Source organism: Ancylomarina subtilis (assembly GCF_004217115.1).
Classification (GTDB): Bacteria; Bacteroidota; Bacteroidia; order Bacteroidales; family Marinifilaceae; genus Ancylomarina; species Ancylomarina subtilis.
Window position 1 is genome coordinate 1,134,167 of record NZ_SHKN01000001.1, and the last position, 57,671, is coordinate 1,191,837.

Annotated in this window: 42 protein-coding genes (2 of these 42 running past the window's edge); 10 read left to right on the forward strand and 32 right to left on the reverse strand. The window is 37.8% G+C overall.

Annotated features, from left to right (window positions below):
• Both EV201_RS04675 and EV201_RS04680 read right to left on the reverse strand, forming a co-directional pair.
• On the reverse strand, positions 1-2,464 hold the 5' portion of the coding sequence (locus EV201_RS04675; protein ID WP_207224384.1) for a zinc-dependent metalloprotease. 227 nt of this gene lie to the left of the window's left edge; only the first 2,464 of its 2,691 coding nucleotides appear in the window; it begins with the start codon at positions 2,462-2,464; its stop codon lies beyond the left edge, outside the window.
• 351 nt (positions 2,465-2,815) lie between these two features.
• Positions 2,816-4,744, reverse strand: a complete 1,929-nt coding sequence (locus EV201_RS04680; protein WP_130306228.1) for a histidine kinase — start codon at positions 4,742-4,744, stop codon at positions 2,816-2,818.
• A gap of 145 nt (positions 4,745-4,889) precedes the next feature.
• Here EV201_RS04680 and EV201_RS04685 point away from each other — a divergent pair, with 145 nt between their 5' ends.
• Together EV201_RS04685 and kdsA are read left to right on the forward strand one after the other, a co-directional pair.
• On the forward strand, positions 4,890-5,723 hold the full coding sequence (locus EV201_RS04685; protein ID WP_130306229.1) for a nitroreductase family protein: 834 nt from the start codon (positions 4,890-4,892) through the stop codon (positions 5,721-5,723).
• A 77-nt stretch (positions 5,724-5,800) separates the two neighbouring features.
• Positions 5,801-6,619 carry a 3-deoxy-8-phosphooctulonate synthase gene (gene kdsA / locus EV201_RS04690; protein ID WP_165389582.1) on the forward strand — a complete coding sequence of 273 codons (819 nt, stop codon included), beginning with the start codon at positions 5,801-5,803 and terminating at the stop codon, positions 6,617-6,619.
• 156 nt (positions 6,620-6,775) lie between these two features.
• Here the strand turns inward: kdsA and EV201_RS04695 are convergent, their stop codons facing one another.
• The 6 genes from EV201_RS04695 to EV201_RS04720 all read right to left on the reverse strand — a co-directional run bounded on the left by EV201_RS04695 (position 6,776) and on the right by EV201_RS04720 (position 14,562).
• Positions 6,776-8,557, reverse strand: a complete 1,782-nt coding sequence (locus EV201_RS04695) for an NADH-dependent [FeFe] hydrogenase, group A6 (RefSeq protein ID WP_242610454.1) — start codon at positions 8,555-8,557, stop codon at positions 6,776-6,778.
• A gap of 92 nt (positions 8,558-8,649) precedes the next feature.
• Complete coding sequence (locus EV201_RS04700; RefSeq protein WP_242610455.1) at positions 8,650-9,837, reverse strand: NADH-ubiquinone oxidoreductase-F iron-sulfur binding region domain-containing protein; 1,188 nt, start codon at positions 9,835-9,837, stop codon at positions 8,650-8,652.
• Between the two features lie 36 nt (positions 9,838-9,873).
• The gene (locus EV201_RS04705) at positions 9,874-10,350 is read right to left on the reverse strand and encodes an NADH-quinone oxidoreductase subunit NuoE family protein (protein ID WP_130306231.1); all 477 of its coding nucleotides are present in this window, start codon (positions 10,348-10,350) and stop codon (positions 9,874-9,876) included.
• Between the two features lie 501 nt (positions 10,351-10,851).
• Positions 10,852-11,928 (reverse strand): butyrate kinase, encoded by a 1,077-nt coding sequence (gene buk, locus EV201_RS04710; RefSeq protein ID WP_130306232.1) that lies wholly within the window; start codon positions 11,926-11,928, stop codon positions 10,852-10,854.
• A 142-nt stretch (positions 11,929-12,070) separates the two neighbouring features.
• Positions 12,071-13,177: a glycerate kinase family protein gene (locus tag EV201_RS04715; protein ID WP_130306233.1), complete on the reverse strand. Its 1,107-nt coding sequence runs from the start codon at positions 13,175-13,177 to the stop codon at positions 12,071-12,073.
• Between the two features lie 44 nt (positions 13,178-13,221).
• On the reverse strand, positions 13,222-14,562 hold the full coding sequence (locus EV201_RS04720) for a serine hydrolase domain-containing protein (protein WP_165389583.1): 1,341 nt from the start codon (positions 14,560-14,562) through the stop codon (positions 13,222-13,224).
• Between the two features lie 570 nt (positions 14,563-15,132).
• Between EV201_RS04720 and EV201_RS04725 the strand changes: the two genes are divergently transcribed.
• The gene (locus tag EV201_RS04725) at positions 15,133-17,535 is read left to right on the forward strand and encodes a penicillin-binding protein 1A (protein ID WP_130306235.1); all 2,403 of its coding nucleotides are present in this window, start codon (positions 15,133-15,135) and stop codon (positions 17,533-17,535) included.
• A 112-nt stretch (positions 17,536-17,647) separates the two neighbouring features.
• On the opposite strand, the gene EV201_RS04730 is transcribed toward EV201_RS04725, so the two are convergent.
• Positions 17,648-18,922, reverse strand: coding sequence for a replication-associated recombination protein A (locus tag EV201_RS04730; RefSeq protein WP_130306236.1), 1,275 nt, complete (start codon positions 18,920-18,922; stop codon positions 17,648-17,650).
• Positions 18,923-18,993: 71 nt separating this feature from the next.
• Positions 18,994-20,973 carry a tetratricopeptide repeat protein gene (locus EV201_RS04735; RefSeq protein ID WP_130306237.1) on the reverse strand — a complete coding sequence of 660 codons (1,980 nt, stop codon included), beginning with the start codon at positions 20,971-20,973 and terminating at the stop codon, positions 18,994-18,996.
• 260 nt (positions 20,974-21,233) lie between these two features.
• On the opposite strand from EV201_RS04735, the gene EV201_RS04740 reads away from it, so the two are divergent.
• The 4 genes from EV201_RS04740 to EV201_RS04755 all read left to right on the forward strand — a co-directional run bounded on the left by EV201_RS04740 (position 21,234) and on the right by EV201_RS04755 (position 25,082).
• Positions 21,234-21,920 (forward strand): cytidylate kinase-like family protein, encoded by a 687-nt coding sequence (locus EV201_RS04740; protein ID WP_130306238.1) that lies wholly within the window; start codon positions 21,234-21,236, stop codon positions 21,918-21,920.
• A 217-nt stretch (positions 21,921-22,137) separates the two neighbouring features.
• Complete coding sequence (locus tag EV201_RS04745) at positions 22,138-23,352, forward strand: C1 family peptidase (protein ID WP_130306239.1); 1,215 nt, start codon at positions 22,138-22,140, stop codon at positions 23,350-23,352.
• Between the two features lie 261 nt (positions 23,353-23,613).
• Positions 23,614-24,306 carry a hypothetical protein gene (locus EV201_RS04750; RefSeq protein ID WP_130306240.1) on the forward strand — a complete coding sequence of 231 codons (693 nt, stop codon included), beginning with the start codon at positions 23,614-23,616 and terminating at the stop codon, positions 24,304-24,306.
• 179 nt (positions 24,307-24,485) lie between these two features.
• Positions 24,486-25,082, forward strand: a complete 597-nt coding sequence (locus tag EV201_RS04755) for a porin family protein (protein WP_130306241.1) — start codon at positions 24,486-24,488, stop codon at positions 25,080-25,082.
• Between the two features lie 77 nt (positions 25,083-25,159).
• Here the strand turns inward: EV201_RS04755 and EV201_RS04760 are convergent, their stop codons facing one another.
• The 11 genes from EV201_RS04760 to EV201_RS04810 form a co-directional block, all read right to left on the reverse strand.
• The gene (locus EV201_RS04760) at positions 25,160-26,446 is read right to left on the reverse strand and encodes a TolC family protein (RefSeq protein WP_130306242.1); all 1,287 of its coding nucleotides are present in this window, start codon (positions 26,444-26,446) and stop codon (positions 25,160-25,162) included.
• 46 nt (positions 26,447-26,492) lie between these two features.
• The gene (locus EV201_RS04765) at positions 26,493-29,657 is read right to left on the reverse strand and encodes an efflux RND transporter permease subunit (protein ID WP_130306243.1); all 3,165 of its coding nucleotides are present in this window, start codon (positions 29,655-29,657) and stop codon (positions 26,493-26,495) included.
• A gap of 46 nt (positions 29,658-29,703) precedes the next feature.
• Complete coding sequence (locus tag EV201_RS04770; RefSeq protein ID WP_130306244.1) at positions 29,704-30,825, reverse strand: efflux RND transporter periplasmic adaptor subunit; 1,122 nt, start codon at positions 30,823-30,825, stop codon at positions 29,704-29,706.
• Between the two features lie 237 nt (positions 30,826-31,062).
• The gene (locus EV201_RS04775; RefSeq protein WP_130306245.1) at positions 31,063-32,211 is read right to left on the reverse strand and encodes a hypothetical protein; all 1,149 of its coding nucleotides are present in this window, start codon (positions 32,209-32,211) and stop codon (positions 31,063-31,065) included.
• Between the two features lie 14 nt (positions 32,212-32,225).
• The gene (locus EV201_RS04780) at positions 32,226-32,924 is read right to left on the reverse strand and encodes an ABC transporter ATP-binding protein (RefSeq protein WP_130306246.1); all 699 of its coding nucleotides are present in this window, start codon (positions 32,922-32,924) and stop codon (positions 32,226-32,228) included.
• A gap of 30 nt (positions 32,925-32,954) precedes the next feature.
• Entirely contained in the window at positions 32,955-34,169 is a 1,215-nt protein-coding gene (locus tag EV201_RS04785) for an ABC transporter permease (RefSeq protein WP_130306247.1), read from the reverse strand.
• Between the two features lie 42 nt (positions 34,170-34,211).
• Positions 34,212-35,438: an ABC transporter permease gene (locus EV201_RS04790; RefSeq protein WP_130306248.1), complete on the reverse strand. Its 1,227-nt coding sequence runs from the start codon at positions 35,436-35,438 to the stop codon at positions 34,212-34,214.
• 34 nt (positions 35,439-35,472) lie between these two features.
• A complete protein-coding gene (locus EV201_RS04795; RefSeq protein ID WP_207224385.1) occupies positions 35,473-36,252 on the reverse strand; it encodes an outer membrane lipoprotein-sorting protein in 780 nt (259 codons plus the stop codon).
• A 329-nt stretch (positions 36,253-36,581) separates the two neighbouring features.
• On the reverse strand, positions 36,582-37,427 hold the full coding sequence (amrB, locus tag EV201_RS04800; protein WP_165389584.1) for an AmmeMemoRadiSam system protein B: 846 nt from the start codon (positions 37,425-37,427) through the stop codon (positions 36,582-36,584).
• A gap of 28 nt (positions 37,428-37,455) precedes the next feature.
• Positions 37,456-38,457, reverse strand: coding sequence for an AmmeMemoRadiSam system radical SAM enzyme (gene amrS, locus EV201_RS04805; RefSeq protein ID WP_165389585.1), 1,002 nt, complete (start codon positions 38,455-38,457; stop codon positions 37,456-37,458).
• A 133-nt stretch (positions 38,458-38,590) separates the two neighbouring features.
• The gene (locus EV201_RS04810; protein ID WP_130306251.1) at positions 38,591-39,025 is read right to left on the reverse strand and encodes an SRPBCC family protein; all 435 of its coding nucleotides are present in this window, start codon (positions 39,023-39,025) and stop codon (positions 38,591-38,593) included.
• 210 nt (positions 39,026-39,235) lie between these two features.
• On the opposite strand from EV201_RS04810, the gene pepF reads away from it, so the two are divergent.
• Complete coding sequence (gene pepF, locus EV201_RS04815; protein ID WP_207224386.1) at positions 39,236-41,134, forward strand: oligoendopeptidase F; 1,899 nt, start codon at positions 39,236-39,238, stop codon at positions 41,132-41,134.
• Positions 41,135-42,436: 1,302 nt separating this feature from the next.
• A complete protein-coding gene (locus EV201_RS04820) occupies positions 42,437-43,015 on the forward strand; it encodes a hypothetical protein (RefSeq protein ID WP_130306252.1) in 579 nt (192 codons plus the stop codon).
• A gap of 411 nt (positions 43,016-43,426) precedes the next feature.
• Here EV201_RS04820 and EV201_RS16485 read toward each other — a convergent pair whose 3' ends face one another.
• The 11 genes from EV201_RS16485 to EV201_RS04875 all read right to left on the reverse strand — a co-directional run bounded on the left by EV201_RS16485 (position 43,427) and on the right by EV201_RS04875 (position 56,945).
• A complete protein-coding gene (locus tag EV201_RS16485; RefSeq protein WP_207224387.1) occupies positions 43,427-44,839 on the reverse strand; it encodes an exonuclease domain-containing protein in 1,413 nt (470 codons plus the stop codon).
• A 358-nt stretch (positions 44,840-45,197) separates the two neighbouring features.
• Entirely contained in the window at positions 45,198-45,752 is a 555-nt protein-coding gene (locus EV201_RS04830; protein WP_130306253.1) for an REP-associated tyrosine transposase, read from the reverse strand.
• Between the two features lie 99 nt (positions 45,753-45,851).
• On the reverse strand, positions 45,852-46,403 hold the full coding sequence (locus EV201_RS04835; RefSeq protein WP_130306254.1) for a YbhB/YbcL family Raf kinase inhibitor-like protein: 552 nt from the start codon (positions 46,401-46,403) through the stop codon (positions 45,852-45,854).
• 91 nt (positions 46,404-46,494) lie between these two features.
• Positions 46,495-47,337 carry a helix-turn-helix domain-containing protein gene (locus EV201_RS04840; protein WP_130306255.1) on the reverse strand — a complete coding sequence of 281 codons (843 nt, stop codon included), beginning with the start codon at positions 47,335-47,337 and terminating at the stop codon, positions 46,495-46,497.
• Between the two features lie 189 nt (positions 47,338-47,526).
• Complete coding sequence (locus EV201_RS04845) at positions 47,527-48,219, reverse strand: PH domain-containing protein (protein WP_130306256.1); 693 nt, start codon at positions 48,217-48,219, stop codon at positions 47,527-47,529.
• A 444-nt stretch (positions 48,220-48,663) separates the two neighbouring features.
• Positions 48,664-49,143 carry a tRNA (N6-threonylcarbamoyladenosine(37)-N6)-methyltransferase TrmO gene (tsaA, locus tag EV201_RS04850; protein WP_130306257.1) on the reverse strand — a complete coding sequence of 160 codons (480 nt, stop codon included), beginning with the start codon at positions 49,141-49,143 and terminating at the stop codon, positions 48,664-48,666.
• Positions 49,144-49,498: 355 nt separating this feature from the next.
• Positions 49,499-51,802, reverse strand: a complete 2,304-nt coding sequence (locus tag EV201_RS04855; protein ID WP_130306258.1) for a hypothetical protein — start codon at positions 51,800-51,802, stop codon at positions 49,499-49,501.
• Entirely contained in the window at positions 51,799-52,812 is a 1,014-nt protein-coding gene (locus tag EV201_RS04860) for a hypothetical protein (protein ID WP_130306259.1), read from the reverse strand. Before EV201_RS04860 ends, EV201_RS04855 begins: the two co-directional genes overlap by 4 nt.
• A gap of 217 nt (positions 52,813-53,029) precedes the next feature.
• On the reverse strand, positions 53,030-54,025 hold the full coding sequence (locus tag EV201_RS04865; RefSeq protein ID WP_130306260.1) for a PliI family lysozyme inhibitor of I-type lysozyme: 996 nt from the start codon (positions 54,023-54,025) through the stop codon (positions 53,030-53,032).
• 159 nt (positions 54,026-54,184) lie between these two features.
• Positions 54,185-55,060 (reverse strand): hypothetical protein, encoded by an 876-nt coding sequence (locus tag EV201_RS04870; RefSeq protein WP_130306261.1) that lies wholly within the window; start codon positions 55,058-55,060, stop codon positions 54,185-54,187.
• A gap of 499 nt (positions 55,061-55,559) precedes the next feature.
• Positions 55,560-56,945 (reverse strand): MFS transporter, encoded by a 1,386-nt coding sequence (locus tag EV201_RS04875; protein WP_130306262.1) that lies wholly within the window; start codon positions 56,943-56,945, stop codon positions 55,560-55,562.
• Positions 56,946-57,312: 367 nt separating this feature from the next.
• Between EV201_RS04875 and EV201_RS04880 the strand changes: the two genes are divergently transcribed.
• Positions 57,313-57,671, forward strand: partial view of a nuclear transport factor 2 family protein gene (locus tag EV201_RS04880; protein ID WP_130306263.1) — the 5' portion only. 556 nt of this gene lie beyond the right edge of the window; only the first 359 of its 915 coding nucleotides appear in the window; its start codon is at positions 57,313-57,315; the stop codon falls past the right edge of the window.

Below are 57,671 nucleotides of genomic sequence, written 5' to 3' on the forward strand. Positions count from 1 at the left end.
CAACAGTTCTCACCGAATAGTCACACAAAACCGGCATGTGATGGTGTAAAGAACAGGAACAATCTGAATGCAATGATTTTTTAGTCGTTTTCTCCATAGCCTTATTCTGGGTAATAATTAAGGCATCGATGTAATTCTTTTGACTTTGACGATCGTAAACATTCAGCTTATATCCCTTGATTGTTTTCTTAAAAATCCCCTGATGCAAATCGTTTAGCATATTTGCAACCGTATAAGCTTTATTACCATTTACAGCTTCGTTTTCAAGCATTCTAAGCAACCTTTCTTTCTGTAAAAGCGAATAAAAAATTCGAGCATGTAGATCACGGAATAATGTAGTCGGTGCATATTCAATATCTCCAATTGGAGATTCCTTAATAGGATAGGTTTTCTTATAAATTTCAGATTTTGTCAACCATTCAGGAATATCAATGACTTCATCAATTAAATATTTAATGGCATCCTTTTGTTTAGCTTTCTCTACATGGGTATAAGCTGCTTTTTGCTCTCCATATACCGGCTGATCAAGATATATACCACCAACATTGGTAACCACATGATTGGCATAAGTAAACCACTGTCCAATGATTCCCATCATCATCTTACCAGCTTTCTCATAATCCTGACCTTCTTCATAAGTCCAGTTCTCAACCTGTGGGACAATGCGTTTCAAATTCTTCAAACCATAACGACTTGCTTTCATTGAATTATCTCCCAAATCTTCACTTTGAGCCGATGGATCAATCGTATTCTTTCCATCCTGCTGCGGACCATAATGGTATAATGGATCCGTTTCATGTTTACGGATCATAACCGATTGATCATTCAATTCATCCCATGGATTTGTTTTATTGTTCCATTTGTAAGCCCATCCAATTGCGAAAATATCATACACGCCAATTTGTGGGGTAATATTTTCAACGCCATCTTCTGGTTGCGCCACATAATTAAAACGAGCATAATCCATGATGGATGGAGCTGTTCCGCCCATTCTCTCAGTATAGGTTTTCGATCGCAATGAGTCAACAGGGTACGCGTATGAGGCTCCCATATTATGCATTAAACCCAGCGTATGACCAACTTCATGAGAAGACACAAAACGAATGGCATGTGCCATATGCTCATTCTCGAATTTATTAGCTCTTGCCTTTGGATCAATCGCACCGGTTTGAATTCTTATCCACGATTGCAAAGCCGTCATCACATTGTGCCACCAAATAATATCGGCTTCAATAATCTCTCCTGAACGAGGATCAACCACTGAAGGTCCCATTGCATTTGCCTGACTCGAAGCCGCATAAGTCACCATAGAGTAACGCACATCATCGCCATCAAAATCAGGATCGTTAATTGGTGCATCTTTAGCAATAATGGCATTTTTAAAACCGGCCTGTTCAAATGCAACTTGCCAATCATTAATCCCGTCTTTAATAGCCTGACGCCATTGTTTAGGAGTCGATGGATCGATATAATAAACGATTTGCTTTTGTGGCTCGACCAATTCACCTGCCAGATATTTTTCAACATCTTCCTTTTTAGGCTCTAACCGCCAACGATTCACCAATTCACGATTCTCCAGGGCTTGCTGATCATCGTTAAAATAAAAATGCTTTGTTGAAAAGAAACCTACTCTTTTGTCTGCAAATCGAGGTTTCATTGGTTTTTCGTTCAATAAAACGATGTTTGATGTAACTTCGATTGAAACCGTAATTCCCTCAGCCTTTGTTGTCAATAATGATTTGATGATGGCATTTTCAGGAAAGGATTTCACCTCGTTAATCTTTGAAAGCTTACTAACTGCCGAACCTGGCATCCCTAGAATTCCAAAAAGATCATTCAGACTTTTTTCGGATCCATCAAAAACCTTATTCACCTTAAAAACATAAGAGGTTGAATCTTTTCCCAAACAAGCTAAATCAAAGCTCTCTCTGATAGATGAAATGTAATTATCTTCGAATGACTTTGTAATTGCATCGCCTTCTTTACTTGAATAGGCTGCCTTATATGTTTTTACCCATACTTTTTTAAGAATCGTATCCAATTCAAACTTGATTAATAAGTTTTGATAGTTGATTCCTTTATTAAATCCCAACTCATTAATCTCAGTGGGTACTTTCGATATTTTATTCACCAATAAAAAATCACGTCCCAATAGACTTTTATCCAATTCAAAAAAATAATCTTTCTTTACTCGATGAATATCGATAACACCCTTCTGGCTTATTGCATCAGAAGTAATAACCTCATCGTATTTCTTAAGAGTTGATTTTTTCTCTTCAGTTACCTTTGCATCCTCATTGTCGGCTTTTTTATTTTTTTTCTTTAAAAATTTTAAAATACCGGTTTCAGATTGTTCCTGGTTTAAAATAGTAGCGTGCGTTTGCTCCTGCATCCCTCCAAGAATACAAGTCGTCATTATTGCTACGGCTAATGTCTTTTTAAGTGTGTGTGTGTTTAAGCTCATTCAGTGTGTGTGTTCTTTTGCAAAGGCTGACACAAAAGATAATTGCAAAAACAAATATCTTTTGCGTATAACATGCCTGTGCAGGATCTAACCGTTTACTAACCAAAATTTATTTTCGATCCATTTGAAGAGGATCTGAAACAAAAATCATTTTTTTGTAATTAGCAATAAAAAGGAAGGGTGTGAATCAGGAAAATTGAAGAGTGAATCGTAAAAAAGAGAGAATGAACAAAATGCACCCCTCCGAACAGACGCGCATAATCATCCCAATTCAAGCATTCATATAATGATGGAATGCTTAATTTATAAAACCCTGAAACACAACAACTACACTAAACTACTGGGCAAGACTTAAGAGATAAGAGGAAGTCGAACAACAAACAGATTTCCCTCTACACCATATTTAGGCTGCTCTTTACCTAAAAAGGCATATAAGGCATTTAAAGTTTTGAGTCCTGTACCCGTACTCGCCCCAACATCGGAACGCAATTGGTAGGTATTGGCCACAACCAATTCGTCATTCTCAATTCGCATCGTAATCAGAAGCGGTTTTTCTGAGGTGACGATATTGTGCTTTATCGCATTCTCAACAAGTGACTGTAAACTGACAGATGGCAGCCTGGAACTCATATAACGATCAGGAATATCGCAGTCTAAACTCAAATTTTCACCAAACCGAATTTTCTGAAGAAAAATATAATGCTTCATAAAGTCTAGCTCCTGTTTTAAATCGATCAGACTTGAATTGTTTTGATCCAACAGATAACGGTAAACTTTTGACAATTTGAGTACAAACTTGCGAGCTAATCTGGGCTCTGTTTCAACCAAAGCATATAACGAGTTAAGTGAGTTAAAAAGAAAATGAGGATTGATTTGATTTTTGATATTCTTCAGTTGTGCCTTTACCTTTTCCTCTTCTTCTTGATTCGCACGCTTTCTCAACTCAACCGTTTCGCTGATATCAAATCGGAAACTTGAAAACCCAATTACAATATTGTCTTCATCAAAAATGGCATTAAATATTTGCTGATAATGCTGCTGATTTCTCTCATATTCAATCAAAAAATGTTCACCTTGAATCGCTCTCTCAAAAGATTTCCGCATTAACTCACGAACATCTGCCCTATATACTTCTAAAGCATTATCTCCTGGCACGACACGAACGCCTTCCTTTTCAAGGATATCTTTTTGATATACCGAATTGAAACTCGTATAATGAAAATCACGATCTACTGAAAAAATCATAATTTGATCTGTGCTCTCCATAATTGAAGACAACTTATTCTCAACTGCCCGATGTTTCGTTTCCGCCTTCTGTCTTCTATCATATTCAGAAAGCCACTTACGCTGCGAAAAGTACAGGAATACCATCAACAAAAATGCTAAGGCAATACCAATTAAGGCCGTGGAATTTCTAACTTCTTGCACGGCTTCCTCAACGTTAAACAAAGGCACACTCACCGATATTAACCAATTGGCATTTATCTCGTTCAATTGTATCGGTTGATAAACCCGAACAACAGGAACTTGAAGAAAATCAGAAACAACCTCGGCTTGATATTTTTCACCCGAATTAAGCACCCTTTTCACATTGTTGCTATCGCTCATGCTGTTTATTGCTGCTCCAATTCTTTTTTCATCGGGATGAATAATACAATAGCCTTCAGAAGATATAATTGAAACATAAGCTCGTCCTAAAGATTGCTCATCGTAAAAATGTTGTTGAAAATTAAATAAGTCGATATCAAGACCAAAAGCGCCCACAAGATTCCCTTTTATCCTAACAGGCATAACAATAGAAACCAACAAACTGCTATCCTGGGATAAGTAAGGTGGAGAAACAAACTCATTCCCCTTTAACTGCAAATTCTTAAATAATGCTTTTCGACTTGTATCAATTTCTTTTTTACTCACGCCTTCTACAGTATGCGTAAAAAACAACCCCTCTTTCAATCTTTCAACACCGATAAACCAACACGAATACAAATCATTTCTTCCAATCAATACCCCCTCTAATTGTTCACTTATCGTAGGGAATTGAATGCCATTGACCTTAATAATCTCCTCAAGAGTCTTTCCAACCTCAGTTGAAAACTGGTAATTATCCTTCAGCTTGTTCTTAACGATCAAAAAGCTGTTCTGAGCCTTTGATACCGCCAAATCAACACTCATATTACGAGCTGTTTGTGACATTTTTTCGCCTATCAAATAAGCAACGATCACAAAAGTTACAATAATAACAATACCGACTTGTACAATGGATTTATTACGCCGTTTCATTGGGAATTTTTCTATAAATATTGTGCAAAGCTATGAAATATACACATGGAAATCTTTATAATAAAACGATTATTGTCTTATGTTTTTCTTTATAAAAACTTTGTGATTTACTTTGCACGAATTAAAAACGACTAATTGCTCAAGAATGATAGATTTCAAAATAAACGAAGATAAGTGTATCTCTTGTGGGTTGTGTGCTCAGGATTGTCCCGTTGGAATTATTGATATGAATCCAAAACCCAGCATCCGTAAATCGAGAGAAAAACTATGCCTTAAATGTCAGCATTGTCTGGCTATTTGTCCCACTGCTGCGGTATCGATTTTGGGAAACAAACCTGAAGACAGCTTATCTGCAGATGGTGAACGCCCCACTTATGAAGGAATGACTCGATTGATTAAAACGCGTCGGTCAATTAGAAAATACCTGCACGAAGATTTGGATCAGCATCTTATTCAAGAGCTCCTGGAAACAACGGCATTCGCTCCAACAGGTCACAATTATAACACAGTACACTTCACCCTTATTGATAAAAGAGAAGAATTAGAATTGTTTCGGGATAAAATTTATGCGGCCATTAAAAAAGCAGGTGAAGCCAAAACCCTTTTGCCTCAATTCGAATTCCTGTATGCCATTCAAAAAGTTTGGGAAAATAATAAGGTTGATGTTATCTTTAGAAATGCACCCCATCTCCTGATCGCATCAGCACCGAAGAAAAATTCATCACCACTACCCGATTGTCTGATTGCTCTCTCATATTTCGAACTGTTAGCTAATAGTCACGATATCGGCACCTTGTGGAATGGAATGTTGACTTGGGTCTTAAATGATATTGATCCAAGCATAGCTGAACAAATCGGTGTCCCTAAGGATTATACCGTTGGATATGGGATGGTTTTTGGAAAATCAGCCGTGAAATACCCTCGAGCCATTCAATCCGAAGGTTTGAGTATAAATCGTGTGAATTTGAAAAAGAACTAAATCTTCTTTATCATTAAGAGATTCACGATTTCTCAAAGCTTTTCCTATTTTTGCAAGAAATAAAACTCAAAAACATCATGATTAAAAATATTCCCAATATAAAACACACCGAATCAGGCAACTTCTTTCTTTTAGCTGGTCCCTGTGCTATCGAAGGTGAAGAAATTGCAATGCAAATTGCTGAACGTATCGTTGAGATTACAAACAAGCTCGAAATTCCTTTCATTTTTAAAGGCTCATACCGAAAAGCCAACCGTTCCCGTTTGGATTCATTTGCAGGTATTGGGGATGAAAAAGCTTTAAAAATCCTAAAAAAGGTCAGCGATACTTTTGGCGTACCAACTGTAACCGATATTCACTCAGCTGAAGAAGCGGCCATGGCTGCCCAATATGTTGATGTACTACAAATTCCGGCTTTTCTTTGTCGCCAGACTGATTTATTAGTCGCTGCTGCTAAAACAGGAAAAGTTGTGAATATTAAGAAAGGACAATTTCTTTCTGCAGAATCAATGAAATTTGCTGTTAACAAGGTTAGAGAAATGGGTAACGATCAGGTTATTTTGACTGACCGTGGTAATATGTTTGGTTATCAGGATATGATTGTAGACTATCGTGGAATTCCAACAATGCAAGAAAATAATTGCCCTGTTGTATTAGATATCACTCACTCATTACAGCAACCTAACCAAACTTCTGGTGTAACGGGTGGACGACCTGATTTAATTGAAACTGTGGCTAAAGCAGGTATTGCTGTTGGTGTTGATGGTATCTTTATTGAAACCCATCCTGATCCTGCCAATGCAAAATCTGATGGCGCAAATATGCTACACCTGGATTACCTTGAAGATTTATTAACCAAACTGGTTGCAATCCGTAAGGTTATCAATCAATTTTAAGGAACATCCTCATTTATAAAATTTCAAATCCCTTGTAAGCATAAAACTTACAAGGGATTTTTCGTCTTTATCATCCCCAAAAGCAATGATACAACGAAATTGCTTTACTTAACATACGTCGCCATTCAAACCATTCGACATTTAAGTTCCCAAGATCTAATAGGGTTGACGCTTCACATAGCTAGTATGTAAAAGCTCATGCGATTTATGACTCAAAGGCTTCTCTAAAAATTCCTTATAGATCTGAGTAATTTCAGGATTTTCATGAGATTTTCTAAGGGTCAGTGATAAATCTTCTGAATAAATTGCATCCATACGTTTCTGACGGATTTCATTATCAACAGGGAAAGGTTGACCTCCTCCTCCAAGACAACCACCGGGACACGCCATAATTTCAATGAAATGATAATAGCGATCTCCCCTATCTATAGCTTCCATTAACTGATGGGCATTTTCCAAACCATTGGTTATAGCACACTTCAATTCTACTCCTTCAAGGAAATTCCATTCAGGAAGCACATTTTCAATTAAAACAACGGCTTCTTTCACACCATCCAAACCGCGAACGGGTTTAATTTCCAAATTCGCAAAAGGTACTTCACGCCCCGTAACGATCTCATAAGCTGTACGTAAAGCAGCTTCCATCACACCTCCTGTAGCTCCAAAAATAACCCCTGCGCCGGAACCAATTCCCATAATGGAATCGTAATTTTCCTCATTCAACTGATCAAACTCAATACCAGCCTGCTTAATCATAACCGCCAACTCCCGGGTTGTCAAAACAAAATCAACATCTTTAAAACCACTATCCTTCATTTCGGGTCGATTCGCCTCATATTTTTTAGCTGTGCAAGGCATAATTGAAACTGAGACAATATTAGCGGGGTTCACATCAATATTCTTTGCATAATAGGTTTTAGCCAATGCTCCAAACATTTGCTGTGGCGATTTACAAGTGGACAAATTAGGCAGATACTGCGGGTATTTATGCTCGATATATTTCACCCAACCTGGCGAACAGGATGTTGCCATTGGCAAAGCGACATCAGGATTATCATCAAGCAAAGCCGCCTTTAAACGCGTTAAAAGTTCTGTTCCCTCTTCCATAATAGTCAGATCAGCAGTAAAATCCGTATCCAACACTGAGTCGAAACCCAAACGACGAAGGGCAGCAACCATTCTTGATGTTACTCTCGTTCCGGCTTCAAAACCAAGTTCTTCACCCAATCCAACCCTTACAGCTGGAGCTGTTTGTACAACAACATGCTTTTCAGGATCTGCAATAGCATCCCAAACTTGCTCCACATACGATTTTTCAATTAAAGCACCAGTTGGGCAATGCACAATACACTGGCCACAATTGGTACAAACTACTTCATTCAAAGGACGATTAAAAAAGGTGGATATTTTCATTTCGGCCCCCTTATGGGCAACAGAAATGGCTCCTACACTCTGAATTTCAGCACACGTTCTCACACAGCGCTGACAACGAATACATTTACTATCATCCTTTTCGATTGAAGGTGAGAAAGAATCAATACTGTAGTTTTTATCAGGAACTAAATCAATAAAATCCGGATTGGTTATCTGTAGATCAGCCGCAATAGATTGCAATTCACAATGCCCATTTCTGTAACACTTGGTACATTCTTCGTTATGTTCGGCCAATAAAAGTTCAATAATATGCTTGCGACAGTTTCGCACCTTCAAGCTATTGGTATTAATTTCCATACCTTCGCTAACGGGTGTTGCACACGAAGCTACCAATCGGTCAACACCTGCTTGTTCAACTACACAAACGCGACAGTTTCCAGCTATACATAGGTCTTTGTGATAACAGAGAGTGGGTATACTTATATGTAATTTTTGAGCTGCTTCGAGTATGGTTTTTCCCTCTTCTACACTAACAGCTATTCCATTAATTGATAAATTGATCATGTTTGACATTTTTATTCGCTTTAGACATAAGGACGCCTATTAGTCTTGACCTCCTCAAAAAATTGAACATCAGATTCTAAAATCAAAATCCATTAGTAAATCATTTCTTCACGGAAATTTTCTACAATGGAAGAAAAGGAATTCGCGACCGATTGCCCCAAACCACATTTAGCCGTTAAACGCATCGTATCGGTTAGTTTTAAAAGCTTATCTAAATAAACAGCTGGTTTTTCACCACGCTTCACAGCCTTTATGCCTTTCAATAGCTGTTGACAACCAACCCGACATGGTGTGCATTGCCCACAAGACTCCTCCTGAAAAAAATCGAGGTAATTATCCAGTACATTATACATGGAACGAGAACTATTAAAAATCATCATAGAACCTCCTGTTGGCAACGATACACCTGTCAGTTTCCCTTGATATCCAATATGCGATTTAGCAAAACGCTTACGCGGAACAAGAAAACCTGAGGCTCCTCCAACCTGAACTGCTTTGGTGTCACCATCGCCAAAGTCATCAACAAAATCCTGAACACTCATCCCCAACTCCAACTCGTATATACCAGGAATCGGCGTATCTCCAGAAACTGAAAACAGCTTGGAACCCCACGAGTCTTTAACTCCAAGTTCACGGAATTTCTTAGCCCCATATTTCATAATGGTATATGAATGAGCTAAAGTTTCAACATTATTAATGACGGTAGGCTTGTTTAAATAACCACACTCAGTTGGGTATGGTGGTTTATTTCTTGGTTCGCCCCTTTTCCCTTCCATCGACTCAAATAAGGCAGATTCCTCTCCACAAATATATGCTCCACTACCCAGAAAGATATCCACTTCAAAATCAAGGTTCAATTCATCCATAATTTGATGAAATTTAACAAGCTCCTCTCTCAATTGTGGAACCAAAAATTTATATTCACCTCTTAAGTAAATATAACCTTGTCTTGATCCTATTATTTTAGCACACATGGCCATTCCTGCCAAAACTTTATGGGGCACACGTGTCAATATTTCTCTATCCTTAAACGTTCCGGGCTCCCCTTCATCGGCGTTACAAATAACATATTTAGGACTATCTTCAGCTTCAGCTGTTAATTTCCACTTTAACCCTGTGGGGAAACCTGCACCTCCACGTCCTTTTAGACCAGAATTCACCATTTCGTTAATCACTTCTTCATTGGTGCGAGCGAAGGACTTTTTTAATATTTCTTTACAATCGTCTTCATGATTGAAAATAAGATCTATTCTCTTGAGTTGTTTCATTTTTGTTGTCATAAAACTCAGATTTTAACCGTTAAAAAAACATTGATATTATTCTGCCTCGGCTTTTTCTTTGTAGGAGCTCAGAATATCAATTACCTTATTAGGTGTTAACTCTGTGTAAACATCATCGTTTACCAACATTGCCGGTGCCTTATGACACCACCCCAAACAATTGGTTTCTAACATGGTAAATAGTTTATCAGGCGTTGTTTCGCCAAGTTTTATTTTAAGGAAATCTTCAAGTGCCAAAAGAATTTGGTTTTTCCCTTTCATGGAACAGGTAATGGTTTTACAAACACGAATGACGTATTTACCACGTGGGACAATATCCAGAAATGAATAGAAACTAGCCGTTCCATAGACATCAGCGGCAGGGATTTTAGTTTCTTCGGCTATTTTAAGAATAGCATCTGCAGATAAAAAACGATCTTTTTCAACAACAGCTTGCAGGATAGGAAGCAATTCCTCCCTTTTAGCCCCTTGCTCAATTACAAGATCTTTTACAAATTCAGCATGATTGTTCATAGTTTGATTTTTTGTTAAAAAACAAATGAAGCTTAACACAATACATTTCTTAAATCCGAACCCGTATGTCAAGTTCAGATTAAAAAAACAGATTAGAGTTAAGGCTCATTCATCATCTTATTATTGTGAGATAGATTAGTTTTTATGCTAATTATTCTTGTACAATTTCAGATTCAAACTTTAATGAGTGCGGCTAAATCAACTCATATTCAACATCCTCCCATTCAATTACGCCTCTTAATATACAAATTTAATAGAGAAATAATTCTCTATTCGTAAACTTCTGTCATTATTTATTTCACCTCACACGAAACAGACTACCTGAATATCAATACAAAGCCCCCAAACTATTGATATTTGATTGTTAATTTAATTGAAGTATTAATTCAACCACAGGCATTAATTTATATTTAGTCTTTTTAAACAAAACTTGATTTTTGAGAATAAAAAAACCCTCGGCCTAAGCCGAGGGTTCTCTTTTATATATTATAATAAATCGTTTTAAACGTATCTCTTAGGCTCAATCTCACCTTTCAACACCATATAACCATTCATTGCAAGAGCTTTCATTTCATCCTCACCCGGATAAACAATAATCGGTGCAACAAATGAAACCATTTCTTTCACATAGTTTACTAAATCGGCGTTATGAGCAATACCTCCTGTTAAGATAATCCCATCAACCTGACCTTTTAAAGATGCAGCACAAGCTCCAATAGATTTACCTACCTGGTATGCCATTGCATCCTGAATCAGTTTTGCTTTTTCATCACCAGCCTTAGCTTTCAATTCAATTTCGTAAGCATCATTCGTTCCCATATGAGCAACCAAACCACCTTCACCTTTGATCATTTTTTTCAAATCATCCAAAGTCACTTTTCCGCTAAAACAAAGTTTAGCCAAAGCTCCAGCTGGCAATGTTCCCGAACGTTCTGGAGAGAAAGGTCCTTCACCATCCAATGCATTATTCACATCAATAACACGTCCTTTTAAGTGAGCACCTACTGAGATACCACCACCTAAATGTGCCACGATAATATTTAAATCCTCGTAGTTTTTATCAAGGGTTGAAGCAAAAGCTCGACCTACCGCTTTCTGATTCAATGCGTGAAAAATTGAAATGCGCTCAAATTCAGGATGACCTGAAACACGTGCCACATCAATCATCTCATCAACCACAACCGGATCAGCAATATAAGCTTTAGCATTTGGTAAAGACTGTGCGATATTATCAGCAATCAGTCCACCAAGGTTACTCGCATGCTCCCCAAGAACACCCACACGTAAATCGGCTTTAAGGTTTTCATCAACCAAGTAAACACCTGATTCAATAGGCTTAACAAGACCTCCACGACCAACTACAGCTTCAATAAAATCAATAAGAATCTCAGCATCAACCAATTCTTTTAGGATGATATCTTTACGAAACTCAAATTGTTCTGAAATGCTGTTGAACTGAGCTAACTCTTCGTTAGAGTGCTTAATATTTTTTAGAAAGACTGATTTGTCGCCTTGGTATACGGCAATCTTTGTAGATGTAGATCCCGGATTAATAGCTAAAATTCTGCGATTTTCCATTAGAAAAAGTAGTTTATTGTTTGTTTAGTATTCGACTGCAAAAATACCAATCTCCAGAGGATAACCATGCAAAAATTAAAATCTTTTTCCTGCTTTAAATCATGACTCTGACAAGATACAAAAACAATTAATAATCATGTAGTTATAACACACCTCTCATTGAAAAAACTGCATCAATCAAATTTTCTTTTGTGCGTTTCATAGCTTCAGTCAAGCTTTGACTCACTTTTTTTATAGGAAAGACCTTATCAAATGGTGAGTTTTGAAGAAATTCTGAAGTCCCGCAAAATGCATAAACACGTTTCCCCTTTTCTTTTGCTTTTTGAGCTAAAACATAGGGTGCTTTTCCAAAAGCTGACTGCGAGTCAATCCGCCCCTCTCCAGTAATCAAAAGGTCACATTCGTCTATAGCCTCATCCATATCAAGGCATTGGAAAACCAACTCGCTACCTGATTGCAATTTAGCTCCACACATGGCATGAAGACCTGCGGCAATACCACCAGCAGCACCTCCATACTTCATATCCGATATATCTATCTGAAATTGCGCTTTGATTAATTCAGCAAAATATTGATGATTCTGATGCAACAGATCGATTTCTTCACTAGTAGCACCTTTTTGTGCTCCAAAAACCTTCGCAGCTCCACATTCTCCAATTAAAGGATTCTCAACATCACAGGCGATCTGAAAATCGACATTCATAATCCGACGATCAAAACACTGAGTATCGACGGTTACAATCGATGACAAATTTCCTCCACCTCCCTTAAGCTCCAGCCCATCTTTATCAAAAAAACGGTACCCTAAAGCTCTTAATGCACCCAAACCCATATCAAGCGTTCCACTGCCACCAACGGCAAGTATTATTTTGGAACAGTTCAGATCCAAAGCCAGACGAATTAAATCTCCTACTCCAAAAGTATGTGTATTTAAAGGATTGTAGTCCGAAGGTTTTAGCAAAGACAAACCGGCAACATGAGTTAGTTCAATAATTGCAAGTCCTTGTTCCGTAAGAAATAAAGAAGCCTTAATTTCTCTATCAAGAAGATCAATTGTGGAAATAATATGTGTTTCTCCATTATAATGATGGGTCAGCACATCAAAAGTCCCATCACCACCATCAGCAATAGGCAAACACTTACACTTAAGGTCGGGATTAAGCTTTAAAAGATTAGATTGAATGATTCCAGCAACTTCAAGAGCAGATAGGCTGCCTTTAAAAGCATTGGGTGCGATCAGAATATTCATCCTTAAATAAAACTTGGTTATTAAATTCTGATAATTTCAAACATCTAACTACGGTCAACAAAATCAGAAACGTCCTCAAAAACAAACATCGTTGGCTGGGCTTCGAAATAATTAAACAGATCCATCTCGGGCCATTTCTTTACAGAACGCAACACCCTTGCCATCAACTTATTCAATTCTTTGGGGAAATCAGACCCTCTCCACGAAGATGTGTTGGTAATAATCACCCAGGTTGTGCCATCTGGATTCTGCTTCATCAAAGCTGAGGTACCAGCAAGCGTTCCGGTACGCCACCATGTTCCATTCGATCGGGTTCCTTTCCATCCAATAGGACTAAATCCTCTTCGACTGGGTTTTGTCATATAAGCAACACTCTCCTTAGAAAGAATATCAGCTTGCTTATCTTTACCATCAATCGCAACATAGAATTTCATCAACTCAGCTGCAGATGCTATCCAGGCTCCTGCACCACCAAGAGCTTCGATATTGTTCCCTCCATTACTTCGATACACCTTTTCGCCAGAACCATCAAAAGCGGGTACCAATATCGCATTGGACTGTTCGTAATAATTTACTTCATTGGGCAATTTGTCTTGACGCAAATTCTTTCCCAAATGCATATCAAAAATACCTACAGGATGTAAAATATGTTCCTGAACGTAAGTTTCATAATCTTTTCCTGAAGCGGCCTCAACAACCTTTTCAAGAATCACATAACCTAAATTCGAATAGCTACCACGGCTACCAGGTGTAAAATGCAGACGTCTTGAAAGTGCAAATTCAATTATGGTCTCAGCACTTGCCGGAGCAGGAACATTCATCTTTTTTGCTATGGTTATTGGCAAAAACATCTGATCCCCGTACCGACTTGTAAATCCTGCCGTATGTCTTAAAAGGTGTTCGACACTTATTTTACAGGCTCGCTTATCGCGGATATTGAGATACTTTTCTGAATTAAGAATTCCAGTCTCGCCAAAAACCTTATCGCTTAATTGCAGCTTGCCTTCTTCCTGTAATTTCATAATTGCTGTAGCCGTAATCAACTTTGAAACACTGGCAATACGAAATAAATGATCGGGTTCAACTTTCACCTTTTTTTCCATATCGGCGTAACCGTAACCTTTAGCAAAAACAAGTTTTTCATCTTTAACTAATGCCACAGAAGCACCATTAATGTGCCAATATTCAAGAAATCTATTGATTCTATAATCCGCTCTCTTAGTGGCCTCTGATGATAAAAGTGCATTTGAAATACGATGCGAAACGGGATCCAATTTGCCATCGTAGGGTATATGTAATTCTTCTCTTTTGGACGAGCTGGTATGTGTATCCAACAGGACCACAACCAAGGTTAATATGAGTATTATGATTTGTTTTACAGTCATTCTCCACAGTTTATCTTTCAAAGATCTCATTACAAGATACCTTAAGGATACTAATCTATCTAATCTTAATTCGCCACAAAAGTGACTATTTTTTCTGAATATGCAGCTATGAAGATAAAACATTTCCGTCAGATATGTGACATAAAAATGCAGGTTTTTGGCTAATAATGGTCTCTGTATGACTTCCATCTAAATTTCAAAAGTTCAAACACATAGCCCCATTCTGAGTAATTTATCTTCAAACATGACTCATATTTATTAGCATATCAGTCTGATTACAGTTGCCTAAAGGCACACCAAGTTCAATTGGAATATCGATTTAGGATATAGCAATTAAGAAAGTGGATACATACTGAAAGACAAATCCATAATCTTTTTTAACACTTTCGATCTCAAATTCCAAAAGACGATTCACAAGTTTTACTTATATTTGCGCGGACCTTACCTTAAAAACTCAATATTTAAACTTTTAGCAATAAAAGTTATTCACCTGGCATCAATTGAATTGATTCTGTAGGGTGAGCTTTTACACACAGAAAATTGAGTCAAAAAATCACAACTAGAAAATAAATGACAAAAGGCAAGAACACCCCTATTAAGGCTAAAAGAAAGAATCCTCCCCAAAGAAAATCAACCCCTGCAAAAAAAGGAAAATCAAAGCGAACATTCAAAAATCGCTTCATTCGTTTTTGCTTTATCTGTCTGCTTATTGCTGGCTCTCTCTTCGGTTTATTCTTGGCAAGTATCTATTATGGCGCTTGGGGAAAACTACCTGATTACCACACTTTAAAAACGATTCAGAATGCTGAAGCCTCAGAAGTCTATTCTGATGATGGAAAAATTCTGGGACGTATCTATGCAGAGAATCGCACTAATATCGATTTTAATGCAATCCCAATTAATGTGATTAACGCACTTGTTGCCACTGAAGATTCACGCTTCTACAATCATGAAGGAATTGACGAAATCAGTCTGGTGCGTGTACTCGTAAAAACACTGATTCTAGGCAACAAAAGTTCTGGTGGGGGAAGTACTTTGAGTCAACAACTAGCCAAAAACCTTTATCCAAGAAGAGATTTTGGCAAATTTTCAATGCCTGTCAACAAGATAAAAGAAGCCATTACTGCATCAAGATTAGAAAAGATTTACTCCAAAAAGAAGATCCTTCAACTCTACTTAAATACGGTTCCCTTTGGCGAACAAGTCTATGGAATAGAAAGCGCTTCACGTCAGTATTTTAGCAAGCCAGCCTACAAACTTAAACTTGACGAAAGTGCCGTTCTGATTGGGATGCTAAAAGCACCATCCTACTATAATCCACGTCGTTTTCCTGAACGTTCGAAACAACGCAGAAACGTGGTTATAGGACAAATGGCTAAAAACAATTTTATATCAGAGAATCAAGCCGAACAGCTTAAACGAAAACCTCTGGAAATCAACTATCATAAACAAACTACTCACTCGGGACTTGCCCCCTATTTGCGTGAACGCATCCGTGTGGAAGCTGACAATATCCTAAAAAAATATACCAAAACGGATGGCTCATATTACGATATATACCGGGATGGCTTAAGAATTGTGAGTACTGTGGATTATAGCATGCAAAAATATGCCGAGGATGCTGTCAAGTCTCACATGAAAAACTTACAGAATTTATTCTATAAACACTGGGGAAGACAAAATCCATGGGACAATAATAAAGCGATTCTGACTTCAGCGATTGAACGTTCTCCTTATTATAAAACCTTAGTAAAAGAAGGAAAAAAGAAGAAGGAGATTGATGCGATATTGAAGAAAAAAAGAGACATGAAAATCTTCTCATGGGATGGAGAAAAGGATGTCCAAATGAGTGCTCTCGATTCAATCAAACATTACATCAAACTCTTAAACACAGGCTTTGTCGCCATGGAGAGCAATACAGGTAAAATCAAAGCCTGGGTTGGTGGTATTGATTTCAAACATTTCCAATACGATCATGTTACGGGCAGACGACAAGTGGGGTCGATATTCAAGCCAATTGTTTATGCAGCTGCTCTTGAGGCGAACATGTCACCTTATGACTATTACCCTAATGAGCGTAAAGTATACTCTGAATTCCAGGACTGGTCTCCCCGAAATGCGGATAATAACTACGAAGGCAGCTACAGCATGGAAGGTGCACTAGCAGAATCAGTTAACACCATTGCTGTTGATTTTATAATGGAAACTGGCATACAAGAAACCATTAAATTGGCTGAAGAACTGGGAATCACCTCTCCTTTGCCCAAGGTGCCATCACTTGCTTTGGGAACAGCTAATATTTCGTTATTGGAAATGATTCAGGTTTATGCAAGTTTTGCCAATAGAGGAAAAAAAGTTGAACCCTATTATATCTCTCGAATTGAGAACAACAAGGGCGAAGTTATTGTTGATCTAAATCCACTAAACACAGAAACAGAATCCAACTTATCTGCCGAAAATGCAGACATCATAAACCAAATGCTGACTGCCGTTGTTGACAGTGGAACAGCAAAAAGCCTGCGATCAGTATATGGTCTGAAAGGTGAATTTGCAGGAAAAACAGGGACAACTCAATCTCAGGCAGACGGCTGGTATATTGGTTACAATCAAAATCTGGTTGCCGGAGCCTGGGTAGGAGCTGAAGATATGCGCGTACATTTCCGTTCGTTAAGCCTTGGACAAGGGGCTTCTATGGCACTCCCTATTTATGGCAAATTCATGCACCAACTCAACAACAATAACAAATATCAAAACTACTGTACAGCACCATTTTTCAAACCTGATAATGAAACTCTGGCAAAGCTGGATATCCCCCATTACATACCTCCTCGCGCAGGTTTCTTCGAAAGATTATTGGGTCTCGACAACAATAAAGAGGACAAGATGAAGATGAAAGAACGTCGAGAAAAAAGAAAGAAAAATAAAAAATCTATCTATGATAAGATAAGATCTATCTTCAGAAAAAAAGACTAACATGACTTAATTGTCATTGGTCTAATAAAAACAATTTTGCGTAAAATACCTGTTCGTTCAGAACATGTATTTTACGCATTTTTTTTGCTCTTAAAGTTGAACTTATTAAAATCTAAAAGCGTTTCTTCCACCAAAATTTTAATCGTTCCAGCACTTTCACTTCCAGAGCATTATTCTGAGGAATATAGAGTCTCTGATTTGAGATCTCTTCCGGAAGGTAGTCCTGTTCAACAAAATTACCCGGATAGTCGTGAGAATATTTATATTCTTTACCATAGCCCAAATCTTTCATCAACTTGGTTGGTGAGTTGCGCAAATGCAAGGGAACTGACAGATTTCCGGTTTCTCTAACCAAAGCCTGAGCCTTGCCAATTGCCAGATAAGACGCATTACTTTTAGCTGAGGTGGCTAGATAAATAGCGACTTCGGAAAGTATAATCCGAGACTCGGGCATACCAACCAGATTGACCGATTGAAAACCTGCATTGGCCAAAAGCAGTGCATTGGGATTGGCCAAACCAATATCTTCACTGGCTGAAATGACCAATCGTCGGGCGATGAACTTAGGATCCTCTCCCCCCTCAATCATTCTTGCCAGCCAATAAACAGCAGCATCTGGATCGCTACCTCGAATCGATTTTATTAGGGCAGAGGCAATGTCATAGTGTTGTTCGCCATCCTTATCATACATCGATGGATTTTCTTGTAGCTCTTTCAGTACAAGTTCATTGGTCAAAACAATCTTATCAGTCACCTGGGAGTTAATGACCAGCTCCAATATATTCAACAGCTTGCGTGCATCACCTCCCGAAAATTTAATCAGGGCATCCTTTTCTTTTACTGTAACATCTTTCTCTTTCAGGTAAATATCCTTCGAAATAGCGTGATCAATCAAATACTCCAAATCTGATTTGTCCTGAGCTTTCAAAACGTAAACCTGACAACGGGAAAGCAATGGCGATATCACCTCAAATGAAGGGTTTTCGGTTGTTGCCCCTATCAAGGTTACCGTCCCATTTTCAACAGCTCCCAAAAGAGAATCTTGCTGTGATTTACTGAAACGATGAATTTCATCGATAAATAAAATAGGATTAGGTGTCGAAAAAAACTTCTGTTTTTCAGCCTTGGCAATCACCTCTCTCACATCTTTCACACCCGAATTTACAGCAGATAGAATATAAAAAGGGCGATTGAGTTGATTGGCAATAATCTTTGCTAAAGTCGTTTTTCCAACCCCTGGAGGTCCCCACAAAATAAAAGACGAAATATTCCCTGACTCAATCATCTTTCGAAGAACTGCTTTCTCACCCACGAGATGTTTTTGTCCCAAATAATTCTCAAGACTGGTAGGGCGTAGTCGTTCTGCTAAAGGTTGGTTTGCTGACATATATAAAGAGTAAAATATTAAAATTGAAAGTCTGTATGGGCGATTTTTATTTCCGAAATGAAGATTAAAGCTTATTTATCTTTATTACAATAGCGTTTTATCACATTATAAGCATCGAGCAAACCTAATTCACCCGCTTTACTTAAATCACCATATGCAGACGTCTTATCATTATTATATAAATACACCAATCCCCGGTTATAATAAGCTTCCTTGAATCGACTATCCAACTCAATCGCTTTATTATAGTCCGAAATCGCTTTATCAAACTGTTTGGATTTGGCGTAGGTATTTCCCCTGTTAAAATAAGCGAAGTTAAAATCCGGATTCAACTTTATAGCCTTATTATAATCTGCAATAGCCGAACTGTAATCAACGATAATCTCGTAATCCTTACCCTTTTTGTCTTCGTTCATTCGCAAATTGGTATGATCATTCACACCAATAGATTGAATGTAATCCGTCATATCGACAATTGCATTTGCTCGATTGAAATAGGCAAAAGCAAAATTCTTATCCTTCTCGATACAGATATTAAAGGAAGCAATTGCATTATTAAATTTCTTATTGCTTAACTCATAGGTTCCCTTAAAGAAATACGCCTCACTATCCCCCGATTTTATCAGAAAATCAGCATTTTTAATTTGTTGCTCAACCAATTTCTTCGAAAACAGGCTGTGCTTATTACTAAAAGTGAAAGCCGGCGAATAATTGTGCTTTTGATTATAATTCATCAATTCCTGGTCGTAGTACTGCATCTTTCCGGCACGCAAACTGTCCATTGATAAATGAGTAATGTGAAAATCAGCCTCAAGCTTAATCGTTACAAACTTATCCTGAACACGTCCCTTTATAATCTCTTCAACAATTTTATCTCTGGAATTCAAGTCAATCAAACGTTGAAAATTTTCAGTCGTGTCTACAAAAGCAGCCATAGCACCTTCATTCTTCATCTTCTTGTACTTTTCGATAATAATCAATCCTTGATTTCTATCCTGAATGGCACCATCTATATCCTTTATCACCTGCTTGGCTGAAGACCGGGCCAGATAAGCTTTTGCAAAATCAGGATAAATATTGATTGCAGTGGTATAATCAGCAATAGCTCCCAGGTTATCCCCAATATCTGCCTTAACCAAACCCCGATTGAAATAAATCAGCATATTATCCGGATTCATATCCAAAACCATATTAAAATCTTCGATGGCAGAATTAAAATCGCCCACTTCTGACTTTAAAAGAGCTCTATTGTAATAACCATAAGCGTTATTGGGATCCAATTCGATCACTCTGTCGTAATCAGCCAATGCCCCTCTTAAATTCTTGGTTGCATAATTTGATATCCCTCTACCCATTATCAAGCGCGCATCATTGGGATTAATTTTCAAGGCTCGTTCATAGTCCTCAACAGATTCCTTATACTCTTTATTCTTATATTTTAAATAGGCTCTGTGGCCAAAGGCATCTGCCGAAAAATTGTTGAGTTGAACAGCTTTATTGCAATCCGCAATAGCCCCTTTAATATCATCCATTTGTTCTCTTACCACTGCCCGATTCAGATAAGCGCCTATCATATCTTTCTTAATCAGTATCGCCTTGGTGTAGTTGTCCTCAGCATCCTTAAAACGCTTCATGGCAGCTAAGGTAATTCCTCTATTTGCAAATATTTCTGCATTATTGGGATTCAACTCCTCAGCCATATCAAAATCTTTAAGAGCCTGCTTGTAACGCTCCAAATGATTATTAGCAACACCTCTGTATAAATAAGCTAAAGTATAATTCGGATTGATTGAAATCGCCTTGGAGTAATCGGCTTCTGCCCCCTCGAAATCTTCCAGGTAATATTTTGCTAAAGCTCTAAACAAATAAGGCTCTGGCAGATAGGGCTTAACCCTGATAATCTCATTAAATTTTGTAATCGCCTCGGTGTAGTCGTCAAAATAAATCGCATTACGCCCCTTTGATAAAAGATTTTCAGTATTGAGCTGAGCACTAGCTGATTTCAAACAGAAGAGAAAACACAAAAATATGATAAGCCGGAATAAACGCATAGAAAACTAAAATTTCAAATGTTGAATTACAAACTTAAAAAATCTAGCTGGCAATCGAGGCAAATTAACAGAATTTAAATCATAAAATCCGCCCCTCATTAAGACTTGATAAGCTATTTCTAATAAGATAAAACATATTCTTTTTATTTTTTCATAAATGTCTTAACTTGAAGATGAAAGCTCATCCACCAGTAGCCATAAACAATATACGATATGAAAAATTAAGGATGTTCAGCTAAGACCCACTAAAAATTGCCGCTATGAAAGATGTTCTATATCAATACATGAAAAAGCGCTACCAGCTTAAAGAGTCTGACCCTTCAGAATTTAAATATCCAGGTCCTGTGATAACAATTTCAAGAGAATGTGGTTGCTATGCGATCAATGTTGCGAATCTACTTGTTGAAAAACTCAATACGATTACAGGCAAAAAATGGACCGTTCTGACCAAAGAAATTCTTTTGGAAGCGGCAGAACAACTTGGCTTGCATCCTAAAAAGATAGAATATGTATTCGAATCGAAAGAAAAATCGACCTGGGATGAAGTATTTTCAGCCATGTCAAGCAAATACTACAAAAGTGATAAGCAGATAAAAAAAACGATCGCTGATGTGGTGCAAGCCATGGCCAGACGAGGAAATTGTATCATTATTGGGCGTGGTGGGGTTATTCTGACGCAGGATATTGAAAGATCCTTACATTTAAAATTACATGCACCACTTAAATGGCGCGCCGAGCAATTACAAAAGAAGCATACAGGTTCTCTTAACGAAATGATGACCTACGCTCAATCAATCGATAATAAACGTGAAATCTTTCGTAACTTTTTCAATAAAAAACCTCTTGAATTAAGTCATTTCGACCTTGTTTTTAATTCAATGAAACTTTCAGATGAGATAATTGTCAATACGACAATTGAAATATTAAAGGCAAAAAAAATAATCTAACAGACCATCATTCTTGAAAACTAAATTCTCATTTCGGTGAGATTTCAGCATTTCGTCGAGATAAATCTTAATAATATCTAAAAACTTAAGCAAAGCCCCTGTATCAATTGGCTAGGTTTAAGTTTTTCTTATTTTTGCGCTATCGAATCTGAGCTATATCAAGGCTTCAATTCTTTTTTTCAGATTGAGAAACTTTATTACTTAAAATATCAACACTATGAATTTTAAAATTCTTGCAGCAGCTCTTCTAATTGGAGGAACAGCATTTTCTTCATCAGCTGGGGTGAAAAAAGACAAAAAAAAGGACAAAAAAGAAGGTTATATCTTTACTGATGTAAAGCGTATGCCAGCAACATCTGTGAAAGATCAGCACCGTTCAGGTACATGTTGGGCTTTTTCGGGACTTTCATTTATGGAGTCAGAAATGTTGCGTATGGGCAAACCAGAAGTAGATTTATCTGAAATGTTTGTGGTTTACAACTGCTACTCAGATAAAGCAATTAAAGACGTTCGTTTGAGCGGTAAATTCAACTTTGGTGGCGGTGGTGCTTTCCACGACGTAACTTATGTGATGAAAAATTATGGTATTGTACCTGAATCTGTATACAGTGGATTAAACTATGGTGAAAAAGGTCATACTCATGGTGAAATGGACATCATCCTAAGCAACTATGTAGATGCAGTTATTGCAAACAAAAACAGAAAATTAACACCAAACTGGCACATCGGTTTCGATGGTGTTTTGGATGCTTATTTAGGAAAATTGCCTGAAACTTTTAAATACGAAGGTAAAGAATATACGCCTAAATCATTTGCTAAGGATTTTGTAGGATTGAATCCGGATGACTATATCGAAATCACATCTTACACACATCACCCATTCTACGAAAAATTCATTATCGAGGTTGGTGACAACTGGTTATGGGATGAAGTTTACAACCTTCCTATTGATGAAATGATGGAAGTAATGGAAAGCGCAATTATGAATGGTTACACCATTGGCTGGGCTTCTGACGTAAGCGAAAAAGGTTTTGCATACCGTAAAGGTGTTGCTATTGTTCCTGAAGCTGACACCAAGAACATGAGCGATTCTGAAATTTCAAAATGGCAAGATATGTCAGACAAAAAGAAGCAAGCACAACTTTACTCCTTTGAAGGTCCTGGAAAAGAAAAAGAAATTACTCAGGAAATGCGTCAAATTGCTTTCGATAACTACACAACAACTGATGATCACGGCATGCACATTGTAGGTATTGCTAAGGATCAAAAAGACAACAAGTACTTTATCGTAAAGAACTCTTGGAATACAGATAATAATCCTTACAAAGGTTATTTTTATGCATCATTCCCATTTGTGAAATACAAGACCATGTCTTTCATGATTCACAAGGATGCTGTTCCTGCTAATATCAAAAAGAAATTAGGTTTGTAATAAGCAAATCCTATTCAAAAATACACAAAGCCTGACTGTACTAGTCAGGCTTTTTTATTGTACAAACCAGACTTATTCCGTGATTGCCTGCGTGAAGAATATATTCTTACCAATCGAATACGTGTTCCCAAAATACAATTGTCTTTTTAAGAAAGGATGTCAGATACAGATTCAAACTGATCATGTGAGTCTGCAAAAATGAGACCTCTCTAAATGAAAAGAAAGATTAAGAACACATCTTATTAATTAAAAAACACAATTATGGTAAAGAAGATTATAAATCTGACAGTAACAGTGCTCATCGCTTTTTTCGCAGTAAGCTGCAATAAGGTTGACTCAACTGACCTCATCGAAAATACTCCCGTATTTCAGCGCTACAAAGTAGAATACCACACATATGACAATCAAAGCATAGCCACTGCAAATTTTTGGGTTAGGAACACTGGAGGATCACGAATCAAACTGACTGGTGATTCGTACATAAAATTCAATAACGAAAAACCCAATGAATATTCATCTCTATTTCACGATTATATCTGGAAATCGAATAAAAGGACTGATATTAAATTCACCTATCAAAAGGATAAGAACAAAAGCTTCAACAACGACATTTACATAGATGATATGGTGCCCATAAGCATTCCCACAAACCTCGATAGCTTTAAACTCAATGGTGAAACTAAAATAATTTGGGAAGGAAGTCCACTGGGAAAAAACGAAACCATAACAGTTACCATAAATCAAGCAAACAAAAGCACAGTTATTAGCAGAATTTATGAAGAAGGTATAAACGAAATAAAAATAGATGCCCTATTTCTTAAAGAACTAAACTCTGGAGAAGCAACTCTTTATCTGGAAAGAGAAAAGTTCCACCAATTGGATACTGAAGACCAGAACACGGGTGGAGAAAAAATTGTCAGTATTAAGGATAAAAAGACAATTATCCTGATATAACTCATTACCAAATCATTGCAGCATACAATATATTTTTAAAAGTTGAAGCTATATTTTACATCGACCATTTACAAAATATAAAAATTTAATATAAATTCGTTTCTCTGTAAAGTTTACTATTTTAGAGATCAAATTATAAGTAAAGAACTCATTGGAATATTAATACATAATTTTACACTATGAAAAAGTTATTACTAGTAGCAGCTATCTGCTTATTCTCATCAGCCTTATTTGCTCAACTGTCTTCACCTATCAGTCTTGGTGTACATGGTGGTCTTGTTAGTACTAAACTTGATGCAAATATGAACGGTGCAAGTATCAAAGAAAATTCTAAAAATGGTATGATGCTTGGTGCTTTTGCAAGAATCAATTTAAACAAATGGTATTTGCAACCAGAATTAAATTACGTAAAACGCAAATCATCTCTCGAACAATCTTTCATGGGGGCTGACTTTACAATGGATGTTGAAACCAAGAGTCTTGACATACCTGTTTTATTAGGTTATAAAATCGTAAAACTGCCATTGTTTAAACTTAGAGCTTTCGCTGGACCTGTAGCGTCATTTAAAATTGATGACAAGATTAAATCCACTTTTGGTGATGTTGAAGATGGCAATTTTAAAGATGCTGTTTGGAATGCTAAACTTGGTGCTGGTGTTGATGTTTGGAAATTAACTCTTGATGTTGATTACGAATTTGGTTTAACCGATGTTTCTTCTGAATTCCTAAAGAAAAACAAAATGGTAAATGTAACTCTAGGATTCCGTTTCTTCTAGGCCAATTACTCTATAAAACACAAAAAAACCGTCATTCACATGACGGTTTTTTTTATCTATCACTTTGTGTCTGCCATTTAGAACTCACTCAAAATCCCACCTGTCATTCTAATCAGGCTGGTTTTGGATTGAATCAAATTAAAAATCGCCGTCAATCTGGCTAAAGAAGCATTCTGATAAGAGATTTGAACATCACGATAGTTGAATGAATTGATACTTCCCGCTTCGTACTTTTCTTTAGAAATTTGCAGATTCATTTCAGTAGCCAATTTATTTTCTTCAGCCAGTTCAAGCAAATCCTTGCGCAATTCATACAACTCGTAATTCTGAGCCAAAATATTAGTCAAACTATGTTTGAGATCAGCCGTCTCAATTTTTGAGATTTCTTCCTCAATCTTAGCAATCTGCAAGGCTCTTCGGTTTGAATTCCCATTAAAAATCAAATAGTTTAAGCTTAAATTCGCATATAAATTATGTGATTTGGTATCAATTTTAGGTGCTACATCTGGCTTTTTTAGAAACTTATTGCCCTGAACACCCGTCGCCAAAGAAATACGAGGATAAAAATTTGACCGTGCCAGTTCGATATCACGCTTTTGAACGGCCTCTTGCATGTAGCGATTCTTCAAATTATTGTTATTAGCCAGCATTTTATCAAGCAGGTCTGCCAAACGAAAATCAGCAAGGCTAGTCATAAAATCATCGGTAAAAATGTATTGCGTACTTTCCTCAACACCCAAAAGAAAATTCAAATCTCGAACAGAGTTGTTATAAATCACCTGCTGAGTCAGATATTTGGCTTTATCTTCCAGAAACGCATTTTTAGCTAAAAGCAATTCATAACTCCCCTTTGTTCCCAATTCACTAGCTATCTTCTCGTTTTCATATCTGTCTTCAGAAAGCGCTTTAATGCTCCGATTCACGTCCAAACGTTGCTGTTCCATCAGCGTTTTATAATAAGCCAAAATAATTAATTCGATTTGACTCTCAACTGCAACAATGGTATTCCCCTTTGAAAGCGCAGCCAAATCATTAAACTTATCTTTTCGAATTCTTACTGAAAACCCATCAAATAGGGTCCAGCTCAAATCCACGGAAGGGCTTAAGATATTCTGTCTGAAATCATCAGTTTCGTTATAGTCCTTTGTATTATTCGACCGAAAATTGAATTCCAACTTGGGATACTGTCCGGCATTCCCCCATGTGTTATTCAAATCAGCAATCTTCTCTGATTGACGAACCACTTGCAGACTGTAGTTTTTCTCAAGACCAATTTCTATCGCCTGTTCAAGGCTTAGCTTTTTCTGTGCAGAAAGTGAAACTGCGCAAAATAATATGAGTACCAGTAATTTATATTTATTCATTGTTTCAATATTCTAAAAGTCAAAAATGTACTAAAACCTTTATCCTTTAATCAAGAGTTACCTTTGCTTCCTTTATAGCGGGTTCCACATCAACAGGCTTAACTTGTTCTCCAGTCCAAATCCTTCGTACCAGGCACCTAATATCATTCAAAACAAGAATAATAACAGGGAAAAGAGTTAAGATAAAGAAGGTTCCGACCAACACGCCATAAGCTAAAGCAATTGCCATTGGAATAAGGAATTGAGCCTGAAATGAATTCTCAAGTATAAGTGGGTAGAGACCAACAGATGTCGTAACAGTTGTTAAAACAATGGCTCGAAAACGCGCTTTACCCGCTGCAAAAACTGCGGCTTCGGGCTGCATACCTTCCCTCAAATTCGAATTGTATTTGGAGAGAAAAACGACGGCATCGTTAATAATCACCCCGGAAAGAGCGACCATCCCCCAAACACTAAGCATGGATACTTGAACCCCCTCTATACCATGCCCCCATGTCGATCCGATAATGCCTAAAGGAACCATAAAGATCACAATCATACCTTGAGTGAAACTTCGAAAGTGAATCATCACAATAAACATGATCGCAATAAAAGCAATGGAAAAATAGATTTTCATTTCAGCAATATCTTCAGCCGAACGCTTTTGTTGTCCCTGAAACTCGGGGCGTACACTTGGAAACTTTTCCTTAAGTACCGGAATAATATTGTTTGTAACTTCCTCAAGTATTGGCGGTACAGGTTCATTCGGATCCAACAAGTCAGCTTCAACACGAATTTCTCTGGCCCCATTATAACGCTGGATACTTACCGGGCCTCTTAATATATCATAATCCACCAGTTCCGACAAGGGATACTCCCCTTTCGGTGTTCTGATTCGCATGTTCTCCATCTGACCTATAAAAACCCGATCGCTTTTGGGGTAACGCACCCACACTTTAATCTCATCTTTTCCTTCCTGGAGTCGCTGTGATTGCCCTCCAAAAAATCCCTGACGAACCTGAGCGGTAATCCCGGCCAAATCCATTCCCAAATAATAAGCCTTATCCTTCAATTTCAGTCTGACCTCACGACTTCCCAAAGGATTGTTATCATTGATATTGTAAAGGGATGTCATTTTTCGAAGCTCATCCTGAAAAAAGAGATTTGCAGCATTCAATTCAGCCAGGTCATTCCCCAAAAGACTGACTGAAACGGCAGCTCCCCAACGATTAAATGAACCAATGGTAAATTTTTCAGCTTGATTGACATCACCAATCTTTTTCTTAACACGATTCGAAATATCGAAACTTGAAATAGGAGATCCCTCCATATCACGGAGGGTAACCGTAATATTCCCTGCATGCGGACCTGACTCTTGTCCGTTAAATGCAGAACCGGCTGTCAGATTTGTATATTTAATAAAATCATCCTTTTCATTGTATTTTTCCTTCAACTCCTTGTTGACAGTCCAAACTGCGGTTTCAAAACCCTTTAATTCCCTAATCGTAATATCCTTATTGGTTCCTGGTTTATAGGCGACATTGATGTTGAAGGTGTCAAAGGTTACATTGGGAAAGAATGTACTTTTAATAAAACCACCGCCAAATAAACCTACTGTTATAAATATTAAACAGATTGGAACAAAGATTAAGATCCAGCGCCATTTAATCGCTCTTTTGAGAAAAGAAACGTAGAGATGATCGCGCATAAAAATGATACCCTTATCAATTTTAGCCCGAAAGCGATTGAAAAACGTATGTCGCTTCCTTACATTTAAAACCTTTTCATTTCCAACATGACTTGGCAAAACAAACAAACTCTCGAAAAGAGAAATCCCCAAACAAGCCACAACGACAAAAGCCATTTCGTAAAGAAATTTCATATTCCCGGTCACAAGCAGAAGAGGTAAAAATGCAACCATTGTGGTTGTTACTGAGGTTAAAACAGCTGGCACAACCTCCATCGTTCCATCAATAGCAGCGCGTCTGGGGCTCTTACCGCTTTCAAAATGCGTATAGATATTCTCTCCAATCACAATTCCATCATCTACCAGAATACCAATGATCAGAATCATACCAAAAAGAGAGATCATATTAACGGTCACCCCCGCAAGGTTGGCACAAATAAACATGCCTAAAAAGGAAGCTGGAATTCCCCATGCGACCCATAGAGATAAACGAAAAGATAAAAACAAGGCTAAAGAAATAACCACCAGAAGTAATCCATAGCCCCCATTCTTAAACAATAAATTCAAGCGAGATTGTAACATATTTACATAGTCGAAAGTAACTTCCAACTTGGCATCCGTATGGGCCTCGTTAAATTCTTTTGAGTATTGATTACAGAACGTCGAGATTTCCTCCAAGTCCTCATTATTTAATTTATTTACCCGAATTGAAACGGCTGGATTGTAATTTATATATGACGAATACGGCACATCTTCAAACTGAAAATGGATATTACAAACATCTCTTAATCGGATATATGATCCATCAGGATTAGCTCGCAAAATGATCTCCCCTATCTGATCCGGATCCACCGAACGATTACGCGATCGAATTAGAATTTCTTCCTTGGCATTTTTAATAACACCACCGGAAATATCAATATTATTACTGGCAATGGCTTTTGATATTTCAGAAAAAGTTAACTGATGACGACGCAGGTCATCTTCCTTTACCTCAACAGAAAGTTCCAAACGTGGCAGTCCCGAAATTTGTATCTGCGACATCTTTTTAGAACGCATCAAATCATCATAAATATCATCAGAATAACGCTTAAGTGTCAGCAAATCGACATCGCCGGTAACGGCCATTCTAACCGCAGGCGTGGTTGAACGAATTTTCGCAACCACTGCTTTTTCCGCTCCTGTTGGAAAAGAAGGAATTCCATCAACAGCGTTCTTAACATCAGCAAGGGTCTCGTCTAATTTGTAATCGCCCGTTGTGGTAATGGTAACACGGGCAAATCCTTCGGATGAAACCGAATTCATCTCTTTAATACCCACAATACCACGGATAGCATCCTCTATTCGGGATGTAATCCCCTCTTCAACCTCCTTAGGAGAAGCTCCGGGATAAACCATAGATACTGTGATCGTCTTAGATTCCGTTTCAGGGAAAAATGATTTCTTCATGTTCAACAGGGAAACAACTCCTGCTAAAACAAAGAATGAAACTATCAGTTTCCCATAGAAGGGATACCTAACAAAATGGGATATAATATTTTTCATGTAATCGTGATTGAGTGAATGAGTAAATGAAAGAAAATCCTTTTCATCAATTCTTTAAGAACTGTACTTTCATATTTTCAGCAGCTTTTACCGGAACAGACGTCACCAGAATATCACCTTCAGCTAATCCGTTAAAGATTAATGAATTCTCATTTCTTTTAATCACGCTTATTTGTTTCTCTTTTAGCAAACCCTTTTCAACAACAAAAACCCTATTGGAACGAAACACAGCATTACGAGGAATCTCCATCGCATTTTTAATCTGTTTCCCCTGAAATTTTGCGGTAAGGTACTGACCTTGATAAAGCTGGGAACTGTTCCTGTTTAGTCCTACAAAAACGGCTATAGACTGCGTTCCTTCATCAACAAATTCCGATTTTCTCAATAGTTTACCCGAGGCAACTTGATCACCCTCTGAAGATAAAATGTCAACCTGATCACCAATATGCAGCCATTTGATATCTTCTGAATCGACAGGAACCTGCAACTCCAGGCGTTTAGACTCAATAATACTAGCAAGTTTAGAACCCATACCAGCCACAGCGCCTACCTGTGTATTCACCTGCACATAAGAGCCATTGAACGGCGCATAAATACGATATTTTGACAATTTCAGTTCACTGGATTTAATGGCATAATAGTCGCCCAAAATATTTCGGCTAGCCAAAAACACCTTTTCCTTACCTGAATTGATCTCTGGTAAAGCGGGCAAATTTTCATCCAATTTAATTGCATTAAAAAAGTCCATCCAGGCATCAAATCGATCCGTATAATCGATGCGAATATCGGGCAGACTTTGTGCCAGTTTATTTAAAAACTTACTCTTTTGTGCTTGAAGATCCATGCGTGCATCCTGATCATAGATATGAAGCAATAAATCGCCTTTCTTAAATCGTTGTCCCACTTTCAAAGGAACGCCAACCTCTACAATACGTCCGGACACCTCAGAACTCAGATTCACTTCCAAGTTCGATAACAAACGTCCTTTCTCAACAATGGGGGTGCTTATAGACTTATAGACCACCTGCTCCACTTTCACAAAGGGAACTTTTTTTCGATTTACATCTTTTTTAGGTTGTTTTTTCAGGCTTTTTAAACCATTCATTCCAATAAAGCTCAGGGCCACTATTAACACAACCGAGGCAACAATAACAAGTTTCCGATTCATCTATAAATAGGATTTAATAATTTGAATTATCACGCACTAAAGTAATTTAATTTTAAAACATATTATATTCAGATATCTTAATAACTTGTTAAAAATACAATAACTGATCTTAACACAAAACAAGTATTAAGTTCTGTAAGCCTTTAAATATAAGCTTAACAGCTCATCGAATTAATCGGACACTCACATTCCAATTAAAACATAATCAAACCCTAGCAAAATAAGGAAATTATATTGTCAGAAGCTCCATTTCAAACGCAAAAAGACAGCCTGACCAATATCTCCATATTCCGTAAATTCATCGCCAAAGAAATGCTGTCCCACAAGCAATAGATCCCAATTGGTCATGAAAGAATAAGCCAAGCTGGGATTCAAAACAAAGGAGCCATCCGAAGGATTGACAATGGCAGACAGAGAGGTTGTTAAAAGTGGCGTTACCGGATAAGAGATTTGACTAAAACACGCATATTTACCCCGACTCAATCCCCTGGGAGAGGTTTCCTCTCTTTCAAACAGGCCCATTTGATAAATTGGATTCTTAGTCCCCGCACTGTTGTATAAAAATCCCCCATGCAGCATCAGGCTATTGAGAAAAGTGTAATCCCCCGATATAGAAGCAATCACAGCCTCCTTAGTTCTATTGTTACGGGGAATCAACCAGGTCATCTCGCCACGAAAACCACCCCCGTAAATATCGCCAGACCATCCCGTCCCCAAGACCATATCATCTTCAACCCAACCGCCCAGAATCTGAAAATCGTATTCCCATTGATTGAAATGAAAACGGGAAGCCACTGCCATTTCATTTGCATGCTTCCCCAATTGCCAGACCAATTCCAGTGAAGAAGTCTCGCTAGTGTAATATTGTACCTTCAGCGCATCGGTTCCGGGGCGTTCCTCATAATCAAAATTCAAAAATGCGTAGGTGTTAAAAACATCATTGGGATTCCAAACCAGGTTCATCCCCCAGTTGATTCGCTGACGTCCGAAACGAAATTGCCATTTCCCACTTAAATAATCCAGATAAATGCGATCAATCATGGCATGAAGCACAGCGCCTTTTCCGTCGACCACAAGAGTAGAAAGATCCCAGAAACCATTGTCCTGATCAATAAACTGTCCATAGTTTGGAAAATCACCAACCAATTTACCGGTAAAAAACCGATTCCTCATTTCGGCCACAAAAACGAAAGAGTCTGAGGGATACCACTTAAAGTTTAATCGATTGTGAATCAAGTTCTGATTGGTCCAGCTATGCGTGGGTTCGGCAAAATAAAACAATTGCATATCCTTTAGGTAGCCATTAACTGCCCAGTCCTTTTCCTGTCCCAATAAAGAACTAAAAAAGAAAAGCAGAACAACCAAAATCAGATATTTACGCATCATAAGAAAGTCTGGTTTTATCTGTTATTCGAAGCCATCCGTTTATCACTTACCACACAGCCATCCTCAATGGTAATCACCCTTCGAGCTTTCCTTACCACCCGGGAGTCATGAGTCGAGAAAATAAACGTTATCCCTTCATCCCGATTCAGTTTCTCCATAATATTAAGCAGGTTCTCCGTGGATTTTGAGTCCAGATTAGCCGTTGGCTCATCCGCTAAAACAAACTGAGGACGCGAAGCCAATGCTCTGGCTACTGCAACCCGCTGCTGCTGTCCTCCCGAAAGCTGAGCCGGACGATCATTCATACGATCACCTAAACCGACATCATTCAAAAGCTGTTGCGCCCGTTCACGGCGTTCCTGCTTTGCTTGCCCTTGCAATTGAAGAATGAATTCCACATTTTCAATTGCGGTCAAAACCGGAATCAGATTATAGGACTGAAACACAAATCCAATATTCTTTAATCGAAAATCGATGAGTTGACGGGAAGACAGTTTTGCGATATTCTTATGATCGATAATTACCTCCCCTTGAGAAGGCACATCAATACCACCCAGCATATTAAGAAGGGTGGTTTTTCCCGATCCGGATGGTCCAACAATGGCTGCAAACTCCCCTTTTTCAAAACTCAGAGCAATGCCATTTACGGCATAAACAGGCACCTTGGTTTCAGTATACACTTTTCGAATATCTTTCACTTCAATAACTGCCATTTCAATTCAATTAATGATTACAATTCGTTTTTACTCCATTCTCAACGCTTTTGCAGGTTGGTAACGCAAGACTTTCCATGCCGGGTATACAGCGGCTCCAATACCCATACCAACAACCATAAAACCAATGAGAAAATAAAATTTAGATTCTAATTCGGGATATACCTGTGAAGCATAGCCCACCGATTCGAACCCTTCGGAAAACAGCCCCAAATCGATACCTGCCCTACCAAAATATGTAATCAGTCCATAACTGATGCTCACACCAACAATTCCCCCCACCAAACAAAGAAAAACACTTTCGAGAATAATCATCCGAAACACTCTGCCCCGATTCATACCTATGGCCATTAACATACCCAATTCCCGTATTCTCTCCATGACCACCATCAACATGGTGTTTACGATTGCAAAACCAAGCGCGATTAGGATAATACTCATGAAAATGATGAAATATTCTGCCATAAAATCGGTTACCATGGCCAGATCTGGCTGTATCTTTCGCCACGTGAGAAACTGGAGTCCCGGATATTTTCTCTGAAATTCCTGACTCAGCCGGGGAGCTGTATCCATATTTTTCAGCCATAAAGCCAATTCGTTCACATGATCATCCTGATAGCCCGATATTCGAACCAAATCGGATCGCTTGACAAAAACCTGCCCCTGATCGAATACGGAATTGTTCGTCTTAAAGATGCCCACAATTCGAAAAGCCCCTCGAGCCAACTCGCCTTCTCGTGGTTGAAAAGTGAGAACGATTTTCGACCGTAGCCGCACTTTCAGCTTCTGAGCCAATTTTTCTCCAACAATAATGGGATTACGCTTTCCCTCCAGATAAGTTCCCGCCACAAGTCGTTCATGAATCCGGGTAAGTTTCTGTTCTTCATCAGCCTGAACACCAAGGATCATCACACCAGTCCCCAACTGTGCAGAACTGATCATTCCAGGAATTCGCAAGCGTGAACATACCGCCTCCACCTCAGGAGCAGACATCAGAGTTTTCTTTAATTCAGATGCATCCGGCACAACATATTGCATCTCGTAATTTTCGGTAAATTTGGGATGATGCACCTGTATATGTGAAATCTCGTTTTCAATTATATTCTGTACCCTTTGGTTGATCATACCATACATCATGGCCAATGAAAAAATACCACCAACTAAACCAAGGCATACCGAAACAATTACGACAAAGCTTCGCAATTTATTTCGCCATATGTTTCGCCAGGCTATAATTAAAAGCATATTCTTATATCAATTAAGTTTTTTGATCTGAAATACTCCAAATCATTTTTGTTTTAATGCAGTAACAGGTTCCAGTTTGATGACCTTAAAAAATGGATACAATGCGGTTATCAGGGTAATGACCAACACCACCAGGGCCTGATTGAAATAAAATGAACTCTCCCATGCAAAAGGCATAATTGGCTCCACCCCAAAAGTTTCGATACTGGCAGCCGCGTCTCCCGTCAAACGAATGGGATTTAAATAATAGTGATAAATAACAGGCATGCTCAATACCGATCCCAGAACAATCCCCATAAAGCCCATCAAAAGTGTTTCCAGCCAAACCACCCATCCCAACTTGAACTTTTGCATACCCAAAGCAACCATCACACCAAACTCACGCATCCGTTCAATGGTCATCATCATGATGGTTCCCATAATTCCAAAGGCAATAATCATATAAAGAATGCCCAACATGATTTTCCCGCTTGCATTATCCGATTCGATTAACTGAACCAAATCGGGCATCATCTCCTGCCAACTCATCACTTCATATGATTCGCTCAGTTTTGCTTTTAAAGCATCTTGGGTTTGAGCAATTATTTTAGGGCTGTGTTTATCCAAAAGCACCACATAGGATGTTAAACGATTGGCCGTTCCAAAAAATGCCTGACAATCATTCAGATTCATAAACACCAACTGCTTGTTCAATTCCGGAGATGGAAAATGCAAAATGCCCTTTACAGCATATTTACCCGCCGCACTGACACCATGATAACCCGTGCTAATAAGCACAAGGGTATCTCCCAATCTCAATTTCAGATAGCCAGCCAATTTCTCTGCCAACATCACTTTACCGTCACCGGATTCCAGATAATTCCCATCAACAATTTTATCGGAAAGCCCCGTAAACACATCTTCCTTTTCAGGAATAATACCTGTCAAAAGGATGCCTTTGGTCACATTCTCAGAAGAAGCTAAAGCAAAAGATTCCAAACGCGGAACCAATCCCTTCACATCCGCAAGCTTGCCAATCTCTTCCTCTGGAAATTGATTGGCATCCAAACTTTCCTCAATGGTCTTTTTATCCCAATAATCGGCAGCATGAATCTGAATATAACCGCTATATGTGCCAACCACATTATCCACCATATTGGCATAGGACCCCTTCTGCATCGATCGCATCACCAAAGCAAAAAACATGGCAAACAGAATGGAGGTAATCGTAATCAGAGTCCTCCTTTTATTGCGCCACAAGTTACGCCATGCCATTTTGATATAAATCATTCCCACTTGTTTGTGTATTATTAAAAGCTTGCGATTACCGAACCCGTTTCATGTTCTGTTGACTAAAAAAACTTTCCTTTATATCGATATCAAATTTCACATTCAGAAACCGAAAGATGGTTTTATTCCCCTTTTTATCCATTGGTACCATTTCCATTCGGGTTGGAATTTCCCTATCGTCCATTCTGCGAATATCAAACAAATTCTCCTCATTAATCAGATACTGATCTTCGTCATAATACTCGGTTTTCAGACGGTGATACCCCTCTTTGCTGATCCACATCACCAGCTTACCCCATACCACAGCCGCATCCTCCCTGGGGTACAGGGATAACTTATAGCAATCGTAACCCCGAATGTTTTCCTCTCCTGATAGGACGTGATTGTAGTCCTTTAACACAGAAGATTCTTTCAATAAATCGTCATTGGTAAAATCAGACCCCATCCAGGATTGCATCATCATCGAAGGTGGAATTTTAATCAGGCGCTCAATGGAAGGCACCCAATTCCACATGTCTTTTTCCCTTTTCAGAAAAACCTGCCCCTTCTCTCTGGCAGGAGATGTAATGTAAATCATAGAATATTCAGTTCCCTTCGACCATGATTTCATGATGACTGTTCTCGACCATGTGGGGCGAACAATGGTCATGCTGTATTCCCCTTCACTACTTAACCCCCTCATTTTTTCATCTGCAATCCGCAAAATTTCCCTGGCACTAAGGCTGTCCTGCTGAGCCAAAGCCTGATTCATCATCAGACAGGTAAATAGCAGAATAAACCATTTAGTATGAGTGTATTTAAGAACGACTTTCATACGCGATCATAGTTTGAGAAACACAATCAGAACAAATAAGACGATTTCATTTTCACCCTCATTATCCATTCTCCCAGTAATTTACAAACTCTCATTCAAACCCAACGACTTTTATCACTAATTTTTCTCAAAATATTTAACAAATCACAAGTATCCTGATCATTTCAGATTAGAATGTAATCACTCAACAAAATCGCATAAAGTAAAAGATGTCTTTAATAAAAAAGACAAGCATAACAGGGAAGACAAGACGCAAATAATCAATGGAACGTGTATCAATTCCATAACGAATCAGAAATCATGGCAATTTCAAAAGCAACAATTTAAAATCACGCAAACTTGGGGCGGTAAAATAGAATTGATAAATAATCCACCACTGAATCAGAAGCCTTTCTATCACCCGAATTCCCCCGACGAAGCACTTTTGCAATGGCATCCTTATGAAGCATTCGCGAATAGGCCACCAAGGTCATAATCGGTCCGAAACCACATACCGAAATCCCATGACGCTTGACTTTATTAAAAATCTGTTCCGTATCGAATTCACAGATGGCTTTCACAACATGCTGATCCTGCCTGTAAGCCAAATCAGGAGCCAGATAATGAGAAAAATCGGAAGATGCTAAAACCAACAAGTTGCGCTTCAGAATCTGATTGGTTTTCACAATCAAACCAGCCAGCTTAAGCGCACAATTTACGGTTTGATGATTCATACAAATGGGTAGTATCTTGAAACCTTGTCTTAAAAACAATTGTAAAAAAGGGAGTTGCACTTCAGCTGAATGTTCATTTTGATGAGCAAGCCGATTCATAGGCAGATTCAACAGCTTTGCAAACTCAAGATCGACCTCCAGCTTACCAAGCGGTGTCTCCCAGGCATCACTGGCCGTCACACTCAAATCCTCCCCCATCGAAATCGTGTGATTAGGATGCAGAATCAGAATGGTGTCAAAATCGATTTCCGAGTAACGAATCAGCTCGTATAAATGAACGGCCTCGTAGCCGGAATACATATAACCCGCGTGAGGCACAATCCCTCCAAGAATCTGATGCTTACCCAAAGAGTAATCAATTAATTTGGACTCTTTTTTCAACAAATGCCTAACCATATCGATCAACCGATCGGGCTGCTCAGGATAAAATCTTCCGGCAACCCATGCTTTCCGTGTATTCATCATCACTTATTTTATAGCATTCACAATCTCAACAAACAAAAATCTGATTTTTACAGGTCGTACAACGCCCCTTTTCCAATCCAGTCACCTCAACCCTATAATCGAAACGACGAACCAAAGTCTGCCCGCAATGCAAACAAGAGGTATCGCTTCCGAAGCGGGTATTCACATTACCCAAATACACATAATTCAGATGTTCTTTGGCAATATCATAAAAACGGTATAACAAATCCAGGGGTGTGGGTTCGTTCAACAACAGATAAGCCGGAAAATAACGTGAAAGATGAAAAACGGTATCCGATCCCAATTCACCTGCAATCCAGGCCACAAGTTCTTCAAATACTTTAGCATCACTGTTTAATTCCGGAATGAGCAGATGCGTGACTTCCAGATGTTTTCCGCTTTTACGCACCTGTTTCAATGTCCCCAAAACCGGGTCCAGTTGCGAATGGGTGTATTTCCTGTAGAAACCTCTCCTGAAAGCCTTTAAATCGATATTAAAAGCATCGATATACTCCAACAGTTCGTCTAAGGGATCCGAATTAATGTATCCATTGGTAACCATAACATTCTGCAAACCCTCCTGTTTTACCTTTCGGGCCAAGCTAATCATCGATTCAAAAAACACAGTCGGCTCGTTATACGTATAGGCCAGACCGATGCAATTGGGACTTTCACTGGCCATCTCCAGAATTTCTTCATCTGACAACAGTCTCATATAAGGGTATTCACCTGGTACAGCCTGCGACATCTCGTGATTCTGACAAAACGTACATCTCAGGTTACAGCCCTTCGTTCCAAGAGATAGTATGGCGCTTCCGGGATAAAAATGATAAAGAGGCTTTTTCTCAATTGGATCCAGATTTAAGGCCGAATATTTTCCGTCAACATCGGTAAACAGGATGCCATCCCGATTCATGCGGACCTTACAGTTCCCCCTTTGCCCCTGAGAAATGGAGCAATAATGAGGGCAAAGGGTACATCGCACCCTCTGATCGCTTAAGGTTTCGTAATATAAGGCTCTTTCCACAACAAAAAGTTTACTTAATATTATACGAATGGAAAAGATTCAGGGTTTCAAGTAAAGGAAGCTGATTGCGGATTATTATTTTATTCTTGCAGAAAAGTGTGTTTTTATATGATATGAGGCGTCTTGATTGATTCTAATTCTCCAAAAATGCCTTTAACCGATCTTTAATGAAATATTCCCAGCCTTGCTGACAGCTTTCTCTCCTAAACTCAGGAATCGATTGGTCAAAACCTGTTGTTACAAAATGGCTCACACGCAAACTGGACCCACCCTCGTTTATGAAAGTCTCAAAACAAACAATCGCCTCCCCTTCATACCCTTCGTATTGCCACAAATAAACAATCTTTTCCAAGTGAACAACATCGGTGAGTTTCCACAAATGTTTAAAATTTCTTTCTCCGGATTTCACATTAAATTGGGTTTGAAAACCAACTTCAGGCTGAAAATCTTCAATGTTCTCAAAAAACCATTGCCTCATCTGATCCGGCTCACTAATGGCCTTCCAAAGCTGACTCAGAGGTACGGAAAAATTTTGCTCCACGATAATTCGGCTATTCATTTCTGTCATAAATCCAGGTTTTATGTGTAATACTTCAATTTAACTCTTTTTGTGCCAACCATCACTCAAAATCGCATTTATTTCATAGAGTCAGATGATCCTTTCATCCGGTATATTCAGTTCATAATCGATTTTCCGTTTTTTGGATAAGTTCAACGATGTTTTTCAACGCCTATGTCTATATCTTTGAGATCAGAATCTAAATAAAAAACAAACAATATGAACTTTAAACAACTTAAAGGCGGTGTTATTTTGACACTTTTGGCTGCAAGCATGTGTTTACAAGCTACAGCTCAGGTCAGCTATAAGACCCGCGAAGAAATTCCGGCTAAATACAAATGGAACTTCTCTGATATCTACGAGAACTGGGATGCCTGGGAGGCTGATTTTAAATCAATGTCAAAAGATATTGAGGCCATACAATCTCTAAAAGGAAAGTTGGGCGAAAATGTTGATAATTTGGTTAGCCTTCTTACGGTTCAGGAAAACCTGATGAAAAAGGCTTATAAGGTGTATCAATTCGTTTCATTCCAATCGACTGTTGATGGAAAAAACATGGATCTTCAGGCTAAATTGCAGCAGGTGGGTATGTTCTTTGCAAATATGGGAATGGCAACAACCTGGATTTCACCTGAAATGATTCAGATTCCTGAGGCGACAATGAAGCAGTGGATTGCTGAAACCCCGGCTTTGAAACCTCATGCTTTCGACTTGATGGATATGTACCGTATGCAGAAGCATGTGTTGAATGAAAAAATGGGTCGTTTGGTATCCTTCTTTTCACAATCATCAGGAACAGCTGGCGATGTCTTTACGGCTCTTTCAACCACTGATATCGAATTTCAGGAAATTGAATTGTCTGACGGAAAAACGGTGAAAGTAACACCGGGTATGTATTCTCATATCACCAGCACAAACAAAAATCAGGAAGATCGTAAGAAAGCCTACGAAGCGCTTTACGATGTGTATTACAAAAACAAAAATACCTACGCTGCAATCTATCAGGGTATCATGCAGTCAGAATGGGCTAACGCTCGTGCTCGCAACTACGAATCATGCTTGGATGCTTCTTTGGAAGGCAACAACATTCCTAAAGATGTGTATTTGAACCTAATCAATACCGTTAGAGAACACACAGCGCCGGTACAAAAATACACCAAGCTTCGTAAGAAGGTTTTAGGCCTTGAAAAATATTACGGATTTGATGGTTCGATGAGTTTGGTTGATTTCAATAAAACTTACCCATACGAAGAGGCTGTTGAAATTGTAACAAAATCAGTACTGCCTTTGGGGAAAGACTATCAGGCTAAATTGGAGAATGCCACTGCCAGCGGTTGGTTAGATGTTTATGAGAACCCAGGCAAACGCAGTGGTGCTTTTTCAGCAGGTGTTTATGGTGTACACCCATACATGCTATTGAACTACGACGAAACTCTGGAGTATGTGTTTACATTAGCTCACGAGCTGGGGCATACCATGCACACAACCCTATCAAACGAAACGCAACCTTTCGCTACACACAATTATACAATCTTTGTTGCTGAGGTGGCTTCAACGTTCAACGAGCGTTTGTTACTGGATCATATGATGAAGATCACGAAAGATCCTAAGGAACGTATTGCCCTTTTGAACCAAGCTATTCAGGGTATTATTGGAACCTTTTATGCACAAGCCATGTTTGCTGATTTCGAATATCAGGCGCACACAATGGTGGAAAAGGACCAACCTGTAAATGCGGATATCTTTGCCAAGCTTTGGGGTGATATTGCACAAAAATACTACGGTGATGTTGCTGAGAAAACAAAATACTCAAACTACCCATGGACTCGTATTCCTCACTTCTACAACTCACCATACTACGTTTACCAATATGCAACCTGTTTTGCATCATCGGCCAAATTGTACAACGATGTGACAACAGGAAGCAAGAAAGATAAGAAAGCAGCTTTAAAGCGCTACACAACTTTATTGCAATCAGGTGGAAACGATTTCCCAATGGAGCAATTGAAAAAAGCGGGTGTCGACTTGTCGAAACCTGAAGCAATTTTAGCCGTTATCAACCAACTCGATAAATTGGTTGATCAATTGGCTATCGAAATTGAAAAATTAGAAAAATAGTCCCAACCTACTCGAAATAGGTAAAGGCAGCTCTGAAAGGGGCTGCCTTTTTTTATGCTCCTCATTGTATAGAAATACACCCTCTGCCTTCGGCATTTACTCACGTTCAAATTTAAATCAAAGGTGTTTGTGATCCTTCAGATTCCCTATAAGGGAGAAATCTTCATAAAATGCTTGGAGCGTACTTTGTCAGCCTGCCGTAAGGCGGGCTACAAAATGTTGTACAGAAACCAAGGAGGTTTAGCCTGACTTAACTCACGTATAAACTTTAGTTTTCTTGTACTTTTTGCTTGAATTGAAAATCGACGAAGTCAAAAAAAAGTACCAACCGAACGAAGTGAGTTCATGAACACCCGTTCAATTATGAGTGAATAAAAAATATGAGCCCAGCGGCTCTAGCGAATAGTTAAAACAAAATCCTATAAATTACGTTTAAACCTAAAAATATATTTAACCCTGCTTTTGTAAATGATTCGTATTAATTGGTAATGATCTTTATTGGAATCCATGACTTAAATTTAAGATTCATTTATTTTAGATCTCCATCATTTTTTTAACTTGATCCATTATTTTCAAAGCATTTTTCACTTGTTCTTTTGTCTTGAAACAAAAGAACCAAAAATTCAAGAGCCACGATTTTTTCAATCTTAAAACTGCCTGTATGATAAGTGCAGCCGGGTGATTTCCTCGGCAAGCTCGGAACTTCCCGGTTTTACTAATCATTCATTGGGTTTATAAGATCTCTTAAATCAATGCTCAATAATTCCAGCTATAGAAAACAGTCCTAATTTAATCGTTTAAACTTCACCCACTATATTTGACATAAAACCAATTAATTTTAACAATTAGATGAAGATTTCCCTATTGATCTTCTCGAAATTTAACCTCTTTACCTAGGACAAAACACACCAATACGGGCATTTTTTTATTTAGAACACAACTAAATAAGCACATTGGAGAAAAAAATCTACATTTAAAATAATTTACATAAAACAATACACACAACTCAATTATTATGTTTCTAAAACCCGAATAGTGCTTCTTCGAAGCTACATCGAAGAAACACCGAAGCTACCCCGAAGCTACAATCTTGCTAGACCGTTCATTCTATTGTTCAATAGAAATAGGTTTAATATTTTATTTCTGACCTGTTTATCTTCGATATCGAAGAGGAAAAACCTTGCCATTCAAATAAAATAATCAGAACTTGGTCATAGATTTTAATCCGTTCACATGATTTTAAGGGGTTTAAAATTTAAGACCAAACTGCGTTTGTATTATTCCCTTTAAAATTAATTTATTATGGCAATAGTAAAGAAAAACATCGTAACCGATGGCTTAAGTGGTAAGATCGGTAAAAATTTAGTTTTTAGACAAAGTAATGGAAAAACGGTTGTGACAAGCAGCCCAACTCACACGGGTATCATTAGTGAAAAACAGGTCGACCAGCGAAAATTATTTACCAGGGCGGCCCATTATGCCAAAACTCAGATGGCCGATCCCGTATTTGGGGAAAAATATCGTATCATGGCAAAAAACAAGGGCTTTAATAATCCGAACAATTTGGCCGTTCAAGATTATCTGCGACCACCTGTTATCGAAACACTTAATGCCAATGCCTATCATGGTGAGATTGGCGATGAGATCATTATAGAAGCTTATGATGATCTTGAGGTAGAGAAAGTTGCTGTTGAAATTTACCATGCCGATGGCAGCCTGGTGGAAAAAGGCATGGCCAGCACCAATGGAAATCCTTATGAATGGCACTATGCTGCCAGTGTTGCCAATGCAGAATATGCCGGAGATAAAGTTGTTGTTAAAGCCTTTGATCATCCGGGTAATGAAACTCTACAAGAACTGGTATTGACCTCACAAAACTAAGGCGGTTTGGTTCATCCTGCGAAAATTCCGACAGAGAAAAAACAGGCTGCCGGCATTTTCATCCTCTGGTAAGCTTCGGCTTATAAGCACGCTCCCTCCAGTATCAGGACTGGAGGGAGCGTCTTTTTAATCAACTTAAGGTCGAACCTGAATTCCATATTTTAATCAATGTACGCGATAAAACCGACCGAAGGAAGCTTGGCGAAACTAATTATGCACTGGTAGAGGGCGCAACGGTTTATGTAAGTGGAGTGCGGGATTAAAAGTTGGAAACTTTCAAAACCGCATGGAGCCAATTCGTTTATTCATAATTTCAAATTTTCCGTCAATCGTCAAAGACGAATTGGCGGTGTTACATCAACGCGAAACAGTTGGATTGCCCACTGAAACCCGCATTACATTTACATTTTGTTAGCGAGTCGTTATTTTCTCTTTCGCTTTATTTAGCTCTTTTAATATTGTCTTTGCAAACTTTTTTACCTTTTTAGGATAGTCTTCTTCTTCTAAGTCAGATTCAATAAAATCTACAGAACTATCAAGTTGCTCGTAAAATTCACTTATTGTGATTTTGTTTTTCATTAAATCGAAATTCATTTCTGTCAATTGGTCAATTTCGGATTCAATGGTGAAAAGTATCTCTAAATCATCATCTTCGTACGATTCAATCTTAAAATCTTCATAAACAGCTTCAATCTTTTCTAATTGTTTCTGAAAATTATTTCCAAAATTTCTTTTATCATCGTGATTGAATTCAGGAATACTATCTAAAAACTCTTGTTCTTTTTTACTTGTTTCGACTAACAGTTCTTTTTGTTCAGTTGATAATCCATTAAAAGCCTCTGCGATTTTTTCGGTTACATCTATCTCAATTGTTAAGGATTGATTTTTTTGCGTTGAATGTTTTGTTTCTTTTTGAATTGAAGATGCAATTGGAATTTCAATATTTAAATCTTTGTCTTCATCATTGCACATTTTAATAAAATCTTTCTCGGACAAAATTTTAATTAGTTTTCCTTTTCCTATAAGTTCTTCAGTTTTTCTGTGTTTTGAACTTTTTTCGTAACCAGCTAATTTTGTTGAATCTTGCGTTCCCACAACTAAAATCGTGGTTTTTTGTGTAACTGAGTTTAAAACATTACAACCTATTTTGGCTGCAATACCAGCAGCTTCTTTTCTTGGTAGCGATAATGCTCCTGTAAAAACCAAATTTTCTCCGAAAAGAGAACCTTCTGGATTTCCTTCTTGTTTTATTGATGCTGAATAGTCAGATTTTGAAGTGCTTTGATTTATTGGCATTCCAATTCTTTGGAACCAATCTTCAATTGACATTTCTTTAATTAAACATGCATTTGCTACTACTAAACCTGCTGCAATTGCATCTTGAAGTGCATCGTGGTGTTCAAATGTTATATCTAAAAAGTCTGCGATATTTTTTAATCCGTATCCTTTGTATGCAAACTGTTCCCAGGTTCGTCTTGTTATTTTAGCTGAGTCCAGCCATTTTGTTTTTATTGGTGGTAGTTGATATTCTTCACAAACTCTGTTTAATGCAACTCTGTCAAATGGCATGTGATGAACAGTAATTTTTTCTTCCAGACGATTTCTAATTTCCTCGTAGATTGTATCAAAAGTCGGGGAGTTTTTAACATCAGATTCTTTAATGCCATGAATAGAAATATTAAACGGGTCAAAATATGATTCAGGATTAATTAATGAACTCCATTTATTAATGACTTTTCCGTTTTCAAATTCCGCAATTCCAATTTGACAGATACTTGAATAATCTGCATTTGCGGTTTCAACATCTAATGCTAAATATTTCATGTTGTTTGGTTTTTTATAATGCTCGCTAACTTGTTTATGTGTTCACAAAACCTGTACTATATTTCCATTAGAAACATATATTATACAGCTTTGTGGTATTCTATTATACCTTTCTCAAACTTAGTAAATATTAAGCATAAATAATTTATGATTTGCTCAAAATCATCAAGATGTTTATAACAGTATAAGAGAATCCCTGTATATCACGCTTAGGCTGCTTCGAGCTTGCATTTCAGCACAGAAAATCGATTTTCAATAGTGAATCGTATTCTTTTGGGGACTTGCAGAAGCTTGTTTGATGCAGGGGTGCAGAAAAACCTTACCCACCCCGCTACCGCACGATTGCATCGTGTGGTTACTACATCACTACAATTACTCCATTCAATACCCCTTTATCTCCTCTATAATCTCTTGCGCTACTATATACATAGTCTTCAGGATAAGAGACCAAACCTTCCTCAACTGGATTGTTATGTATGTAATTTATTTTCTCATCAAACACTTTATTACTCCACAACTCGATTGGTTTATTATCGTGTCTCCAAAATTGATACTTCTTTACGTTAGAAGATTTTGCTCCCGCTTTTAGGAATTGCTCTAATAACCACTCTTTCCTACTTTCCCTATTGTTATTTTTTATTGCTTCCACTATCGCCTTGCTCGTGAATCGCTTAAAATCTCCTAAAAGCAATTCTGGCTTTTGACCATCTGCACTTCTAAAAATTAAATGAACATGATTAGTCATGATACACCAAGCAAAAATATCCATCCCCTTATGCTTTTGACAATAATGCAAACTGTCAATTATGATGTCTTTGTATTCGCTTCTAGTAAATACATCCAGCCATTCTACTACTGCAAAGCTTATAAAATAAACTCCCTCCGGATTATAAAATTTATAATTACGACTCATAGTAGAATTTACACTAAACAGTTAATCATTAATACTTAATTGCATTACCTACCACATATCCTTCACAAACCACACGATGCAATCGTGCGGGAGCGGGGGTTAATTTTCATCTCGTTTAAAATACATGGTAATGGTAGCTTTTTCTATGGTTTTCGAGTTCAGGTAAAAACCAACCAAAGCAGGGTTTGCATCTTTCTCCAATCCCAGTTTGTCAACACTTAAGGCATATATGGTAATTTCGTATTTGTGAAACCCATCTCCCTGTGGCGGACAAGGACCGCCATATCCGTAGCCTCCGAAATCGGTTCTACTCTGAATGGCTTGTTGGGGCATTAATTTACTACTTAGATTGCCTGCATTTGATTTTATTTCGGAAACATTTTTCGGAATATCAAAAACTACCCAGTGCCACCATCCACTGCCTGTTGGGGCATCGGGGTCGTACATGGTTATGGCAAAGCTTTGTGTGTTTTCTGGTGCATTTTCCCAATACAATTGGGGCGAAATATTTTTTCCTACACATCCAAAACTGTTAAAAACCTGTGCTTCTGTCACCTGACCTCCCACATCCTTACTTTTTAAGGTAAATGTCTGAGCCATCAAGCCTGACGATGTTAGTACAAAAATTATTGAAAATACTATTGCTCTCATAATGTTTAAATTTAAAGTTGAAAATTTATTTATCGATGCAAATTTACATTATAGGTCAATAGATTTAAGTTCAAATAGTATTCCTATAAGGTCATATGTTTGCTTGTTGTTTTGGTGTAATCCCATAATAGGTCTTGTATGCTTTAATAAAATTAGAGAGTGTTTTATATCCTACTTTAAAGAATATTTCAGATGGCTTTTTTCCATTCTCTAACAATGATTTGGCAATTTTCAAACGTTCTGCTAATAGCCATTTTTTTGGTGTGGTTCCGTAGTATTTTTGGAAATGCCTTTTAAATGTTGAAGGGCTTTGGTTGCAAAGGAATGCAAACTCTTCGATACTAAGCCCTGATGTAATATTGTTTTGAATAATGTTCTTGAAATTTAATTCGTAATTGGAATAGGTTATGGATAGTACAGAATTTAACTCATTAGGATAGGTCTTTAACAGGTAAATCAAAATCTCTTCAAATTTTAACTGTAGTAATTCTTGTGGGGTAGTTTTATTTTTTGATAATAATGTTTTTAGTGAAGCCCTGAAATTCAGTGTATATAAGTCGTGTTTAAGTACCAATATTCCAGTGGTTTCGTGTGTATTTGAGATTAAGTTTTTGTATTTTGTTTTAAATGCCACTAATGATTCATTACTATAGGTTAATAAAATACTGTTATAACTCTTGGTCAGGTTTGACCTTTTTTCAGTCATTAGGCAGTTTGAAGCATTGACAATAACAAACTTGTCTTCTGATATGGAAACGGGCTCTTTCTCATGAAAAATTTCTTTATGCCCTTCAATCAGAAAGCTTATCACATTTTGTTTAAAAAAGACTCTGTTTTTTATATCGTCGTTGTAATTACGATAATCTACCAAATTGATTTCAGGTAAGCCATTTTTGATGGGAATAATATCTTTAGGAATAGTAACTGCTTTCATTTCTTTAGTATTGGTGCTAACGGTCTTGCTAAGTTTCGTGGGCGATTTAAAAGAGTTATCCTTTCAAACCGCTAAAGAAGCAAGCCGATTTAATTAACGTATTCATGTTTTGAGCAAACCAATTGAATTGGCTTGCTGGTGTTTATTAATTGAACTAACTTTCAAGCTACTCGTCACCGCCCATGAAATTTAGCTTTTGTTGGCAGTAGTATTTCCACACCTTTCCCTTAATTGTTGTCTCGCAGCCCTAATAGCATAATCAGCATAAACATTAGTCTGTTTGCATATTTTAATTAAATCTTCTTCTTTTTTGTCTCTGAAAATTTCTGAAAACTCATTAACTTTTTTATCAAATTCTTTAGGAGTCAAATATTGCTCACCTAACCTTCTATTGATGAAAGGAACATTAGTGTAAATCATATTTGGCTTTAATCTTAAGAAAGTAAGTATCTTATCGGGCTTGCAAAGAAAGTTTGTTATGAATACCCGCCTTCCTCCTTTAAGAACTATCAAAATATATTCGAATTCTGAGAATTTATATCTTAATCCGTTATGCTCATCAACTTTCACGTGGTATGAATCAAGTATCTCGGCCCTATTTATTATGAATTCTTCATTATTATTTTTGATGACAATCTTATTTCCATTTTCATATAGAGTTACAGACTTCTTGAATTCTTCTAAATAATAAGTTATTGTCATAAAAATCGGTGGTCCTAAAACAAAAAGGACGAATATAGATGCAAAGATATATCTAGCATCAGTCATATCTTCCGGTCTTGTAATTGCAAAATAAATTCCATATCCCAACAATCCTCCAGATACAAAGATGCTTGTGATAAAAATCAAAACTATATATGTCTTTAGCTTAAGTGTCTTCATAATATTACTGCCAACTTGTTTATGTATTCACAAAACCTGTACTATATTTCCATTAGAAACATATATTATACAGCTTTGTGGTATTCTATTATACCTTTCTCAAACTTAGTAAATATTAAGCATAAATAATTTATCATTCGCTTAAAATCATCAAGATGTTTATAACAGTATAAGAGAATCCCTGTATATCACGCTTAGGCTGCTTCGAGCTTGCATTTCAGCACAGAAAATCGATTTTCAGTAGTGAATCGTATTCTTTTTGGGACTTGCAGAAGATTGTTTGATGCAGGGGTGAAGAAAAACCTTACCCCCTCCCCTAAAGGGGGGACTGAATTTCAAAGACTTCCCTTAAGGGCATTTAAGGGTAAAAGGTGTTGAAGCGTATTATGCAAGGAATGCGGGGAGTTCAGCGGATCTAGTCCCTACTAGCGGGAGGAACGTTTTTTATTCAAATCTACTATCTGATTTGGTTTCGTTCAAATTATCGGTCTTATTTTCAGTCCATCCATTTTTTTCTGTTTTGTGAATATCAAAATCAGGAATGTATGGTTTTATATCTAAAAGAGGTGTACCATCAAGCATATCAACATTCTCAATATCAAGTATATTATTTTCAATTTTCAATAATCGAACAACTGAAATTCCAATCGAATTAGGTCTTTGGGGTGCTCTTGTCGCAAAAATTCCACGTTGATGATTGTCAAGAAAAGGTGTCGCCAGCAAATCGAACCCTTTCGATTTATGAAAATTATAAATCAAAATTACATGTGAAAATCCATCAAGATCTGTCAATCCAGGAACAAGTTCATCTTTTAACTTGATTTGCCCTTTTATTCCCTTCGCTCCCTTTGATTGAATTGGCATGCCTTCCTTTGTCTTAAAAGGCGTATGAATTATCCCTATTGGTTCTATGATAATCGACATTGTTCTAAAATTACATCTTTATAAATTCAAATAGTCGTTTATTTAATTGCCAGATTGCTGTTTGACAATTTTCGCTAACGATCCCCCTTATAATGCTAGTTGATCGCTCGTTCGGGCATAATTAACTCAAACGAACGAGGAACTTATTTAAGACTACTCAAAATATGCATTAAAAAAGAGAGAATCCAAAATAAAATTCATTCTTACACTCTTTCCCTAAAGGGAAGCTGAATTTCAACGACTTCCCTTTAGGGAATTTAAGGGTAAAGTCGTTGACTAGTAGCCTATTTTACTATTTGAACAAGCTCTTAATTATGAACTGATTATCTATTTTAGACAATCACACAAAATAAGATTAAAATTGTGAACTATACAGTCTGAAATAGCTACACTCTTTGATAATCATTTCATGAAACCTGGTATCAGAATACGATTCTTTCAGAATCTTAAAACTTTTATAATTCGGTAATTTCAAATCGTAATACTTCGATATTTTAAAGCTGAGCTCATCCTTGCTACCCAAATTGTAATAGGTATTTAACTCACACTTGGCCATCAGATACAAACAACGGGCATTCAACTCCTTATCAGTCGACATATCAATCACATTCTGATAATACTGCATGGCTGTGCTGCTTAAATCGAAATACTTTTCACCATAATAACGAATATCCAACAGATTATAACCTTTCCTTTGTGCAATAATCTCCTTGCTGATTTTTCTCTCTGAGTAATAAAAATAATGCATGTAGTTATACTGACAACAATTCCCCTTATTTCTTAATAAGCCCCTGTAATAACCCGTATTTGAAATATTAAAATAGTAGTTCCCCAAGAGGTAATTGGCAAGTTTGGCTTTCCATTGCTTTTCGTTATGCGTCAATTTTTCCAATTCGATTAAATTCCTGGCCAGATCCTTTCTTGAAAAGTTGGTTTGTATAAACGAAAACACATCGGCTTTATACACCTCATCTTTCATGATATCTTCAACAGGACAACTAAAGCATTCTTTAATATTATTACTGAAAATGCTGGCGGGAATCATCGAACGACCTTCATAGGTTTCGTTTTTATTGAAAAATTCGAGTGCCGATTCCGGGTCTTTTTGATATAAATAATAGATCCCCTTCTGATCATTCACATAATCCATAAAATTGGTAGATGCATTTGCTTTATGATTCAACAAGACTTCTTCATACGCACTTTTATCGCTTTGATTATAAAAGCCCTCTAAAGCATCGAGCAGTTCTATGGAATTAATCTGATTCACATTCTCTAGCGTATTATGAACCAAAAATGCTTTGGCGAGCTTGTTGTTTTTATAATAGGTATGCGCAACTTTCGCTAAAATCATACGACGCCAATCATTTTCATTTTCATATCTCCAATCCGTATTTTTAGGATGATCTGCTAATATTTTAGCCAAGACGTTTTCATTCTCAGCGGTCAAATTGTCCCAACTGAAAACCTCGTAAATAAGGGCTAATTTTTCCTTCTGTTCAGGAAAAGCATCAACTTTAGCGAGCTTTGCTTTTGCAGTTGCGATATCTTGTTTAATAAATGACAAATAGGAACTTGACAGTTGCCAAAAGGCTTTATTCTTAACCCTTGGATTAACCACCTGCTGCTCGGCAATTCTTAACAGATCCATATGGATGTTCGTGTTTCCGTAAAAGGGCAAACTTTGATCTCGCACACCAATATCTTTGGGCCACACCTCGCGTTCCACATTATTTAGGGCACGCATAAAAAGAAGCTCCACTCTTTCGTCTTGAGCATCCAGTTCAATAAAACGGTTTATATTGCTAATTTCATCCGTAAAATTGCGCAAACTCGTTATGAGCAAAAGGTCCTTCTCATCATCTATACCCTTAAAAAGAGATTTTCCCTCGGCATGCTTATACGTACAAAAATTATAGCTTGAGAAAGCTGCTTTTTTCCTGTCCCTACTCTTATTTAAAACTTTGGTAAACAAATAGGCCGCCTTTTCGTAATTTTCGAGTGAGTAATAACAGCCGGCTGCCTGATCGCTGATATAATAATACATCTCGTTCTTAGGCAATTGGTTTTCAACTTGTCTTTCGTAAAAACTCACAGCAGATGACCAGTCTTTCGAATAATGCATAATTCGAATCATCTGGTAATAATAACGCATTCGCAATTGCTGATTGCTCACCTCACTCAATAGTAAATTCGCCTCTTCAAGCAAAGCGGCTTCGTCAACCGTTTCTTTCTCCAACACCTCATCGTAATCCCACGAATTCAATCGGGTTCTGTAGCTGAAGGCATTAGAACACTTATTGGCAAAGGCCAGATAAGTTTTCGCACTCGTCTCTATTTCCGAAGTCTTGTTCGACCAATCAAATTTATCGAATTCGTAAACCGCCTTTTCAATATCCCGGGTATCCCAACCAATCAACACCTGTTGCCATAAATCCACATTCCCTTTGGGATAAACAATCGGCTTATCTTGTCCATAATAAAAATCCTCGCCGTAAAAAGCGCTGTATTCACTTCTCAGGAAAGGATAAAATTCCTCTGCTGCAATATTGGTTTGCTTAAATAAGTTATAAAAACTCATTCCCTCCCAAGCGCCGCCTCCACAGGCAAAAACATGGGATGAAATCAATAGGAATATATAAGTTAGGAGCTTTTTCATAATTTCTCAATTGTATTATTTAAGTCATAATTTGATAAAGAAAGGTCATCCAAATGATAAAAAATGATGCCTTGGGTATTCAGCTTACTCGCTTTAATCAGCTTGTAGGAATCGCTTATTTCAGATGGCTTAACATCTTCCAATTTCAGATTGTAGCCCTGGGCAAGATAAAAGCCTTTGTAAAGCGTATCTGCCATAACTTTAAAATTATTTGAATTGATTTGCTTAAAATGCGGATCATTTTCCAACACCTCTCTGTGGGTATTTTTAATCAGCTTGATCTTATTGTTATTGTTGGTGACAACCGTCTGCGAAAATAAGGGTAAGGCTATTTTTAATGCCATCGGGTATGTACTTTCTGCATGGATATATTGACCTACAATAGAACTTTCGAGAATCGAATTCTGAGCTTTATTTCTCAAATCACCCATATTATACAACATCAACGTTCCTGCATTTACGGGTGGGACACCTGTTCGCTCTTTAAATTTGATTTGATGCAAACGTATTGTAACATCAATTGTAAAGTCGTTTTTCAGTGTTCTTAATAGTTCGAAATAGGAAGCACGTGTTGTTTCTGTCCAATCACAATCAAGCTGAATGTGTTTAATTTTTCTATTGAACTGTTTTTGACTGATTTGATCGATAAGCTTCGCAATCTTTTTAGATAGTTTTGAGACATCTAAATCGTCCGTTTTAAAAACAGGGTTGGCAATGTACACAACAGGTACAATATCCATATGTTGATAGTCTTTTGCTACCGATTTCAAGACATAAGTTGGATAGATACCATCATCGTACCAATTGACTTTTGCTAAAGGCTCAATATCAAAATAGTGCATATAAACCGTATTCGCTTCTGTCGATTCAATCGCCTCGCTATACGCTTTTGTAAAATCAGCTTTTGCTTTCCAATGGTAAAAAGCAATATCCTTTTTGATCACCTTTTCTTTGGAGCAAGAAATGGCAAGCAGTAAAAGGATGAAAATGTAAAACGTATTTCTTTTCATTGTTCAATTTATTAAGGCATTCTGTGTGAACCAAACCCAGGACTACAGCAAAGTCTGGCGTATCGTATTGGAGATATCCAATTAGACTTGCAAATTTATGAAAAGTAGAATAACAAACAATGCTTCCAGCCAATTCCTCCACACAAAAAAAGCTGTGCTTGATCAAGCACAGCTATATTCTTTATCGTATCAGAACCTAACGAAGCAAGCAGGTCCCCTATTTATATTCACTCATCTGCTTCACAACAAACCGTCTGCATGCCTCACCATCTACAAGTTCGTAAGCAATTTGTCTCATTCCTCCAGTCGGATTGGCATTGGAATCGCCATCCTTGTATATAGGGAAACGCTGTACCAATGAACGTTCAACAAGAGCAAACTCATCATGCCCCATATACCCTAGCTTGATTTTCGTATTCTGAGCAACGGGTTCAAAATAAATTCGACTCATCGATTTTTTATTATTCACCGAATAAGCAATCACATCACCATAACTTCCACTCCCATCTGAACAGGTATAGATTAACACTTCCGGCGAACCATCTGAATTCAAATCTTCAATTTCAGCATCAATCACTCGCCCGTCAATCTCTATATTTTCAACACTATTGTCCAGTTCCAATCCCAAAGGGACAATGCTAAGCATCCGGCACGAATCATTTTGTACCGATGAGATTCTAAATGCAACACCTTGCAATTCGAGGAATTTTGAAAACAAAGTTTTATCAATCTGACTGCGATCCAGCTCTCCATCTATTTTGGTATACTCACCTGCGAGGCTTGCACCTCCCGAGCAATAAAAAAACAAAACACCACTATCCGCGGGATCTTTAGTATTCAGCTTTATGCTTTGATTCTGAATCGTGAGCAACACCTCTTTCCCGTCAACACGAGTTTGGTAGAGATTATCGTTCTGCTTGAAAAATATAGCATCAAACGTACAGGTCGGATTCTTTTTATCAGCTCGTGAACGAACTGATAGACTAATCTTATTTTCTCCGGCTTGCTTTATCGAAACAGCCACCCAGTCGTAACCTTCATTTCTATTGACATAACCATCCGAAACATAATTCCCGTATATATTTGCACTTTGCTCCTTATCAGTCTGATTTTCAAACTTGCCTTTTCCTTTCTTTTGAACTGTATTTTTACATCCACCAAGAACGACTAGGCCTAAAGCTGTCGTCACAACAATTGTTTTTAATCTTATCATAATCCGTTCTATTTGCTAATGAAGTTAATATCTAAGCCGAAACTTATTTCCCCTCAAATTTAAACATTATTCGAACTTATTCTCATGGATAAATTCGCAATTAAGGCTTTTACACGATTCAATTCCTGCCATTCGATATATTCAAGACGTAGCTTTTTCTCATCGTGATTTTTGAATGGCTTCCTCAAGATTTTCAATGCGCTTGCTATCCATTACTTTTTGGTAACTATCCAACGAAACGTCTATCTTTTTATCCCGGATGCGTTTCAAATTTTCGAGGTTGCGCGTCCATCTATCCAATACCTCTTGCGAAACCTTATAAGTTGTGGATGGCGTAAACATTCGCGGGGCTATTAGTGCATCAATTCCCAAAGCTTTCAGTTGGTGTTGCAATTGCGGGACATGATCAACACCAAAAACAAAAACGATTGTACGGGCATCTCCCCTATTAGCCAAACCATTCTCAACGGCACGTCGGTTACGTTCGTGCCAGCTCCCGGCAGCAATTTCGGCAAGAGCATCAGGTCCAATAATTTTTTCATACAGGGAGTCTAATAAACTTAAAATAGCCTGATCGTGCAAAGTATCGTAAAACGAAGTTTTTTTCGAAGCCTTCATTCTATCTTTCAACTCATCCACCAATTGTAAGCGTTGCTGTTTTACTGAAGGAGGATAATGATTATAAGCCATTGTCTGAGTCGCAAAATCGAGCCTCCAATCAACAGGTATAAAACGATAGTTCAACTCACTTGCCATCTCTGCCAAAAATGCCGCCTCAGGAGGAAAGTAGCCTTCCATAGCTTGATTAAATGCATCAGGCGTTATCTCTCCACATACTAAATCTGGCTTTAGCGAACGAATTTGTTCCAACAAATCATTAAGAGAATAGTTCTTATCAGGATTGAAATGCATATTATGAATGGATCCAATCAGGTACACTCTGGGTTTTATAGTTCGTGTATCTTTCCCAATTATTTGTGAAAAGATACAGAATGGGAAAAAAATTAAACTGATTAATAAAATCTTTTTAAACATCTTTTATTTGTATTAACTAAAATTACTTTTTCATTTCTACAGGATTGTCCTCTTATTTCTTTTCTCGACATCCCCATAAGTTCCCCAAAGGGATTCCACAAAACCTATCTCAACCCCATACAACTTATATATTGTACGGCTTTAATGAATTAGATATCATTGAACAAATCCCATTCTCATTACCTGACTAAAGTGTTGAGAACACTCATAAATGAAATGCTATCAAAAATAAAAATTATATGAATTAAACAGTATTTATACAAGAGGTAAAACGACAAAGCAAATCAAAATAGAAAGACTCTACATAATAAAACAAGAAAGGCTCATTTACAAACCAAAGACACAAGGCTAGCAAGCTTTATATAAGAAAATTTGAAGCACAAAAAAGAGGAGACCTCAACTTAAGATTTCCTCTTCTTTTTGATTTAACCCCACACCCTTCCCTTAAACAGGACTCATCGATTTTGTCATTTATGACAATCAGTCGGCACTAAATCAATCATTGCGCCTCTCTATTTATTTTACCCCGATTGAAGGAGAAGTAGATGCCGGCAAGGCTAATCAGTGAGAAACTCACAAAACCCCATTTCATCGCAGTCATAAACAGGGTGTTGGGCACCTCCAAAATAGACTGATTGCCAAACATGGCGGCAAAAAATAAGGTGGCAATGGTCATGCTTACAATTTGGCCAATCACCCGCATGGTGGCCGCAGATCCCGAAGCTAAACCGTATTGGTGTTTTCCCACAGAGCTCATAATGGTATTCATATTGGGTGATGAAAAAAAGGCAAAGCCAAGCCCAACCCATATCAATATGGCAACAATGAACCCAATAGGCGTAGTGTCCGAAAGAAATGCAAAAGCAACCAGTCCCAGTGTGCACATAGCCATTCCCAGACTGGCTAGATAACGGGATTGAATGCGGTCGGAAAGACGGCCAGCCAATGGCGAAAACAGGGCCATCACAATAGGCTGAGCAATTAAAACCATGCCCGCATCCCGGGGTGACAGTCGTTGTATCTTTTGAAGATATAAACTTAGTAAAAAGATAATGGCAAAGGTGGCACTGTAGTTAATTAGAGCCGCCAAATTTGAATAGGCAAACAAGCGATTACGGGTATACAGTCGGGTTTCGATAACCGGCCTTGCAGATTTATTTTCAATTAGCCAGAAAATAATAAGAGCCAATATCCCACCCCCCTGCATCAACCATCCGGATACCGAAGGAATAAATGACGAACCATAAACGAGTAAGACCAGCCCCAGCATGTAAAAAAAAGTCCCTTTTAGGTCTGTTCTTTTACCTTGGGCCTCGAAAATTGTGTCTTTCCCCAGGAAGAAAAAGGTTAGTAAAGAAGTGAATAAACCCAATACCGAAGCCACAAAAAATATGGATCTCCAACCTATAAATTCTGTCAAAAAACCACCTGCGAAAGGGCCAAATGCAAGCCCTAGATAAACTGCAGATACAGCTATACCTAAAACCCTTCCCCGGTTTTTGGGCGAAAAAGCCGAGACCAAAATGGCGGGCCCGGTAGTACTGGTTAGGGCTGCGCCCATGCCCTGAATGTAACGGAAAAAAATAAGCCAAAATCCCGAAGCGGATAAACCACAAGCCAGTGACGAAAGAGTGAAAATAAGCACGCCCATTTTAAATAGTCGCCGAATGCCTTTCAGATCGCCCCAACGACCAACAGGTAATAAAAACATAGCCGTAGAAAGCAAAAAAGCCGTAACCACCCAACTCAATGCCACAGCATCAAGATGGAAACTTTCTTCAATAGCAGGCAAGGCAATATTGACCGACGAGATCAGAAAAGTCCCCATAAATGAGGTCACCGCGACGATACCCATTATCGAAATTTGATTTTTGGTCCAGAGCATTCTTTTAAATCAATCAGAAATGAATGAAATTAAATGGTCATAATTTAGAATCAATAACAAATTAAATAAATATAAAATAGAAACAAACCGCTCAGGCCTGAATCTCATAAAGCATTGACAATCTGACAAAAGATTCGTAAATTGAGGATTAGACTCAAAAAAGCCTGCCTCTTTATGCGATCAATATTAGGACATAATGCCTAATAAAATCGCCAGACCTCTCAATTATAAATCATAAACAAAACTCACAAGCTAATCATCAGAACCTAAAAACCATGTCTTGATAATCAACTGCGGTTTTTATCCCTCTAATGTCTCCCACTCAGTGGCGGACATCTTTTCATTATCATTTTTAAATTCAACTTTTATGAAAGCTTTTAGTATTTTATTGTTGTGTGTGTTTCTAAGCACCACTTCTTTTTCGCAGAAAAAAAGTGGAACCGTGTATTCCGACCATGAGGCCATAACCAAAACCAGAGAACTCTGGAAAGCATTTGAAGCCGGAGATGCCGATGCTTTTTTAAGTTTTATGTCGGATACGGTTAAGGTATTTGTAAATGGTAAAATGGTTAATTCTTCGAAAGAACAAACTGTAAATTATATCAATTATTACCGGGATAATTATGACCATGTTATGATTCAGGATGACAAACCCGCCTATCCCGATGCAATCGATTATAAAGGATCGGGCCTTTGGGTACAGGATTGGGTCAAACTTACAGGCAC

Excerpts from the sequence above, each read along its gene's own strand:
- EV201_RS04760 (WP_130306242.1), bottom strand. The coding sequence starts at position 26,446 with ATGAATAAATATAAATTACTGGTACTCATATTATTTTGCGCAGTTTCA.
- tsaA (WP_130306257.1), bottom strand. The coding sequence starts at position 49,143 with ATGTCGATTATCATAGAACCAATAGGGATAATTCATACGCCTTTTAAG.
- pepF (WP_207224386.1), top strand. The coding sequence starts at position 39,236 with ATGAACTTTAAACAACTTAAAGGCGGTGTTATTTTGACACTTTTGGCT.
- buk (WP_130306232.1), bottom strand. The coding sequence starts at position 11,928 with ATGGAAAATCGCAGAATTTTAGCTATTAATCCGGGATCTACATCTACA.
- EV201_RS04705 (WP_130306231.1), bottom strand. The coding sequence starts at position 10,350 with ATGAACAATCATGCTGAATTTGTAAAAGATCTTGTAATTGAGCAAGGG.
- EV201_RS04785 (WP_130306247.1), bottom strand. The coding sequence starts at position 34,169 with ATGCTTTTAATTATAGCCTGGCGAAACATATGGCGAAATAAATTGCGA.
- EV201_RS04725 (WP_130306235.1), top strand. The coding sequence starts at position 15,133 with ATGACAAAAGGCAAGAACACCCCTATTAAGGCTAAAAGAAAGAATCCT.
- EV201_RS04875 (WP_130306262.1), bottom strand. The coding sequence starts at position 56,945 with ATGCTCTGGACCAAAAATCAAATTTCGATAATGGGTATCGTCGCGGTG.
- EV201_RS04860 (WP_130306259.1), bottom strand. The coding sequence starts at position 52,812 with ATGAAAAGAAATACGTTTTACATTTTCATCCTTTTACTGCTTGCCATT.
- EV201_RS04680 (WP_130306228.1), bottom strand. The coding sequence starts at position 4,744 with ATGAAACGGCGTAATAAATCCATTGTACAAGTCGGTATTGTTATTATT.
- EV201_RS04685 (WP_130306229.1), top strand. The coding sequence starts at position 4,890 with ATGATAGATTTCAAAATAAACGAAGATAAGTGTATCTCTTGTGGGTTG.
- EV201_RS04835 (WP_130306254.1), bottom strand. The coding sequence starts at position 46,403 with ATGAGAGCAATAGTATTTTCAATAATTTTTGTACTAACATCGTCAGGC.
- EV201_RS04755 (WP_130306241.1), top strand. The coding sequence starts at position 24,486 with ATGAAAAAGTTATTACTAGTAGCAGCTATCTGCTTATTCTCATCAGCC.
- EV201_RS04845 (WP_130306256.1), bottom strand. The coding sequence starts at position 48,219 with ATGAAGACACTTAAGCTAAAGACATATATAGTTTTGATTTTTATCACA.
- EV201_RS04780 (WP_130306246.1), bottom strand. The coding sequence starts at position 32,924 with ATGGCAGTTATTGAAGTGAAAGATATTCGAAAAGTGTATACTGAAACC.
- EV201_RS04810 (WP_130306251.1), bottom strand. The coding sequence starts at position 39,025 with ATGACAGAAATGAATAGCCGAATTATCGTGGAGCAAAATTTTTCCGTA.
- EV201_RS04795 (WP_207224385.1), bottom strand. The coding sequence starts at position 36,252 with ATGAAAGTCGTTCTTAAATACACTCATACTAAATGGTTTATTCTGCTA.
- EV201_RS04750 (WP_130306240.1), top strand. The coding sequence starts at position 23,614 with ATGGTAAAGAAGATTATAAATCTGACAGTAACAGTGCTCATCGCTTTT.
- EV201_RS04870 (WP_130306261.1), bottom strand. The coding sequence starts at position 55,060 with ATGTTTAAAAAGATTTTATTAATCAGTTTAATTTTTTTCCCATTCTGT.
- EV201_RS04855 (WP_130306258.1), bottom strand. The coding sequence starts at position 51,802 with ATGAAAAAGCTCCTAACTTATATATTCCTATTGATTTCATCCCATGTT.
- EV201_RS04730 (WP_130306236.1), bottom strand. The coding sequence starts at position 18,922 with ATGTCAGCAAACCAACCTTTAGCAGAACGACTACGCCCTACCAGTCTT.
- EV201_RS04775 (WP_130306245.1), bottom strand. The coding sequence starts at position 32,211 with ATGATGCGTAAATATCTGATTTTGGTTGTTCTGCTTTTCTTTTTTAGT.
- EV201_RS04740 (WP_130306238.1), top strand. The coding sequence starts at position 21,234 with ATGAAAGATGTTCTATATCAATACATGAAAAAGCGCTACCAGCTTAAA.
- EV201_RS04720 (WP_165389583.1), bottom strand. The coding sequence starts at position 14,562 with ATGACTGTAAAACAAATCATAATACTCATATTAACCTTGGTTGTGGTC.
- EV201_RS04715 (WP_130306233.1), bottom strand. The coding sequence starts at position 13,177 with ATGAATATTCTGATCGCACCCAATGCTTTTAAAGGCAGCCTATCTGCT.
- amrB (WP_165389584.1), bottom strand. The coding sequence starts at position 37,427 with ATGAATACACGGAAAGCATGGGTTGCCGGAAGATTTTATCCTGAGCAG.
- EV201_RS04700 (WP_242610455.1), bottom strand. The coding sequence starts at position 9,837 with ATGACAACAAAAATGAAACAACTCAAGAGAATAGATCTTATTTTCAAT.
- EV201_RS04765 (WP_130306243.1), bottom strand. The coding sequence starts at position 29,657 with ATGAAAAATATTATATCCCATTTTGTTAGGTATCCCTTCTATGGGAAA.
- EV201_RS04830 (WP_130306253.1), bottom strand. The coding sequence starts at position 45,752 with ATGAGTCGTAATTATAAATTTTATAATCCGGAGGGAGTTTATTTTATA.
- EV201_RS04695 (WP_242610454.1), bottom strand. The coding sequence starts at position 8,557 with ATGATCAATTTATCAATTAATGGAATAGCTGTTAGTGTAGAAGAGGGA.
- EV201_RS04820 (WP_130306252.1), top strand. The coding sequence starts at position 42,437 with ATGGCAATAGTAAAGAAAAACATCGTAACCGATGGCTTAAGTGGTAAG.
- kdsA (WP_165389582.1), top strand. The coding sequence starts at position 5,801 with ATGATTAAAAATATTCCCAATATAAAACACACCGAATCAGGCAACTTC.
- EV201_RS04745 (WP_130306239.1), top strand. The coding sequence starts at position 22,138 with ATGAATTTTAAAATTCTTGCAGCAGCTCTTCTAATTGGAGGAACAGCA.
- EV201_RS04865 (WP_130306260.1), bottom strand. The coding sequence starts at position 54,025 with ATGATAAGATTAAAAACAATTGTTGTGACGACAGCTTTAGGCCTAGTC.
- EV201_RS04735 (WP_130306237.1), bottom strand. The coding sequence starts at position 20,973 with ATGCGTTTATTCCGGCTTATCATATTTTTGTGTTTTCTCTTCTGTTTG.
- EV201_RS04770 (WP_130306244.1), bottom strand. The coding sequence starts at position 30,825 with ATGAATCGGAAACTTGTTATTGTTGCCTCGGTTGTGTTAATAGTGGCC.
- EV201_RS16485 (WP_207224387.1), bottom strand. The coding sequence starts at position 44,839 with ATGAAATATTTAGCATTAGATGTTGAAACCGCAAATGCAGATTATTCA.
- EV201_RS04790 (WP_130306248.1), bottom strand. The coding sequence starts at position 35,438 with ATGATTTATATCAAAATGGCATGGCGTAACTTGTGGCGCAATAAAAGG.
- EV201_RS04840 (WP_130306255.1), bottom strand. The coding sequence starts at position 47,337 with ATGAAAGCAGTTACTATTCCTAAAGATATTATTCCCATCAAAAATGGC.